A 57,671-nucleotide genomic window follows, 5' to 3' on the forward strand; every position below is an offset into this window, starting at 1 on the left:
GGCGGCGCGTTTTGCTGATGCGTCGCCCGAGCGGATCGTAGCGGAAGCTGACCTCCGTCTGCGGTCTGTTGCGGTCCCGCGGCTGGCTGATGACCTCCGTCAGGCGGTGCTCGCCGTCGTAGCGGTAGTGCCAGTGGGTCTGGCCGTTATCTTTCTCCACGGTGCGTCCGTGGACGTCATAGCGCCAGCGAATGCCATTCAGCTGCGTCAGGCGGTTGTGCGTGACCTTCTCAGCAGACTCTTCAGGCGATAAAGGTTCTGTAGTGGTAGCGTTTTGGAACGCGGTTGAATCCGATATCGCTGAAATGAACGACGCCGATCGTGAAAATTTCATGGCCGAGCAGGGTCTGAACCGCGTGATCCGCGCGGGCCATGAGATGCTCAGCCTGCAAACCTACTTCACCGCGGGCGTAAAAGAAGTGCGTGGACCATCCCTGTGGGTGCGACTGCGCCTCAGGCGGCTGGTAAGATCCACACCGACTTCGAGAAAGGCTTCATTCGTGCGCAGACTATCGCGTTTGAAGACTTCATAACCTACAAGGGTGAGCAAGGCGCGAAAGAAGCAGGCAAGATGCGTGCGGAAGGGAAAGATTACATCGTTAAAGATGGCGATGTGATGAACTTCTTGTTTAATGTTTGATTTGTTTTGAATTAAAAAAATCCACGCTTTGGCGTGGATTTTTTTATAGAGTAACGAACTTATCCCCTTTTGCGCAGATAGAACTCCAGATATTTTTTAGGTCTATCCTGAAACGCACGCTCTTTGCTGTAGTTATAAGCATCGTTAAAATATTTATACGCTTCCTCGAATTGATTCAACTCATAACAGACCATGCCGAGATCGATTAAGGGTGCAGTGTCTATATCCGATCCACGTGTCCGTAATGTCGTCTTTCCCCATTTCTCTGCCTCAGCGTAATCCGCGAGATCAAAATATGCGCTGTACATGCAAGCAGAGATCCAGTTGGCGAGCTCCCATTGGAGCTTTGGCTCAGGAAGAGCTTGCCAGGCTTTTTGGTTTTGCTCTAAAGCCTCGGCGTATTTTTGGTTGTCGTGAAACTCGTTCCCTTGATCAATAGTATATTGTTATAGATATTATAATACTTAAGCTCTTGTCCTTTTAAATAAAAAACTTTGCCTAAGAAACCGCCAAAAACACCATAATCTATGGTTAAATTTTATTTAAAATTATAAATTTATTACATTGCAATCAATCATTTTATAGCAAATATTTTTTAGTATTAAGGACTCTATAACATTCCAATCACCACCACCGAGGCCAGCTCCTATCCTTGGCATTTGTACAGAAAGGCGATTCACTAAAGCAAAGTCAGATAATTTTTCAAGACAAACTTCCAGAGAGTCATAACAAACGTATTGTTTTTTGTCGTTGATATTTTTCTTTATACCATCCTGCGCATACATATTAGCAATAAATATCTTCTCCTGAGCATCAACCATAACAAAATCAACCATCCCTAATTCTGGGAAGTTATTTTCTTTGAAGCTACTAAGATAGCTTTTTTTTGCCGCAGGATATTTATTTGAAAGGGACAGAACAAAACCTTTACCCCACTTCCCTTTATTATTCACAATATGAGCAATAACTGTGGATTTTTTCAAAGGTTCCACAGCATCTCCAGACAAGTATTTTATTCGCTTTTTTTCTTGCAATGAACTCGTTGATGTTTGCCAGAAAACTTCAAATTCCTCATTCGAAATTTCTTCGGCGTCACTTAAGTCCAGGTCGCTTTTCTTACCATCATACAGCAGGAAGCCAACTTTTTCATTTTTATCTAGCAAAGAGGAAGAAGCATAATCATTACCATCTATAATATTTATTTGTCGCGTGGCTACCTCTCCTATGAACTCATTGAGAATAGTCCCTTCACCTGCAATAAAATCAACACTTCCTTTATAATATTTTTTCACCTCAACCACAACTCCTCCCACTTTTAACAATTCTTTTAGAGACATCAAGATCTTTTGTGTTTAAGATCAAAAATGTATTTTTCCGGGGTTCAATTACATCTAAGCCAGTTACATCTAATTTTACCTGTAACGCTTGATGATAACCCAAAGGATCACCTCTATATTGATTGACTGTGGGGAATGTCACAATGTATGAGGGTAACGGAAGCTGACCTGCGTCCGCGGCCTGTTACGGTCCCGCAGCTGGCTGATGACCTCCGTCAGGTGATGTTCACCGTCATAACAGTAGTGCCAGCGAATGACGTTCAGCTGCGTCAGACGGTTGTGCGTGACCTTCTCAGTAGAGTCTTCAAGCGGTAAAGGTTCTGTAGAGGTAGCGGTTTACGCCGCGGTTGAATCCGATATCGCTGAAATCATCGACGGCGACCATAAAGAGTTCATGGCCGAGCGGGGGCTGAACCGCGTGATCCGCGCGGGCTATGAGCTGCTCAGCCTGCAAACCTACTTCACCGCGGGCGTGAAAGAAGTGAACGCGTGAATCATCCCTGTCGGTGCGACTGCGCCTCACGCGGCCGGTAAGATCCACACCGACTTTGAAAAGGGCTTCATTCGTGCGCAGACTATCGCGTTTTAAGACTTTATCACCTGCAAGGGTGAGCAAGGCGCGAAAGAAGCAGGCAAGATGCGTACGGAAGGGAAAGATTACTTCGTTAACGAGGTTCATGTGGTGAACTTCTTGTTTAACGTATGATTTTTTTTCATTCGATTTAGTTATTATTAACTTTAAAAAAAACCCTCTTTTAGAGGATTGTATTTTTTCCCTCCCCAAGGGTCGTCTAATAAAAACTTAGCAGGGATTGCTTCTTTTTCAGGCACAAGAGTAAAATTATAATAAATCTCGTCCCCTTCACAAACCTCATAAAAGAGCGAATAAATCTTGCCGGTTACGTTAATGCTTACATCAAATTTCTCTGTCGCAGATGCGATCTGGATCTTATTTTTATCCGTAATAAAAAATGGAACAACAATGCAGCGTTGTGCATTTTGATCTAATTTAAAAGCATTATCTATTTTGATATTGACGTTTGCTCCAAATGCGTCCTCTGGTAATGGATCGAATACAACATAATCCTTGTGTAAAACAGCGCCTTGAGAAACATTACCTTTTCCCCACTGACTCAGCTTTTCGTCATAGTCTCTGGATCGTAACAATATTTGACTATGTGAAATTAGCAGATCTACTGTTTGCATGATCTTATCACTCATTATATTCCCTAGACTTTTATTCTTGTTCCATATGATTGTTATGGAAAAACATTACCAATACTCGAACCTGCACCAAAATTACTGCTTTTAGATATCAGTTATAAGTTGTGCCGTGCCGTTGGATTGGCAATGGACCCAGAAGATATATGAAGCATCAACACTATCTACACGCGCCAGCAAATCGTAGTTGTCCTGACCACTTTCGTCGACGTAGGTGAACAGCACATCCCCGTGCGCTTCCCCCAGTAGGCAGTCATTCCCAGACACACCGGGTGGTGATGGCTTGCCGGTTGGCTGTCCGCCCAGCTTCTGGCGTCGCGTTTTACTGATGCGGCGACCGAGCGGATCGTAGCGGAAGCTGACCTGCGTCTGCGGTTTGTTGCGGTTCCTCGGGTTTGGCCGTTATCCTTCTCTACAGTGCAAGCATGGGTATTATAACGCCAGCGAATATCATTCAGCTGCGCCAGGCGGTTGTGCGTAATGTTCTCAACAGAACCTTCGAGCGGGTTAGCGGCTGCATCCCAGACCCCCTGCTCCTCTCCGGCCAGCGTGCCGTCCTGAACCAGGAGACGCCCGGCACTGTCTGTCGTACTGCCAGCGGTACCATTTGAACGGGTTATCGTCCCGCTCTTCGCGCACCAAGTTATTGCGGTAGTAGTAATCCCAGCGGCGCTGCGACGGGCGCTGGGTATTTTACTTACGACAGTGGATGTCATGACTCCAGAAAATGCTTACCTAGGGTTTTATGTAAAGTAAATAATCCGAGGGATCAACCCTAACCCACACTTCAGCGTTTTATTTTTTGTGGGTTCCAATCAGAGTAATCAGCAACACGGATTTCATTAAGAACAAGATCTAGTGGAACATGTGCAATGCTATCTGCAATTTCATCATATGGCGCTGGCAACTCGAATGAAAAACCAAAGTCGTCATTTATAATAATACAGCCATTAAATATACGCTGTTTGTAAGTCAACCCTATTATTTCCCCCATCGTTTGGCCTGTTTGTAATATTTTATTATACCTCCCCTTATAGTTTACGTTACAACCAATAGAAATGATCGTTCCATCTTCAAGGGTAGCGATTGTCATTGTGTCATCTACAATATATGCAAGCCTTTTCTTATCATCAGGCAAGAAATAATCAAAGTAAGTTACCTTATAGCCAGCATATAACTCGCTTATGTACTTACTGATATTATCCCCCAAAAAAACGTTACCTAGTGCTCTTCCTGATAAAATATCAGCATTAAAATCAATCATTTTATACCCCCCCATTAAGTAAAACTCCGTCAACATAAACAGGTGAATCGGTTATTAAATCATAATTTTTAAACTCTCCATGACCAATTCTCCCATATACTACATCAGCACCATCAACTTCGCGATAAACTTTCCAGTAATCATTACCATGAATATTAGGTTGAGTTGGAGTCCCTCCGGGATGATAATCTAATTTGTACGTAGTACCTGATTTTGTTGTTTTGACATATTGAATATGTTGGATAGCTCCTGGTTTATTGGCTTGTGGATATGTTCTCGTCCAACCTTTGGATGTCAAAATATTATGAACATCAGCGGGTTTTTTCCCTGTTAATCTATCCACCCATCTTTGTGTTATACGATCTTTTTGAGAAAAACCACATTTTAACCCCCACGGATCCACCCACCCCAGCGCATTCGGCGCATACTGGTAAAGGTTTATCCCCCCCGCCAGCCCTATCGGGTCCTGCTGCGTAAACCTTCCGCAATCCGGGTCGTAATACCGGAACAGATTGTAGTGCAGGCCTGTCTCACGGTCCAGGTATTGCCCCTGCATGCGCAGGTTCTGGGTATATCCTGATACCTGCGTCTCGCTTTCCCGCAGAAGCTTGCCCCAGGCGCTGTTAACGCCTTCCCAGCGCACCTGCCCTTCGACATCCGTCATCCGCTCCGGCGTGCCGTTCAGCTGGCAGTGGAACCAGAAAATCTCCGGGGCATCAACGCCGTCAATACGCACCAGCGGGTCGTAACTGTCCTGATCGCTGTAAACGTAGGTCAGCGGCTCATCCCCGTGCACCTCCTGAAGCAGGCGGAACCCTTCCCAGACAAACCGGGTGGTGACCGGCTTGCCGGTTGGCTGTCCGCCCAGCATCTGGCGGCGCGTTTTGCTGATGCGCCGACCGAGCGGATCGTAGCGGAAGCTGACCTGCGTCTGCGGTTTATTGCGGTCCCTCGGCTGGCTGATGACCTCCGTCAGGCGATGTTCGCCGTCATAGCAGTAGTGCCAGCGCGTCTGGCCGTTATCCTTCTCCACGATGCGGCCGTGGATGTCATAGCGCCAGCGAATGCCGTTCAGCTGCGTCAGGCGGTTGTGCGTGACCTTCTCAGCAGATCCTTCGAGCGGGTTACCGGCTGCATCCCAGCGCCACTGCTCCTGGCCGGGCAGCGTGCCGTCCTGAACGAGCAGGCGCCCTGCGCTGTCGTACTGCCAGCGGTACCAGCTGAACGGGTTATCGTCCCGCTCTTCCCGCACCAGATTATTGCGGTAGTCGTAATCCCTGCGGCGGGACCAGCGGCGCGGCGACGGGCGCTCGGCGTTGCCAGTAAAGACGTCCCGGCGATGCAGTCGCCCAAGACGGTCATTAACGTTTGATTGGTTTTTTTATTGCGGGGTTAAAACACATTTTCTAATAGTTCTGTTTTCATACTGGGTTCAAAGAGAATGATGTCGGCAGTCGCAAGCTTTAATGCCTGAAAAGGAACCTCACGCAAGCGTTCTTCGAGAGAGACCAGACTCTCACATTTAGCGAGTATGACTCCATCGGTTCTTGGGCTCCGTCTACCCAATGTCAGAAATATCCCCTCTGAATAACCTTTTAAGCCACTCCACATGAGCAGGTATCACTGCGTCAATCTCTTCGAGTGGTTTGATATAGGTTAAAATGACAATCTAAACCGTGCTCATCCTTTGCCTCTTAACTCTGTTTTTTAAACTGCTTGTTGGTACTGCTGTACAGTCCCTCTTTTGCCAACAGTTATTGTTATCGTTTTTTGGCGCTTTTGATGTTAATACGCAGGGCCCAATTGAGACAAAGCATTATGCTTCATATCCCAGGAATAAAACCAGTCATGCCAGCCGTTTTCCTTTTCCGCATAGCTACAGACCACAACCACTTGCTTTGACAGGTTGAAAGTTAAGTAACAGAAAGCTGCGCCTTCAGGAGGTGCTGACCAAAATAGTTTTTCGCCCTGCGGATTGAAGATGGTCAAAACGGTTGATAGTGGCTTTGGCTCGCTTAACGCAAAGACTAACTGACGTGTTGAGTCGACCAGTGCATAGTCTAAAAATGGCATACTAACTAGTATGTTACTTTCACCACACGCCCATTGAAGCAGGTCATTTTCTTTAATACAAATGAGATTTTCAATCATTGGTAAACCTCAACTTTTAAAGTTTGATCTGTTTCAAATCACCTTCAAAAAGCCCCACAAGATATACCCGATATCGGGCTGGCTGCACTTCTTTATACGTTAATACAGCAAAAAACTCTTTCAAACACTTTGAACAAATGTTTTTCGAAGCGTCTAATTGGCTTTCATCGTAGTTATATTTATTATATTCACTAACAAGCTTCACGCATCTCATTTTCTTAACCAAAAAGCATTTTACCTCTTCAGAGAGCGTGTCAAACTCATATGAGTTTACTATGGAATAGACTATTACGCCTTCGCATTCAGGGCATGCTATTTCTGCGCCATAATCTATAAAGTCATTATCTATACCATCCAGGACCAATAACTTCCTCTTCAGCTGATTAGTTATTTTCATTTTTCATCAAAACCTTAATTAAAACGCAACAAATCAGAATCAATTATAGATATAATGAATAGAGGTGATGTTTTAATTGGATAGATAATTCAAAGATGAACGCGAGCACAAATACATGCCAGAATGCTATGCATGCACACGCCGGGGAAATTGTATGCAATCAAAATTAAAACTGACTAATCATCTTCTATATCAGGGGGTGGTGTCGTAATACCAAGTATTTCTCGGCCAAATCGAATTTCCTCTGCAGTTTTCTTTTTAAGTTTAAGGATAATAACACCCAGTAAAGTATTATTATTTTCATCTGAATAAATCTTGAACGAGTACAACTTACTTCGGATATTAATTACGAATACATTTTCCTTTTCAAAATTTTCAAGGGCAATGATTAAATCATCAAGACCATTAACTTTCAACCCTGTAAATTTAGTATTTTCTTTATGCGCTTTCATTATTCTCAATTCATTTTGAGTACTACTTATAAATGATGCACATTGAAGATTATTCTTTTCATTTAGATAAGAACGAAACTCATCCGGTATTTTTTCTCGTGCATACTCAATAAGTTTATCATTTATCATGGTAGGAATACCTCCACATCGCCACTTCGAATTCCTTTAAGTAAGATTTCGCGTTCCATCCATTCATCAAAAGAATACTCCCACGACCAAGAATCGCCAGGCTTAGGAGCACCAACTTTGACTCTCAATATGACCCCATCAGGCCCTGCGAAGCCTCTAGCTACATCTGGACTATCTGTCCACGAAGTATAGGGGCTGATGCTGGATACCCCTCCGAAGTTATGTTGCTCCGGAGTTATTGATGAATGAACATCCCCAGGAATTACCTTACCATTAAGTGCATTTTCCCATTCGGGATGGTCTTTATGTATACCCCTGTAATTATATTGCCCAGGTTCCGCATCAGGTAGATGTTTATCGGGCTTACAAGGCGATAACCCCCACGGATCCACCCACCCCAGCGCATTCGGCGCATACTGGTAAAGGTTTATCCCCCCCGCCAGCCCTATCGGGTCCTGCTGCGTAAACCGTCCGCAGTCTGGGTCGTAATACCGGAACAGATTGTAGTGCAGCCCTGTCTCACGGTCCAGGTATTGCCCCTGCATGCGCAGGTTCTGAGAATATCCTGATACCTGCGTTTCGCTTTCCCGCAGCAGCTTGCCCCAGGCGCTGTTCACGCCTTCCCAGCGCACCTGCCCTTCGATATCCGTCATCCGCTCCGGCGTGCCGTTCGGCTGGCAGTGGAACCAGAAGATTTCATGGTCATCAACGCCGTCAATACGCGCCAGCGGATCGTAGCTGTCCTGATCGCTGTAGACGTAGGTCAGCAGCACATCCCCGCACATTTCCTGTAACAGCCGTAACCGTTCCCGGACAAACCGCGTGGCGACCAGCTTACCGGTTGGCAGGCCGTCAGGCATCTGGCGGTGCGTATTGCTGATGCGGCGGCCCAGTGGATCGTAGCGGAAGCTGACCTGCGTCTGCGCCCTGTTGCGGTCCCTCGGCCGGCTGATGACCCTCGTCATACGATGCTCGCCGTCGTAACGGTAGTGCCAGATGGTCTGACCGTTATCTTTCTATACGGTGCGTCCGTGGATGTCATAGCGCCACCGAATGCCGTTGAGCTGCGTCAGACGGTTTTGCGTGAGCTTCTCAGCAGAACCTTCAAGCGGTGAAGGTTCGTTAGTGGTAGTAGTTTACGCCACGGTTTAATCCGATAATGCTGAACAGGACGACGCCGACCGTGAAGAGTTTATGGCCGAGCTGGGTCAGGAAGGGCCAGACGCGAAAGAAGGAGGCAAGATGCGTGCATAAGGAAAAGATTACATTGTTGAAGATGGCGATGCGATGAACTTCTTGTTTACGTTTAATTTTTATGAACGGGAAAAATCCACGCTTAGGGGTGGATTTTTTATTGCAGGGTAAAAGTTATTGTCTAAGAGAACTGTCTTCAAGCTGGGTACAAAAGTAATGATTTCAGAGTCTCAAACTTAAAGTCTGTAAAGACTTCTCGCGTAGATGCTCTCCAAGTAAGGCCTGACACTAGCACTTAGCGAGACTGACACCTCCGATTCACAGTATCAGTATGCCGGACGCCTGAAAGATCCGCTCTGAATTCCCCTTTTCTAGCCATTCCACATGAGCAGGTATCGCTGCGTCAATCTCTTTGACTGGTTTTATATAGGTAAATATGACAAAGTAAACAGTGCTCATCCTTTGCTTCTCAGCACAGTTTATCAGCCACTTGTTAGAACTGCTTATGCAACCCTCTTTTGCCACTAGTTATAGTTAATATTTTGGGGCGCTTTCGATCTCAACACGCAGGGCCTGACCGAGACAGCGTGTTAAGCTTCATATCATAGGTATAAAAATTGAAGATTTTCAAAACGTTTGGTAATGGTTCTGGTTCGCTTATCGCAAAGACTAATTGGCGTACAGGATCGACCTTTGCGGCATCTAAGCGAGGTATGTTTAGTCTAATAATTTTTGAACAGAAAATCCATTCTAGCACGTTGTTTTCTCAGATAAACCTGAAGTCAGCATTCATATTCTCTCTTAATAAAAAATTATTTTTATACATGGACGATGTTGAAAGTTTTTGATATTGATGCTGACTTTACTCTTTAGAACGGCCTCAAGATTCCAATGAGGCTTCAGGTTTTTATCATTAAGAATAACAACCTTAAATTTAGTTTTGATTTGAATATCTTTTCTGAGAAATAATAAAAATATTATCTATTTGGTTGTTGATAGCTTTCCAGGCTCTGGAATTATAATATTTTAAAAGAAAAGAATTGATACGCTTAATCACGGGCCATAAAAATGCATCAATGTACTAAGATCATCTAAATCTTGTGCGGTGAGTTCATTTCTCTCCATTTTGTCATACTTATACATTATACCTTTCATCGGAGGGCCTGAATCATGTTTAGTTGCCATGCTCATTAACTCTTCAATATCAGATTCTTTTATTAAAGTTCTCTTTAAAAATTCAAAGAGCATTTTTTCTGCATCTTTTCTTTCTAAAAAATACATTTTGATTACCTTACTGATTTTATGTAAAAAGTCACAAGTATAACTAGAAGTTCCTTTTTGTCTCTGATCTATGGTTCTTCATTTTAACATTTTTTTGAATAAAAAAATCCACGCCAGGGCGTGGATTTTTTTTATGAGATAAACACCCTCTTCTAATGAGTTTTCAGTAAACGTTGCTTTTGTAAAGGAAATTAGCACATCTGAACCATGCTTTTTATATTTAACCTCGTAACTACCTGGTTCTAAAGTAATAAACTCACCTGAAATAGCATCTGAATCATCTGGCTCCAGATCTCCGCCAGTGACATCCTCTCCCGCCCCTATGAAAACCTTTCCAGTAGGTACGTTTAAAAATAACGATCCGGCATATTCACCAATGTCACTTTTAATATCAACTTTATAGTTACCATCATCTCCAAGATTGAGAAATAATACATTCCCTTTATTTATTTCTTCAACTTCATCTTCTGGAAGACTCCACCAATCTGCATCATCATTAATCCTATGCTTTAATGACATCAAATCATAAATTACTAATGTGGCAGTATCCGTCTGTATATTAATAGATTTATTCATTTTACCCCCTATTGAAATATTATTTCACTGATGGCATCTCCGGGCTGAAGCCCCGCCTTTCTGCCTGCATTTTTCAAAGAACTACCGACACTTTTATTAATAGTTTCATTCAGCATTTGTAATCTTTGTGTAGGCGAACCTCCAACAATTAAATCAACAGGATGATCAGCGTTTAATTTACTTAGATCAGGTGCTGAACCAAACATTTTTTCAAAGCGTGCAGAAACAGCCTGCCTGTAAGAACTTTGCAAAGATGAAATCCTAATCTCATGGGTGCCAGGAGACCAAACTAACTCTCCTCTTTGAGCCGCTCGGTTTAAGGCATTCATTTTTTTCATAAACTGTCTTTCGAGGAATTTTCTCTCAGTTGATGACAGCTTTGTGCTGCTTAAAATCTTCGGTTTATTAACAGTTAAGCGGGTACCTCCAGAACACCTACTCAACCCCCACGGATCCAACCACCCCAGCGCATTCGGCGCATACTGGTATAGGTTTATCCCTCCCGCCAGCCCTATCGGGTCCTGCTGCGTAAACCGTCCGCAGTCCGGGTCGTAATACCGGAACAGATTGTAGTGCAGCCCTGTCTCGCGGTCCAGGTATTGCCCCTGCATACGCAGGTTCTGGGAATATCCTGATACCTGCGTCTCGCTTTCCCGCAGCAGCTTGCCCCAGGCGCTGTTCACCCCTTCCCAGCGCACCTGCCCTTCGATATCCGTCATCCGCTCCGGTGTGCCGTTGGGCTGACAGTGGAACCAGAAGATTTCCGGGGCATCAACGCCGTCAATACGTGCCAGCGGATCGTAGCTGTCCTGATCGCTGTAGACGTAGGTCAGCGGCTCATCCCCGTGCACTTCCTGCAACAGCCGGAACCCTTCCCAGACAAACCGGGTGGTGACCGGCTTGCCGGTTGGCTGGCCGCCCAGCATCTGGCGGCGCGTTTTGCTGATGCGTCGCCCGAGCGGATCGTAGCGGAAGCTGACCTCCGTCTGCGGTCTGTTGCGGTCCCGTGGCTGGCTGATGACCTCCGTCAGGCGGTGCTCGCCGTCGTAGCGGTAGTGCCAGCGGGTCTGGCCATTATCCTTCTCCACGGTGCGGCCATGGATGTCATAACGCCAGCGAATGCCGTTGAGCTGCGTCAGACGGTTGTGCGTGACTTTCTCAGCAGCCCCCTCAAGCGGGTTACCGGCCGCATCCCAGCGCCACTGCTCCTGACCAGGCAGCGTGCCGTCCTGAACGAGCAGGCGCCCTGCGCTGTCGTACTGCCAGCGGTACCAGCTGAACGGGTTATCGTCCCGCTCTTCGCGGACAAGATTATTGCGATAGTCGTAATCCCAGCGGCGGGACCAGCGGCGCGGCGACGGGCGCTGGGCATTGCCGGTAAAAACGTCCCGGCGATGCAGTCGGCCAAGGCGGTCGTATTCGCTGCGGGTGGTCAGCAGCCCCTGCGTACGGCTGGTTTCACGATGGAGTTCGTCGCGGGTAAAGTCGGATACCGACAGCTTATCAAGGGCAATGCTGAGCAAATGCCCGCTGCCGTAGTAGAATTGTTTCAGCTCCCGGCCATCGGGCAGCGTGACGGAGGTGCGGTTACCGAGGGCGTCATACTCCCACGCCAGCTCTCCGTGTTCGCCCGTTTCGCGCGTGACGCGTCCAAGCGCGTCATACTCAAACACAAGCTCCTGCTCGGCTTCGGCGCTCCAGGCATCGGCTGAAAGCGTAGGATGCAGCCCAATCCGGCTCAGAAGGCCGGACGGGGTGTAGTGGTAGCGGGTCTGCCCTTCCGGCGTGGTGCGGGCGACCAGTTGGCCGCTCGCGCTCCAGGCAAAGGCATGGGTAATGGCCTCCGGATGTCCGGCGGCAAAGGTGCGCGCTATCGTACGCCCGCAGGCATCGTAGCGATACTGCGAGGCCACGCCATCGAGCCCTACCTCTTCCAGCAGCAGCGAGTCCGCACCCCAGCGGAACTGGTACGCTTCGCCGTTTTCGTTTTCCAGGGCAATCAGACGCCCGCGGCTGTCCCAGCGGCGACGCACCTCTTCACCCTGCGTATTACGGGTGGCGGTTAAGCGCCCTGCCTCGTCGTATCTGAACTCGCTCTCTTTCCCGTCGGCGCCCGCATGCTTCACCGGCAGGCCACGTTCGTTCCATTTGAGAGATTCCATCCAGCCTTCCGGGCGATCGAGCTGCACCGGACGCCCTGCGGCGTCGTAGCGGTAACGCGTCTCTTCGCCGTCGGCGCTTATCTCAGCCACCAGCCAGCCCAGCGGATGATAACGGTATTGTGTCACACGGCCCGAACAGTCCGTAACACGCACCATCTGCCCGGCCTCGTTGTACTCCTGGTAGCGGCTGTTGCCGGCGGCATCAACTTCTTCCACGACCTGACCAAACTCGTCCCGACGAAGCAGCGTGGTCTGCCCCATCGGATCCACCACGCACTTCAGCCCGTGATGTTCGTCATACAGGAAACGGGTGGCGCTACCGTCGGCTTCGATGATGGAGGCCGGAAGCGCACGGTGCTCCAGCCAGGTGGTGGTGCGGGTATTGCCGTCGGCGTCGATCTCCTGCACCCGGTTACCCATGTCGTCATAGACGAAGGTAACGGCATTACCGAGCGGATCGATGCGACGCGTGAGGTGTTCGTTGTCATCCCACTCGTAGCGCCAGTTCTCACCGCGCTCGTCAACGTAGCGAACAATCAGGTTTTGCGCGTTCCAGTAATGCTTTCGCGTCTGACCGTCGTAGTGATCGACGGTCGTCAGCCCGGCGGCTAGATCATAGCTAAAGCGACAGCCATCGCCGGTGCTGGTGCGGTTTTCCACCACGCGCCAGTGGTCGAATTTTTGCCAGCGGTATTCACTCTCCAGACCGCCCGGCAGACGGTGCCAGACCATCAGGCCATCATCGTTATAACGGTATTCACGGGTTACCACGCCGGAGGCATCCGTTGCGCTGGCCAGCTGGCCGCGCACGTCGTACCCCCACTGCATCAGCGGCCATGTCTGGTTGCCGTCAAAATGGCTCGCCGAGGTAACCCGCTGCGGGAAACGTTCATTTTCATAACGCAGAGTGACGTCGATCGCCCGCGGCTCATCGTGCAGACCGACCAGCCGCCCGTGCTCATCCCATTCTGTCAGCAACGCGTTGCCGTACTCGTCGCTGAGGGAGGCCAGGCGCAGTATGGCTGGGTTAGCGCGGGTCGGTTTATACAGACGCCACACCGCGCCGTCATCGTCGGCAATCGCCACGTCGCCGCTCTCATTGCGGCGGATGATAATGCCTTCGCTGATGCTGTAAAACGCGCGGTCGACCGGCGGCAGTTCAAAGCTCAGCTCGCGCCCGGTTTCATCGAACCAGGTGGCGTTGTTTTCTTCCAGCGTCAGATAGCTGTCAAAGGTGGTAGCCCAGCCCAGACCAAACAGCCCTTCGCGGGTGGTCAGGCTGTTGTAGCTGCGCTGCCAGCGCAGCGGGAAGCGCCCCGGCAGCGAGAAATCGAGTTCGTCGTCGTCATTCAGCACCTTCACACCGGTAGCGGCGTGAACCGGGTGCGAGGAGCCGAACACGGCGTTGACGGCCATATCGGCCAGCATCCCGCCACCGGCAGCAGCCAGCGCGCAGGGCATGTTTTTCAGGATCTTGCCCGGACGCCCGCGCAGCAGGGAGAGCGCAATCATCCCCAGCGCCAGGCCCGGCGTTTTGCCGCTTTTAATATCGCGAACTGTGAGGGTGTCGCCGCCGATGATCACGTTCGGGGAGACGTCGTCGGAAACGGTGCCTTCGCAGGTGGTGCGATCTTTTGCACGCACCGCGGGCTGCTCGTTGATAAAGACGCTTTTCGAGCCTTCCGCCAGATACTGCGGCCCGGAGTGTTTCTCGCACGCCACCTTGTCTTCTTCCAGCGGCGAGGTCCCGGCAGCGGCAGAGGCCACGCTCGGCTGCCACATTTCGCTGCCGAACTGTCCGGCAGCGGCAAGCAGCATGCCCGCGTAGTCGGCAAAGCTGCCCGGAGACTGCGGCTCAGGGGAAGGAGTATCGGCAGGCGTCAAGGTCCCGGCTGCGCGTGCAGCGGGGATCGCATTGGTAAGAACGTTGCTGGAACCGGTAGTGATCTTACCCGCAGGCGACGGCGGGAAAAGCGCGTTGCCCAGCCCTTCAGCGGCGTTGCTGATATCGTCGGTGATCCCAGCAACGTTCGCCAGGACACCCCCAATAATGCCGCTCAGCAGACAGCTGGATCCGATCGCCGCCACGCCTGCGGCTGCCGCCCCGGCTCCCAGCAGTGGCGCCGCCACGGTAGCTGCTGCCCCCACCGCCGCGCCAATCACCGCATAGGCGGCACCTTCCGCCACAATGCTGGTTATATCAGCAAAAATGCTGGAGTGAATAATCTCGTCGCCCTTACGGGCCGCGTTGTTATCGCTCATGCATTACACATTCCGGTTGTCGTTTAGCGTCAGACTTTGCTTCAGTGCGCTCCAGCGCGCCTCGTCCTCTTCCGTAAAGGCTTTTAAGGCCGAGAGGGTAAAAATCATCAGTACCGGTTTGTCCGGCGTCTGCACGGCAAGCTGTTTTTGCCACAGGCGCTGGCCGTTACGGTCAAAGGTGGTCTCAACTTCCAGTCCGCTAATGTTTCCGTCTGGCCCGGCTTTTACGTGCTGAAATTCGCTCTGGGCGATCTCCCCCATCTGAGGGCGCAGGACTTCCCACTGACGGTGGAACTCTTGTTCGTAATCGCTACCATCCGGGATGACGCCGCGGCTGACCACTACAGATAACCCGCTTTCGTCATCGCGAATAATGTTCATGCTGTTATCCTGCCAGGCGGCAGAAAAAAGGAAAAACGAACCTTCCTGGAGGGTGTATTTCATAAGTGAACTCGGGATGATTGATATTGAGAGAAATAAAAAGGCCAATCCATGCTGGCCCTTTGGCTGGCTGTTTAATTATTTACGCCATTGACCTGATTGTTCGACTAAAACTTGGCTGCCTTTGCTGACAACCAATTTCACAGGTGCATACGTTACGGTATAAGCGATCTCGCCATTCTTGTACGTTGAGCCGATTATTTTACCTGCGGGGTCGTGTAACGTTTTACCCTTTAAGGAGATCGTACTGTTATCGCTTTTGCGCACGCCGAGATAAACCATCTGGTCGCATTTGCCCTCGAAACGCCCGCACTTGTTTATCAGAGAGATGGTGAACTTTTCGGTGTCCAGTTTTCTGGTTTCAGCGTGATGAACCGAAGCGGCTTTACGTAACGTATAACGCTGCGGAGCATAATAATTTCCTTTTTGAGGAGGAGTAACTAAACGCCATTCCATCTCACTCCCCTTTATTTCCAGAACAGCCCGACCGCCTACGCCGCCAAATGATGAGTTGAACTCAACGTTGACACGATTGCCAGCGATCGTACCGCTAAGATTTTGCTCATCATCTTCAGGGCAATCTATGCGGTTTCCTCTCTGGGAGATATAGCAATAAGAGCCGGTGATCCGGTTGCCTGATTCAGCTAACCGCAGTGTTAACGTCGAGTCGTTCTCGAATTCGCCAGCCCAGTCCCCGTCAAACGCGAGACCTGCCTGGATGTTCGTTGCAAAATGCAAAGCATTGAATCTGGCAGCCCATTGCTGAATATCGGCATGAATAACCGGGCTATTATCAGAAGACTGGTAATGAATGACGTCCGACTCCGGAACCACCCAGGCCGCAAAGATTTTGCCGTCAGGATCGATGACCAGCGCTGACGCATTCTCCTGGTAGAGATCCTTTAGCCAGCCTTCGACAAACAATCCTCCACCTGTGGTGGTATGCGGTTCACCGAAGACATCAAAGTTATCAATAAAGGTCTGGTAATGATTTCCCAGCGTCTTCCTGAGATTGTCTGTCACTTCACTGTCGTTAACGATGTGACTAACCGTATTGAGGTTATTGTATTGCGATAATTCAAGCGCAGATGACGTTTCAACTACGCCTGCCCATAAAGCAGTGAACAATACGACTGCCAGAAATTTCTTGGTCATAAATCACTCTAAAGAATCATTATCGTAATTCATTGTTATTTTTACAACCTTACTGTCTTTAACCTCAAAAGAGAGTAATTTCTTACCCAATTCATAGGAAACCCACTGCTCCCCGGAATCATTTTCGACCTGGCCACCACCATATGCTTTATTAAGTTCATTTAATGTTGAACCAATATGGATCCCGCGAGCTGTTTTGCCATCCGTAGCAGTTAGCGTAATCTGCGCCACAATATAATCGTCAACACTTCGCTCGGTTTTATCCCACCAGAGATTGGAACTGAATATTTTTAACCCAGTCTTCTGATGCTGGTAGAATTTATAGCTCGTTCCGTCAAAAGGAACCTCACCGACAAAACTACCTTCCACAGAAACTGCAATTTTACGCGCAACCTCAGGAGTCCACCTATCGCCCAGTGCCACAATCTGGTCTTTTATCTGTAGAGAAAAATCCTTTTTAGCCAGACTGGGCGGCATAGTGTGAGCTACTACTTCATAACTGCTCAGAAAGGTAGACATGAGGGTAAAAAAAAGAGAGACAGAAAGGCGTTTTTTCACGTTAATCGTCATTTGCTGGATAAATATTATGCTACTCACCACTCTAAAAAGCGGTGAGTAATGAAATAAGCATTTTTAGTCAGCGCTAATAGCGACCCCACCCAAGCAGTCAGTTTTTTTTACTGTGAAACTGAAGCTTACTTTTTGTCCATTCATATCCTTTGGCGCTGTATAACTGGTCACTTCGTTCTCCGAACGGCCTCGTGGATAATCAGTTAACGTCAGTTGCGGATAATGTTTTTTAACCGTGTCGAGAGTGATGCACTGGCCGGACGGTGAAAAATTCAGTAACGGTGCCATACCTTCACTTTCTTTGCTTAAACGTAAATCAATTGCAGTAATGTTCGTTCCATCCGCCAGTTGGATATCGTCGGCATTGTAGAAATTGATATATTCATTCTGTTTCGTTAGCTTGAATGACAACGGAGCGTTATCCAGACTGTTAACGGACAACGTTTTGAGTGATGCGCTCATTTCTGCAATGAACTGCCAAAGATCCTGTTTTTGCATGTTACCTCCTGCCATTCCCGTCGTTAATAAAGCCGCAAGCACCGCACCCGTTTTTATACTATGGATAATTTTTATCATACCAACCGCCATAATAATCTTCGTAATATTGCCCTGTGGTAGACGTTTGTTCGCCTTTGCCAAAGATACGGCCTATCTGCGTACGCGCTTCACTTTCCTTTATAGCCCCGCGTTCGAGAGAATCGTAGATTCGATTATATTGTGACTGATTTGCCGGATTGCCTGCAATACCTATATCCCCTCCCTTATTGGCCAGGATTTCACGCTGCACCCGGATATTATTCAGTGTTGCAGCGCCTTCATCACTAAGTGCACTGTTCAGGTAGGCATCGCGCGATGAAACATCAATGTTAGGTTCATATAACGCGTGGCCACTTTCATGCGACAGAGACTGAACAACAGCCTTCGGATTACCAAGCTCATTTTTATCAACGGTAATAACTCGCGTTTGACGATTAGCAAACGTTCCCTTGCCTGCTTCACCCTCTTCGAATGTCCAGCCTCGTTTCTTTAAAGTCGCAATGTCATTTTTCATGGTTGGTGATTTGTCTACAAGACCATCCACATCCTTACCATATCCGCTTGAAGGCACACCTGATGATGGGGGTGTTGCAGTTTTAGAGGTTTCGGCAGGCGCGCTTGCAGCCGCACCTGCCTTACTCTCCTTTCCCGGCGCAAACTTCTCCTGCACCGCCGCATCAATATCCCCTTTATGCCCCGATCCCGGTGCCGTTGTGCCCGGCTTGGTTCCCGAGGTATTCAGATGCAGCTTACCACCCGTGGTGATATACCCATCCCCTTCCACGAAAAAGTTAAACTCTTTGCCAATCAGGTTAATTTTGCCGTTAGCGTTAAGCTCAATAGCACTCTCACCCGAGACCAGCCGCAGCTTGGTCCCGGAAGCAATGACATACTGCTCTACCGCTGCATCCAGCTTGCCTTTTCCCGTCAGGATCTCGGTTCCGCCTTTCACGGCCTGGATCTGGTTCGCTTCAACACGATGCAGCTCATTTTTCTTCACGTAATGGCTGCGTGCGCCCCCGACGCTGTGCGTTTCATCATTTTTAACGCTGGTGTCCATATTACGCTCAGCCTGGATCCACACCTGCTCTGCGCCCGCCTTGTCCTCAAAGCGCAGGGCGTTGGCGTTGTCCACGGAACCGTCTTTCGTGCGGCTCATAAAGCCCATCTGCGTCGCGGCAGCCGGCAGCGCCCACGGCGGCATGCTGGCTTCGTTATACACGCGGCCGGTGATAATCGGTCGGTCCGGGTCACCGTTGATAAAGTCCACCACCACCTCATCGCCCACGCGCGGGATTTGCACCCCGCCGTAGCCCTGGCCCGCCCATGCGCTGGAGACACGCACCCAGCAGGAACTGGTGTCGTCACCCTTCGCCAGACGGTCCCAGTGGAACTTCACCTTCACGCGGCCATATTTGTCCGTCCAGATACTCTCCCCCTGCGGCCCCACGACTTTCGCCGTCTGCGGGCCGTAGGTCCGCGGCCACGCCGTGCTCTGCGCCGGACGGTACGACACCGACGCCGGGATAACGGTGAAATCGGTGCGGTGAATGGTTTCCCCCTCGCCGCTGGCGTAGCGGTTCTCCTCGAAGTGATACCCCGCCGCCGTCACCAGATACTCGCCGTTATCGCTGAAGAATGGCGCGTTGGTCAGGGTAAAGATGTGGCCCGGCGCAATGCCCGCCGCCGTGGCCGTCGCCTGAATCTGCTGATGCTCCACCTGCCAGCGCTCCTGACGGATACGGGCGTAGAACTCCGCATGGCCTGTCTCCACAAAGCGCCCCGGCCAGTCGTACACGTCGATGCTTCCCGGTTTCGGTGACGCCGGGTTCTGCTGCGCCTGGAACAGCCACGCGTTCGGCTTGCGGAAGTCGTAGTCGTCGAGGCTGTAAATCCCCGGCGTCACGCTGTCCTCCAGCGCCCACTGGCTGATGCCCTCTTCATCCGTACTGCCGCCGGACGGCGTCTGATGGTAAGGAATGACCTCATAGCCGCTGAACGGCTGATGCTGCGTCGCGGCGTCCGTCAGTACCAGGGTGTGCTTGTCCGCCTCGTGGCTGAAGTGATACGCAATCCCCTCCAGCTCCATCAGGCGGCTGATGAAGTCCAGGCTCGACTCCTGATACTGCACGCAATAGTCCCACACCCGGTAGCTGCCGGTGAGTTTGTCTTCAAGGTTAACCTGATGCTCACCCAGCAGGGTTTTGACAATCTGTGGTACCGTCTGGCCCTGGAAAATCCGCAGGTTACGGTCGCGCTTCATCGGCCACAGGTCCGGCTCCACCGTCAGCTGGTAGACCGCATAGCGGGTGCCCGTCAGCTCCACGGCGCTCACCGCCACGCGCGTCACCTTGCCGTTGATATAGCGGGGGGTAAGCAGGTTCTGCGTGGGGATGGTCACTGTGACCGGCTGACCCAGCAGCCTGCTGCGGTCAAGGCGCGCATCCGTGCCGAGCAGGGTCAGCGTCAGCGCGAACGACTCGGACATCGCCTCGCGGCCGGAGAGTTTCCAGAAAAGCAGCCCCTCAACCGGGAGCTGAACGGTAATTCGGTTGAGCATAATCTTTATTCCGTAATGGTTTATGCTGAGAGTATTTTTAACGCAAGGTTTTTTTAAACGTGAATGTTCTGGTTGTTGGCCGTCTTACTCTTTAACCGGGGGCCTTTCCCCTTCATATTTATAAATCCACAGGGAATAGATTTTCAGAAACTCTGACAAAAAGAACAAAAAGCCATTTAGCCAGACATTCATCACGCCCGTGAAACTTAACACCAGGGGAAAAAGGGAAACTGAGTAGCGAAATCCAACCAGACGCAGTATTTCCTGGTAGAGCGCCAGTCTTCTCGCGTATAAATTCTGGGCGAAGAAGCACCATGCTGAGGCAATAAAAGAGAGCAACAACAAGAAATCGAGAATAAAGAAAAGAATAACCAGAGCGCTATACCCACCAGCAGACAGCGTGTTCACAACCGTACTGAAGGCGTGTATATCGGAAATAAAAGGGATTCTGTCATGTCGCACGGACTGGGCACAATAGAGCACAATGGCCAGGGCATCCATGCATCCCCAGAAAACGAAAACCTTATCTCTGGCGTTCATGACAGTTGAGCAATCACTTAACCGGCGCGGGTGGCCATTCGCCCCCCTTCTGGATGAGCTTCTCTTTTATTTCGTTTAATTTCTCGTATTGCTCACTGCCTCGGTCAAGTCCATTCAGCGCGTCCGCGAGCGCATTGCTCATCGACCAGCCATTTTTGGCCTTAATTGACGGATCCGCTCCCCGATCGAGCAGCAACAAGACATGATCATAAGCCTGGTTATCCAGCGCATCAAACACCAGCGTTTTACCCAGTGAGTTGGTTGAGTTGACGTCAGCACCGCGATCGAGCATGGCTTCCAGCGTCTCTGTATTTTTCGCTTTAAGCGACTGGAAGACGATCGGTTCGTGGAAAACCTTATCTTTCACGTTGGGTGAGAGGCCACCGTCCAACATCGCGTCGATCCAGTCCGCACTGTCTCCCTTTAGGGCAAATTCAGCAGGACTGCTTTTTCCCTGCGGTCGAGGCTGGAGCGGATCTGCGCCATCCTTAACTAGCAACGTAATCACCTTTAAATGGCTCGACGTTTTTTTATCATTAATTGCGTTGCCAAGGGCCCAGAAAAGCAGGGTCATATCCTGCTTTCCTGGTTGATTAAGGTCGCTGTCTGGCGCAAGCGTCTTCACCGCATCGACGTCGCCTTCCTCAATCGCTTTCGCCAGTTCAAGCTGCTGGCCGCTGAAGTAGTCCTGTGGATTAAGGTCCATATCCTGCTTACACCCCTGAATCATGAATAAAAAACATAACGCGACAAAAGCCATCAACCCTTTTTTCACAATCGACTCCCGATTATCGAAATATCCTCATCCTTCTGTTGCTCTATGCAATCAATCGCTTGATTAATTCCGTGGCGGTCCAGCGCGCTTCCGGTTCCACCGGGAAGATCATGGGGTATTCCGGCAGCATTAGGGCTCAGCGCAGAGATTTCCTCTTTGAGGATCCACGAAGGGACATGCCCTTTCATCGTTTTCAGATCTTCCCAGGGGTTAACTTCCTGAATCTTCGTCAGCAGTTCACCTTCAACCCGATACGCCTGGATATTATCCGTACTGCCTAATATCTTACCGCCGTATTTTTCTACGGTTCCGGCATTGAGGCCGGCGGCGTTAAACGTCCACCCCGCTTTCCCGCTGCCCATAGAGGTTGCAGAGGCGAGACCACCGCCAAGGGAATGACCGGCAATATCAATATTCTGCCCTGACCTTGCCAGCTCCTTACCGATACTCACGGCCTTTTTATAATAATCTGAAGCCATACCCATGCCCTGTGAGAAGTTATTCGACCAGTCAGCCCCGTTTACCACCGGCGCCAGTTCCCCTTTGGTCAGTAGAGAGGAGACATTCTCAGACAGAGAGGCGAAACCAGGCTCGCGCGATCCCCTGAATACCAGCGTGGGGTTCATATCTGCACCAAACACTTCCGGCTTCGGTTGATAGACGCGCGCCAGAAAATTGGGGGACGTATCATCGTCAAAGAGCATGGATTTGTTCAGCCCGAACTTTCCTAACAGCGCATCGTCATTACTGATATCTGTCCATCCCTCCGGCACGTCCGGTGTGGTTTCGAGCGGGTTCACGGTCTTATAAATATTTTCCGCAAGCTTCGCTTTTTCCACCGCGATATTATTCGCTGCCAGACGTTTCGCGGCGATCTGGGCATCCGGATAAAGGCTATTGCTCCCCTTCGCAATCAGATCCTTACGCGCCTGCCAGCGTTCTGCTTTGGTCATCTTCTGAAGCTGCCCGGCATAGGTTTTACCGTCCTTGCCGGGAGTAGGTTCATCCGGCACTTGTGCCGTTTTAGATTTCACTACCTGTTTTGGCAGTACCGTTGGCGCAGGGCGAGATCCGTACGTTCTCACCATGGTTTCGTAGCGGTCAACAATCGTACTCACCGGATACCAGCCCAGGCCGACCAGCGAGGCAGCCTGGAGTTGCCCTTTGGCGTTGATATAAAAAATTTCCGTTACTGATGACCAGTCACGAAAACTTTCGTCAATGGCAACCACTCTGCCCATCTCTAAATCCTGCGCGATCAGCGTGCGGGTATCGCGCCCGGACTGATAAGGATTCGCACCGGTGATCGTGCGCAGCAGATCGTAGCGCGTGAAGAGCGAGCGCAGCGAATGGTCAGGAACCGACATAATCCACTGTCCGGCAACGGACGGGCGGATTATTTTCGCAAACAGCGCTGGCGAGACGTTCTCGTGGAACAGATAGACAAACTTGATGTTATACATTCGCTCCGTCCTGTTACCCGCAGGCTTACGGATTCACCAGCCAGGTGCCTGGCTTCGCAATATCCAGCGTCTGGGTACGCGTTCTTCCATTGCCTTCCAGTTCAATGCGGGTCTCGCCTGCAGGCAGTTTCAGCGATGCGTAACCGTTATTCCCCGGACGCAGCGCTTTCGGCTCGCCGTTCACCTTCAGCGTCTCGCCATCAAGCATGCGGATATAGACCAGCGCGACCGGGCTGGCGTCGACAGGCGACGCACTCTGCTGCGCCGTAGCAGGTGGCGCTACCGGCTCGCTCACGTCGGCCGTTGCTGGTCTGGTTTCCGCTGCGGCGGAGGTTTCAGCCGGAGGGCTCACGGCAGGGGTTTGCGCCGTCTGCGCTGGCGTTTCCTGGCTGCCGCCGCCGAACAGCATCGCACCGGCAACCACCCCAACCAGCACGCCCGCGGCCACCAGCCCCGGAAGCTTGTAACGTCGCCAGTCCAGCGCGGAAGCAGATGTCTCCTCTTCCACCGGCACCAGCATCGTGCCGGTCTTCTTCGCGGTCAGCACCTCGTCGATACCGGCGACGGGCATCTCGATCAGCGCCGCGAACTCCTCGATAGATTGCGGACGGTCTTCCATATGCAGCGCCAGCGCCTTGTCGATGGCCTGAAGCAGCGGAATGGAATACCCCTGCGGCATCAGCTCCACCAGTGGTTTGCAGGTGTCCTGAATCGAACGCACCACGCTGACCGGTGGCGGAGAGCCGACGATGAGGGTGCGCAATACGGCGCCGAGCGCGTAGATATCCGTCCACGGCCCCTGCTCGCTTTCATTGTCGTCGGTATACTGCTCGATAGGCGCGAACCCCGGACGCAGCATGGTTTCCGTCTCATCCGAGAGATTACCGATGGTGCGGCGCGCCGATCCGAAATCAAGCAGCACCGGCAGGCCGTTATCCTGAATCTGAATGTTATCCAGCGAGATGTCGCGGTGCAGGTAGCCCTCATCGTGGATCGTTTTGATGGCGCCGAAGAGCATTGGCAGCATGCGGCGGATCCACGCCTCGTTAATCAGCTCCGGTTTCTCTTCGCGCAGACGCGACAGCGTGGTGCCGCTGTAAAACAGCGTCCCCATATAGGCCGTGTCGTTTTGCACCCAGAAGCGCAGCACGTGCAGCAGGTTCGGGTGGTTAAAGCGCGCCAGCAGGCGGGCTTCCTGAATGAAGCTGTTCAGACCGGCAGAAAACGCTTTGCCGAAGCGCTCGCTGCGCAGCACCAGCGTCATATCCTCGCCGCGCACGGCGAGGGAGGAAGGCATAAACTCTTTAATAGCGATAGTGCGTTCGAGCTGGTGATCCCAGGCGCGATAGACGATGCCGAATCCGCCGCCGCCAATCACCTCTTTTATCTCAAACTCATTGAAACGGTACCCGACCGGGAGCGCGTTTGGGACAGTCCGATTGTTATCATTATCCGTCATCTTTTACAGTTCTCTTGATGATTATTACGCGGCAAACTGACAGTGGAACTCGCCCTGCTCGCAGGTGACATGCAGACGTCGGTATTGCTCGTCGCTGCGGCTGGCGGTAAGTAAAATCTGGCTCATCTGAGGCAGCAACGTATTGGTCAGAATCGCATCCACCATACGCCCGCCCGACTCAACCTCGGTACAGCGCTGAACAATCTGTTCGACCACGCTGTCGTCAAATTCAGAAATAATATTGTGATTCTCTTCCAGACGACGCTGAATGCGCCTGAGCTGAAGACGCACAATCTGCCCCAGCATCTCGTCGCTCAGAGGGTAATACGGCACCACCAGCAGGCGGCCCAGCAGCGCAGGTGGGAACACCTCCAGCAGCGGCTGGCGCAGGGCGCCGCTTAACGCGTCAGGATCCGGCATCAGTTCCGGGTCGGCACACATGGCTGCGATCAGCTCGGTACCGACATTAGAGGTCAGAATAATAATGGTGTTACGGAAATCAATGTGACGCCCTTCGCCGTCCTCCATCCAGCCCTTGTCGAAGACCTGGAAGAAGATCTCGTGCACGTCCGGGTGCGCTTTTTCAATTTCGTCCAGCAGCACCACGCTGTAGGGACGGCGGCGCACGGCCTCGGTTAAGACGCCGCCTTCACCATAGCCCACATAGCCCGGAGGCGCACCTTTTAACGTCGAAACGGTGTGCGCTTCCTGGAATTCACTCATGTTGATGGTAATGACGTTCTGCTCGCCGCCGTAAAGCGACTCCGCCAGCGCCAGCGCGGTTTCGGTTTTGCCCACGCCGGACGGCCCGCAGAGCATAAATACGCCGACCGGTTTGTTCGGATCGTCAAGCTTCGCCCGCGAGGTTTTTACCCGACGGGCAATCAGATCCAGACCGTGACGCTGACCAATAACCCGCTGGTTCAGCGTATCAGCCAGGTTCAGCACCGCGTCGATCTCATTTTTCACCATCCGGCCCAGCGGGATCCCGGTCCAGTCCGAAACCACCGCAGCCACCACGTTTTCATCGACCGCGGCAAACAGCAGCGGTTCGTCACCCTGTAAGGTCTTCAGCGCCTGCTGCTGTTCTGTCAGCTGGCCGCGCAGTTCAGCCGTATCCTCATCACTCGCCGCAAACAGTGCGGCACGCAGACGGATAATTTCCTGCACCCGCGTGCGCTCTTCTTCCCAGCGACGAGCCAGGGCCTCGCGTTGGGTTTCGAACGCGTCACGTTCGGCGCTTAATGTCGCCACGCGCGCCGGATCGCCCGCCCCCACGCGCGCTTCACGTTCGGCAATCTCCAGCTCCACGTCCAGGGCCGCCAGATGACGCAGGCAGTCTTCCAGCTGGGCAGGCGGCGCGCTCTGGCTGACGGCCACGCGCGCGCAGGCGGTATCCAGCAGCGCCACCGCTTTATCCGGCAGCTGACGCGCAGGAATATAGCGATGCGACAGTTTCACCGCCGCGCTGACCGCTTCGTCGAGGAGTAAAACCTGATGATGAGTTTCCAGCGGCGACACGGTGCTGCGCAGCATCAATACAGCTTTCGCTTCATCCGGCTCGTGAACCTGTACGGTCTGGAAACGGCGGGTCAGCGCCGGATCTTTCTCAATGTATTTTTTGTATTCCGCCCAGGTGGTCGCGCCGATGGTGCGCAGTTGCCCACGCGCCAGGGCAGGCTTGAGCAGGTTAGCGGCATCGCCGGTGCCCTGCTGGCCGCCAGCGCCAATTAGGGTGTGGATCTCATCGATAAACAGAATAATCGGCGTGGCGCTGGACTGCACCTCGTTAATCAGCGCCTGGAGGCGCGCCTCAAATTCCCCTTTCATGCCCGCTCCGGCCTGAAGCATGCCGATATCCAGCAGCCACAGCTGAACGTTTTGCAGCGGCTCAGGCACGTCGCCGTCAGCGATACGCAGCGCCAGCCCTTCCACCACTGCCGTTTTCCCGACGCCAGCTTCCCCGGTCAGCAGGGGGTTGTTCTGGCGACGACGCATCAGAATATCGACCATCTGGCGGATCTCTTCATCGCGCCCCACCACCGGGTCAATTTTCCCATCCCGGGCGCGCGCCGTCAGATCCTGACCATACTGCGCCAGCGTGCCCTGCGCAGCCGGTACTGCCCCGGCAGCTGCGTCCGCAGCGGCGGCGGCCTGCTGGCTCTCTTTGCTGCTGGCGCAAATAGCGTCGAACTGCTCGATCAGCACCTCGACGTTAAGACGGGTGAACTGCGCCGAAATACTTTTCAGCACGTTAGCCAGATTCCACGTTTTCAGTATGCCGATCAACAAATGGCCGCCGCGGATGCGGCTGACGCCAAACTTCAGCGAGCCGTAGACCCAGGCGCGCTCGACGGCGCTGTCGATATGCTCGGAAAGATCAGAGACGGAACTCGCGCCACGCGGCAGAGCATCCAGAGCCGCCACGATATCGCGCGTCAGCTGCTGTTCATCAAGGGCGAAGTGACGGATGACCTGTTGCAGATCGCCATCCTGCTGCTGCATCAGCTGATGCAGCCAGTGCACCAGCTCAACGTACGGGTTGCCGCGCAGCTTACAGAAGGCAGTCGCGCTTTCCAGAGAGGTAAATAACAGCGTATCCAGTTTGCCGAAAAGCACGGCACGGCTAATTTCTGACATGTTAGTTTCCATTAACAATGATTCGGTATACGGAAGGATTATCGCTCTGCGCGATACACCAGATCGCCACGCGGAACAGGCTGAGGCTGAAGGCCCAGCCAGGTGTTGTACCCTAATCGCCCGGCGCTGCCGAGCGTGGCGCCCTGCACCGCATCGGCGCGCAGGATCACCCGTGTTTCCCATTCAAATTCCACCCCGGCGTACTGTCGCACCCAGTCGCGTAGCTCGGTGACCCACCCTTCGCCCGGCAGAAAACGGTTGTATTCGTCTGCGCTCAACGGGCCAATCTCAAGACGAAATTTATGCTGCACGTCGCGTACCGCAATGCCAAGAAAAGCGGACTCCCCCATGCGCGGCAGGCGACGCCCCTCACCCAGCTGTGCCTGCTCCCGCGTTGAGAGCGGCATCCACTGCGGTACATTGGCCACCAACCTGACCGGAATGTTGAAATAGTTGCGCAGGATCTTCTCCAGCCCTTCCGGGTCCCGCCCGTGGCGGGTCAGGTGCCCGGCGTGAGTAAAGCGGGCATGCGGGCTCAGGCTGCCTTTCGACATCTGGCCGGGCTGACCCATGCCAATCAGCGATGCAAGATACCCTTCGAAGCGCCTGTTGTCGTCGCGATCCAGTGAAACGGCAGGCTGCGCGTCCGCCCAGGCGCGGTAAAACAGCAGCGTCAGGCGGTGGTGAAAGAGGTCAGCAAACGCGCTGAGGCTGTGATCCTGATGATGATGAATACGCTCGCGGGCATACTCGGTCATGTGCACCGGCAGCGGGCCGTTAGGACCAAACAGGCCGAAGCTCAGAATGGAAACCTCATGCAGTCCGTTCTCTTCCCGCTGCCGGACCTCGGCAACCGTTGACGGCGCAAACCCCATTGAAGGCTGCTGACCAATACGCAGCGGCTCAAATTTAGGCAGCGGCGCGCGCCCCAGCGGGTAACGTTCACCGCCCTGGGCATCAATGCGTCTTAACAGCTGAAACAGATCGTAGCGCCACGGCGTCTCGCGCACTCCGCGCCAGAACGCATCGGGCAGCGGCGTCAGGCGATGCACGCGCAGCGTTGCAGGGGCAACTTCACTCATACCAGCGCCCTTTTACCCATGCGCGGCGCCCAGTAGCCGATTTCGCCGCGCTGCTGGCTCTTGAGCGTGAACTCCGTAAAGCTGTTGATGGAGACCAGGCGGGCAAAAAGGCGTTCCAGCACGCTGCCGAAAAGCCACGGGCTGGCACCGGAAAAGGCGCGTTCGTCCACCGTCAGGGTGATGCCGATCCCGCGGGCGAACACCACCGGGCCGGGTTCCGGCACGCGGCGGTGCACCGGCTCCAGCACGCAGTGACGAACGCCATCCACCTGACGGGCAACCGGCGTCTCGGCGAGGTTAGCGTACAGCCCTAACAGCTGACGCAGCGCGGCAGCGCCCTCTTCGTTTTCGCTGTCCATCAGGCTGAGGTAGTTCATTTGCAGCTGGCTGATGAGCCGCCAGGTACTAAACCCTTCCGCCAGCGCCGGACGCGGCGGCGTCGGGCCTTTACGCAGGGTTAACGCCTTCACCGGCATGGAGTCTGCCATAATAAACTGCCCAAGCTCCTGCTGGAGCATCAGCGGCAGGTCGCGGCTGGTACACAGCACCTCGGCGGAAATGTAGCGCAAATTCTCCTGCCACGGCGCGTGCTGCGCATCCACCAGCGAGACGAAGACCTCCGAGCCGATATAGCCCGTGCGGGTGCCGTAGCGCAGCGCGTGTTCAGAGAGGACGCGCTGTTCACGGCGCAGGGAAAAATAGGCGCCGTAGTTGCCCGCGTCTCCGCTCCAGGTACTCCAGAACGGACGAAACGTCTGGTCGTCCCGCTGACCATCCGCGCTGGCATAGATTTTTTTCACAGCATAAATTTCATAATCCAGCGGGCGGATGTTATCCACCACCAGATGGTATTCATGCTGGCTTTCGCTCAGCTTCTGCCGGGCCGCCACTTTCGGGAACAGGTTGATCACCGGCGTACAGTGCAGCGCCATGTGGCTGGCATCCACCACGCGCTCCAGCTGATCGTCGCTCTTGTCGAGCAGAATGAAGATATCAAACGCTTTTTCGTCTTCGCAGCGCTGGATCAGCTTGCCCAGCCCGCTCAGGCTGATGAAGCGAAAACGCGCCGGGAACGCAAAGTACTCCTGCAACAGGCGATAGCCGTCGAAGTTACGCAGATCGTCCGGGAGCAGCGCCTGATCCGCATCAAAGCCTTCCTGACCCAGGGCGTCAGACGACAGCAGCTGGCGCTGGGGCTGCTTGCTGACCGTCTGGCAGACAATACCCGCGTGGTGCTCCATCACCAGCTCCAGCAGCTTCAGCGCCTCGATGTCCGGGCCGCTTAAGAAGAACTCCAGGCGGTCAAAATCCAGGTGCCCAAGATGCTGCGGGCCATCGCAGGCAATGCGGATCCGTAAGGCGCTGCTGATCCCCCGCTGGCTCAGGCCGAGCTGGGCCAGCGGCAGATCGGCGGGAACGCCGCCCAGCTCGATCCGCTCAATTTTTAACGGCAGCAGGTTGACCTCGTGCGCCGTGGTATAGCTGCACGTAACGCCGGTTTTTTTCAGCGCCAGGCTGTCCATCATGGTGCCGCGCGGCACAATAAAGCCTTTGCTCAGGTCGCCCCGGCTGCTGTCGGGCTGAATCTCAGCGATCGCCATCGACGGCGTAGGCGCCAGGTAATTTGGCGCAATCATCTCCAGCATACGCTGTGAAAAGCGTGGAAATTCGGCGTCCATTTTCATCTGCACGCGGGAGGTCAGGAAGGCGAAACCTTCCATCAGGCGCTCTATGTACGGATCCGCCACTTCGATGCCGCGCATGCCGAGCCGCCCCGCCACTTTTGGGTAGCGTTCGGCGAACTCCGCGCCCATCTCGCGCAGATAGGCCAGTTCACGGTTGTAATATTCGAGCAGTTTGCTTTCCATAATTACCCCGCATCCTTCAGTTCAAAATGGCCGTTCTCAAGATCGACGTCGGTGCGAAAGAGAAACTCCAGCGGATACGGTACGCACCACAGGCGGCCTTTGATTTCGATAGACAGCACGTTGTGCAGATCTAATGAGGAGGTATCGGACACGCAGCGAACCTGAAGCCCCTGCGGCAGGATCCGCGGTTCAAAGTTAATAATCGCTTCGGTGAGCTTGCGCTGAATGTCGTGCCATTCGATATCGGACATTCTTTTCCCCGCCAGCGGCGCGACGCCAAAGTTAACGACAGAACGGCTCACCTGCGTCAGACCACTCAGATCGCTGGAGGCATCGTGGTTAATGGTGTTAAACAACCACTGTAAATCCCGCAGGACGTTACGACGCAGCGCGGCGTGGGTAATCAGATTACTGTTGGCGGACTCGCGTTTTTTTTCCGGATCGTTATCCGTCAGGCGATCCAGCAGTGACGGCTGCATTTTGTCGCGCGCCCCCACTTTCTCCTGTCTGCTGCGGGCCTGCCAGCCGCTGCGCAGCAGATCGCCTTCGCCAGCGGGATTACTCATCCGCGCCATCCGCGACGAACGTCACCAGGCTCAGGGTGAGCAGCGGGCTTTCGCTTAGCTCGCTCAGCCAGGCTTTCTGCCCCATGCCTTCATACAGGGTGCCGTCATCGTCGAGTGGAAGCCACTCGGTGGTGCGCCCCAGCTTAACGCTGTCTGGCGCTCCGTCAGCAAACGGATAACGCGCCGGGATCTGACACACCTGCTCGGTGCCGTCCGTGAGGCGGACCAGCGCATGACGCCACACCAGATCGGTCACGCTGTCCGGAGCCTGAAAACGGATCATGTCGATGGCGCAGAACGGCACCCAGAAATAGCGGCCGTTGACCAGGGTTTCACACACCGGCCCCAGACGGGCATCGCCGTCCATCAGCCATTCAAAGGTGTGGCTCTCTTCATTCTCCAGCGTGACCTGCCCGCGGCTTGCCGGGGCCTGTTCGAGTGCCGCCAGGCGCAGCGTTTGCGCATGCCCTGCGCTTTCGGTCAGCGCCTGGGCTAACGTGGTCAGCCACGGCCACTGCGCCTCGGGCATTGCCGGTCGTACCTCTCCCGCGAACACGCGCGCCCGCTGCTGTTCACCCTGAATGGCCTGCTCCAGCAGCGTCACGGTTGGTTTTGCCTGCGGCTTCAGCGCCAGCCAGCTTTTCAGCTGGGTCAGGGCGCGCGCCCAGTTGCCGCTGAGGATCAGAAACTGCACAAACGCAGCGCGCAGATCGGCATCCGCCGGACGAGCTTTGATTTCGGCTTCCAGGCGAAGCAGCGCGTCGCTAATCGACTCACCCGCCAGACGTTGATAAAGCGTATTCATAGCCCCTCCTTAATTCGCCGCGCGCCAGGCGCCCACAGCCGGATCGCGTAGCTGCGGACGCAGCGTGTCAATCAGAACAACGTTCAGCTCCGCGCCCGGTGTAATCCATGCGCTCCAGATCTTCTTCACCTCTGCGATACGCGCCTGGAGTCTGGCGTCGTCGCTGGCGATCTCACGGGTGATTTCCACCGCCACCGTGCCGTTGCTCTTCCAGCCGTTCAGGGTGCTGTCGTACGGCAGGATCATCCAGCTCTGATCGCTGTTCGGGGTGCTGAAGACCATGCGCTCTTTGTTGACGGAGGTGATCAGCGCCTTTTCAGGATCGACCGCGTTGTTCAGTCCCATCACCGGGAAGCCGTGAATGTAGGTGACCGGAATCGCTTTCTGCGTCCCGTTACGATTCTGCGTCACCACGGTGTGGCCGCTGAGCCAGCTGCCGTTGCCGCAGCGAGTGGTGTCGGAATCGGGAATAAACAGCGCTGGCGCGGAGGAACCGCCCTCCCAGAAGGTGCGCAGGTGGCAACCGTCCTGAAGGGTGAACTCCTGCCATGGCGTACGATCTGCCGCCACGGTGTGCGTCTCCGGATTCTGGTCAGGCGGTAGCAGCGCGCCTGAGGTGGTGGTCGTTGCCGCCGCCGTTTCCTGCTGTTTCACCACCAGCGCCCAGTCCTGCGCTTTAGCCGCTGTGCCCCGGGCAAGCGCCGTGCCTTCCGGATCGTTAAGCGTCCAGTTCAGGGTATTCAGTTTGCTACACTGATGCTCCAGCAGCGAGCCAAGGCGCGGTACGAAGTTTTCCAGCACCGAAACCTCTTTCTTGCCGTTCGCCACGATACGCAGCGCCACGTCCGCCTTACACCAGCTTTGCGGCGTATTATCTTTAATGTTGTCGATCCAGATATCCAGCTTCTGCGCAGGAGACTGCACGATGCGGAAGTTTTCAGCCTGTGCGGTGGTCGCCACCGTCAGAAGAGCCAAACCCGATAGCCAAAGTTTCATATCAATCCTTGTGTGTCTAATCAGTTCCGCAGGGAAGAAATTGTGCTGCGTCAGAGAGCGTATGCAGCAAAGTGGTGTCCTGAGGGTTGCCCATCCACACCGCCACGGCGGTATAGTTATCCTGAGCTTTGCCCTCCTGTTCAGCATTCTTTTGAATGATTTGGTTCATCAAGGTCAGCCACTCTTGTGGCGTATTGACCATGTGCAGCGACTGTTTCATCTGCTCTTCGCTGACGCCGTGCCAGAAACCGTCGGTGCAGAGTAAAAACGCATCACCGTCTTCAACCTGCACGACATCGCTGTAGCTCGCTTCCGGTCCGCCATTCTCAATACCCAGCGCCAGATACAGGAGGTTGCTGTTGAGATCGTCGGTCTGATGCCCGGCATCTTTCATCTGCTGCACCAGGCTGTGGTCGGTGGTGACGTGCCACAGCCAGCCGCGACGAAACAGGTACAGGCGGCTGTCACCGGCGTGCGCCCAGTAGGCCAGACGGTAATCCCTGTCGATAAACAGGCTGACCAGCGTGGTGCCCATCCGGCGATAGTCCTGCACGGCCTGTTGTTCGCTGAGGATGGTGCGGTTCGCCGTTTGGACGTAGTCACGAATATGCTGCGCATTCAGGTGCTTGTCGCCGTCAAAGCGGGAAATAATGCTATTGCGGGCCAGCTCAGCGGCCACCTCGCCGCCCGGCAGGCCCGCAATGCCGTCACAGACGACAAAGCAGGCTGAACGTTCCCCGATGGTTTCTCCCGTCTGATCCTGGTTGCTGGCGCGCGTCCCCTGGCGGGAGAGAGAAGCCGTTGCGATATTCATTTTTCTTCGGATCCGCTTTGTGAGTCTTTGTACTGATTGACCTCCATGTCATAGGCATGGAGGAAGGCTTCGCCAAACAGGGTGTGGAAGTCGTCCTCAATCTCGCCCGCCGTCTCGCCATAGCTGCGAACAAAATAATCCCACAGCGCGGCTTTACGGCTGCCCGGCAGCGCCAGGCGTGACGTCATTCCGTTCTGTTTCGCCTGCTCTTCCAGCTGTTCCGGGTTAAAGGATTGCAGCATGGCGGCGATAATGGCGCGGATACCGGAGATCATCCCCAGCTGGTGCGCCTGCAGATCGATCAGCGCATCACGCACCGATTTGGTCGGCGGCATAAAGCCCGGCATCGGCGTGCCGAACATCTGGATCAGGACCGTTTTACCGGTTGGCAGCAGCTTGAACGGGTTGTTGGCATCGTCGAGCACCATGGTCATATCGGCCTTCACCCCACGCTTGAGGATGGAGCGCGAGGAGAGCAGCGCCACGGTTCCCTGCGAGAACATGCCCAGGATCTGCCCCAGCTGACGCATATTTTCCCGGTCAAACTGCGGCACCGGCTGCATTTCGCTCAGGCCCATGCCCTCCAGCAGCGCCTCCAGCAGTTCGCCCTGAAGCACCTCGCCCCGCTCGCCGGTCTGCGCTGAGGCAGCAGACGATGCAGCGTTTTTAACCGGGTCGATACGCAGGCGGCCTTTCGGCGCCTGCGCGTTGCTGCGCGCCACGGCCTGCGGCGTTGGCATGGTGAAGCCAGCGTAATCGGGACGCGCGGGCTCTTCTTCCGCGCGCGGCGCGTCCTGTGGTTCAGTCGGTTCCGGATCGAACAGCGGTGAACTGGCCAGCGCATCCTCTTCCTGTGCGGCTTGCGCTTCAGGCTTTGGCTCCGGCTTATCAGCCACGATTTCATCCGGATGGGTTAACGGCGCGCCGCCCATCAGGCCGAGAGGGTCATCGTGACGCGCGGCAGGCGCGCTCGCCGACCCGCCAAACAGGGCTAACGGATCGAGTTCATCCGACGCCTCTTCCTTTGGCTGGGCAGGTTTGCTTTCGTCCGGCTGTACCAGCGTTGAAGGGGTGACATCGTCAAAGATGCTCTCTTTTTTAAACAACGCTTCATCGCTAAACAGCGTGTCCGGGTCAACGTTTTTACGTTCAAGCGACGGATCGGCATCGTTGAACATCGCCAGCGGGTCTTCGGCATTCCGCTCCGGGGCCGCAGGCTGGGAGAACGGGTCGTGGGACGCGGCGGGCTGTGGCTTTGCCCGGTTGCTGGAGATGCTGTCGGAGATGGAGAACTCCTGCATCAGGCTGTCCCAGATTTCAGACGGCACGGCCGTAGGTTCAGCTTTTCCGCGAGGCGCGGCGCTGGCCGGTTTCGGTTGTGCCGCCGGAGCAGGTGTCGCCGCTGGGCGCGCCTGCTGCATGCTGGCCGCCATGCGGCTTACGGGCTGGGTGTCATGAATGAGTTCGCTGACTTCAATGCGATAATCATCAATACCGAGAATATCCCCATCCTGAAGCTCAACCTGACGCCCACGCTCCAGCGGAATATCATTCAATACCACGCGGGTGACGCTGCCACGGTTCGTGACGCGACATTCGCCGCTGGCGTCGACATGAACGATGGCCTGCAAACGTGAGATAGTGCGGTCATTGTCCGGCAGCACCAGATTGTTATCCGTACCGCGCCCAATGGTGCCGCCCGGGGCATAAAAATCACAGCTGCTTTGCGGCGGCTGATGACCGGGTTTCGTAGAAATAATCGTGAATCGCATGGCGTATTCCTGCTGGTATGATTAGCGCTCAAACGCTGCCGCTCTCGGGGGTGAGAACGGCGGGGTTTGGGGGTTAAGCTTACAAAATCAATCATAAAGACAATGAAAAATTATATCTCATTAATACTGGTCAAAATTAAAAGCAGTATAAAAATAGCCATTGTGAATTTAAGTTTTTTGTCATATGAATAAACCCAGGATAGTTCAAAGCCGGACAAAACATCATGACATGTATGAGACTGAAGCCTTCGAGAGTCAGTTAACTTAACGCTCTTACCCCGTAATAACCTTGATAAAATTGTGACGCGTAAACCGAAGCCCCAGAACCCCAACCCTTCCCAAACTTGATAATCTCCTTCTCTTAATAAACCTGCTTGCGTTAATGAATTATATATTCCCGAAATTTCACTTGAGTATTTTCGATAATCAATATAAAAACTAACCATCAGGATTAAGAACAAGGCAAAAAGAAAAAATACAAGAATGGAGAAAGCATTATTAACAATCACATTACTCTCTATTGAATAAAATCAGCATTCAAATGCTGACACTATTGAGTCGATAACAATAGTTGGTAACAAAAGGTTGACAAAAGCTATTTAACGGCTTACTGAAAAAACAATACCTACAACAAGCCACAGCGTAAAAAGCATTGCCTGAATGATATAAAGTCGGTGCAGTTTTAACATCCAGCTAATTCGATCTTCCGGTAAAGACTGAACAAACTGATAGGCTTCACCCTTAACATTCCTGCCCTTGGTGAACTTCATCTTCACGCCTTTGCGAAGACGAATAAACCGGATTATTTTTTGATAATTCACCAGTGAACCAAAAAACGATGCATGATTTGCCATCAGGTCGATATCATAACCTTTTGGCGATATTCAGAGAGAAGTCGCTTATAATCCGACTCGTGTTTTTTAAAAAACCGAGAACTGTAAACACCCATGATTACAATGTTAATAAATAAAAGCACAAGAAGCTATAACGTTATATTTACCATGCATAAAGATGACATGCTTTTAGTGTCCTGTAGCAATCAATAAGAACAATAGAAGCATTAAAAAGACAACAAAAAGTGTCATCCTGTAAAACATTTTTATCCATGAGAAATCGTATATCGATGATACTAATGCCTCTGCCTCCGGAGGAGGATTTTTTTTTCTATTTTGCTTTGTGGCCTTTCCAGCCAAAATCCTTTTCATAAGGAACACTCGATGCGCAAATCCGGGAAGACCAAGTTGTTCATAAAAAAGATAATCGTTTACATCTAAATATTGCTTATCACTCAAAAGATGAAATGATTTTGATAGCTCCCGTGAATATTTACGATAAAAATAAAAATAGAAACACAAAGAAGTAAACAATCCTAAAAAAACTAATAAAAGCAATATTAAACGCAAATCTCCATACATTTATTCGTCCCCAGAAAAAATCAAGTTACTAATCCCTTCACCCAATTCAGCCCCTCCTTTAGTACCCATCCAGGCTCCCGCAGAAGTAGCGCCTAGTCCTACGACAATTCCACACACAAGGGCACCAGTACCCATCGTAGGTATTCCCATTGCACCGCAAAGAGCGCCAGTTCCTAAAGACGCAGCCCAGGCTCCTCCCGCAGCACCAAGCGTACCTCCACCAAACTTACTATATTCAGTAACAGCAACTTTTCCACATTCATCTTCACGATCGACAGTACAGGCTTTATAAACATCATTAGAAGTATTCAAAAAAGAGAAACCTAATGAGATCCAGCCCCCTGCTTTCATAATACTAGCCGCGCGAGAAGAGCGTACAATATAATCTGAATATCCAGGGATGGCGCCGACACCAACCGTACTCCATTCATGGACGATAGAGCGGCTTGATAAGTTCAATGCTTTTTTTAGATTTTCGTAGGTTTGAATCTTAAGTGTTAGTTTGCTTACGTTATTTAATAAAGGTTTTAACTGAGTGAATAACGCCCTTCTTTCCATATAAAACTGCTGACCAATTAAAGAACCTTGGGATATAAACTGATTCTGATAAGTCTTCTCAATTTTAATGAGTATATTTTCAATTTGCCTGAAATATTTCTCACCTAAATCACCAGCATTCCCAGCTAGTTTATCACCTAAAGAAGTCAATGCAGAAATATTGTCATAATTAGCGTGGAGATACTCTGCAACCGATGTGTTTAATGATGCCAGCGCATGGTTAATTTTCTGTTTTGCCCTGGAAAGAATACTCAATTGCGATGACTGATTCGTGTTGTCTGGGTCAGCCACGATGAGTAACTGCCCTGGTTTCAACCAAGGTGTGTCATTGTTTATTTGCATAAAGTATCTAGCGGCTTCGCTATTGACATTATTAAACAATAATCGAGCTTGATAATCTAAAGTTCCAGGATGTTGGACCACACAGTAGCCCGGGCTAACGGTTGAACGATGTGTCATATTTAAACCCTTTAATCAACACACATAGTTGTCCAGAGTTTGCAGTGGTGAATTGTTTAATTATTTTATAATTAAATAAACATTCAAACGCCGATGCACTCTCGAAAACACCGAGGTTTGAAAATTATATCATTCACTTGCCGTTAAAAGTAACTCGCAACTTATACCTTTCTTTAATATTAACCGTGCAGCATATCGAATAGCAGTTTTTTCATTGACAATCTTCAATACAACATCATACTCACTTTTGCGCCAGTCAACCTCATTCAGACGAATACACTCCTCTGTAATCAAGATATGCATTGCTGGAAGTTGGTCATGAGAATTAATAGTTTTCCATTGATTACCAACGCGTTTCATTACAGATGGTGCGTAAACTGATACAGGCCCAATAAAATTTGAATCCAGCCTGATATCAAAACAAGGGATTTTGTTTTTTTAACGTAACAGAAAGTTTCTTATACTGTGCAGGTGGTGAAATGCAAGCACTACAGGCTAATGCGATTGATATTACGTTTAACTCTCTAATCATCATTCACCTGCAACATATTTGGAATCAATCATCATGACCGGGGAGGTTCCCCGGTCATGGATGAACAATTACGCTTCTTTGTTTTCTTTAATGTTCCAGCCAGCGCTGCTTTCAGCACCTTTACCACCGGCAGTGGTCTGCTCCCAGTACTGCTGTTTCACTTTCGCAGCCTGGAATGCATAGGTCACGCCAACGGTATCGCCGTTGTCTGCACCGGTGTACTGAACAGAAGTCACGAGAACGTCTTCCAGGGTGATGCGGGTGTATTCAACCTGCTGACCACCCGCTTTGCAGACGGACAGTTCAACTTTGGTCAGGTGTTTACCGCTTGCGCAGTGTTTCAGGATTGCTGTAGTGGATTTGTCGATCAGAGCGTTAACGTGCAGATCGTTAAAGTTAACTTTACCGGCACCGCCGCCGCCACCAACGCTCATATTACCCGGCTGGGACGCGCCCCAGGAGAAGGAGGTAATATCAGTCCAGCCGGTGTGGTTAGAATCTTTAGATTCGCCCGTAACACCCTCGACCTTCAGAAACATATCAATAGCCATAATATCTACTCTTCGTGGATGAACAATATTGCTTTCGAAAAAGCCCTTATATGGCAAACAGGAAAGCATGGGGCTGAATAAAACCGTCCATATTTTACCTCTGCCTCATATCAAACGACCCGTGTCATTTGACAGTCTTACATTCCCCCTGAATGAACGGAAAGAATGTGAAGTCTTTTACTACGGCGGATTATCCTGAATCCAGGTACGATCAGGATCGCCAATGATGAGCTGCGGAACCAGTTTATTCAGTTCGTCGCTATGATAAAGACGTAGACAATTTAAGGTTACGCCTTTTACATCAGGTTTGCGCTCCGAGTGGAAACCATTAATTTGGTTTTTATACTTCCCAATAATGGCGTTAACTTTGTCAGTACCGTTTTCAGCATCAAACGGCATCCACTCAATAAATGCACTCGCACTGCGGGCCGCATCAGCAGAAAATTGACTGCCTTTATCTGCAACCTGCGCAAGGCAGCGCGCCAGGACCAAATCTTTTACCACCTGCCGGTATGTTTGCTGCTGATAAAAATCAACGTAAGGGTTGTCACCGCGAGCAGAAAAAGATAAGCAAGTGAGCAAAAGAAATGCGGTCTTTAGAAACCTGAATATAATTATTTTAATTCCCAAAACCAGATTTCCTGACAGTACGGAAAGCAATCGGAGTTACATATAAACGAATTATTACTCAGAGGCTCGATAAGGTCGATATGACCACCCCCATACCCATCAATTTTATTGAAGAAAACAACACCTTTTCGGCCCAACATTGAGCGTGCACCAGCCTCGCGGTCTTTAAAGATTTCTGCCTTGCCAAACACATGGGATTTATAAAGCTGATCGGCAAGTAATTTTGCGCCAGGCTCGATTGTTTTTCCCTTATAGGGACCGGTCTTTATGGGTAAACGCCCTGTAAATTCAACATTGCATTTTAACAATGCCAGGCTCATTCTTACCGCACAGGTATTTTCGTATGCCGGTTGTTGCTTGATAATCGTCGAATAATCGTAGCCAATTTCTGAAAAAACCTGTTCACCCGAGGCAAAACCCGCGCGTGTGTGATTTGAAGAGTGATGCTGACGTTTAAGTTGTTCGTATAATGGTCTCATCTGTCACTCTCCTTTTTTGCACGGGCGTAATTCTTTCATGCCGTCAATGATGATTTTTGAAGCGCGTTCCTCGCCTTGCTGTTTCGATAAGTCCGCAAAACGAGAATAGAGAAACTCATGTATTGTATTTGGCAAAAAAGGCCTGCCCTTGCACCATGCAGTGCCCTCAGACGCGTCGACTACGCCGAGAAGATACATATTTGCCTTAATGCGTTCACGTTCATTCGTTTTCGACAGCCAGGCTTTAGCAAAACGCTCTGCACTCAGATTTAAATCGTACCCTGTTAACAGCGTCGGATCGCGTTGGAAGTTTGATGTGTCATCCTGAGGCAATGCTTCCGCTTGAGGGTATTTGTAATTTCCTGCCTCCGCGCTTGCGAGAGTAGAAACTGCCAGCAAACTGGTCGCGATCAAAAGTATATGTTTCACCGTCTATCCTTATTCACTGACAGAAACAAGCTAAGCTCTTCCGCTCAAATTGCCGGCCCCTTCGGGCCGGCAATCATCATTACGCGTCCTTCGTCTTCAGCGACGGCAGTTTAGATACCAGACGCAAGGAAACGGTCAGGCCTTCCAGCTGGTAGTGTGGACGCAGGAAGAACTTCGCGGCGTAGTAGCCCGGGTTGTCTTCAATTTCCTGCACCTGCACTTCCGCAGCCGCCAGCGGTTTGCGAGACTTGGTTTCCTGGGAGGAGTTAGCCGGGTCGCCGTCCACGTAGTTCATCACCCAGTCGTTCAGCCAGCGTTCCATCTCTTCGCGCTCGCGGAAGGAGCCGATTTTGTCGCGCACGATGCACTTCAGGTAGTGAGCAAAACGACAGCAGGCAAACAGGTAAGGCAGACGGGAGGCCAGGCGCGCGTTAGCGGTGGCATCCGGGTCGTGATACTCGGCCGGTTTTTGCAGGGACTGCGCGCCGATGAAGGCGGCGAAGTCGGAGTTTTTACGGTGAACCAGCGGCATAAAGCCGTTTTTCGCCAGCTCGGCTTCACGACGATCGCTGATGGCGATCTCGGTCGGGCATTTCATGTCCACGCCGCCGTCATCGCTCGGGAAGGTGTGGCACGGCAGGTTTTCCACCGCCCCGCCGGACTCCACGCCGCGAATCGAGGTGCACCAGCCGTACTCTTTGAAGGAACGGTTGATGTTGGCGGCCATCGCGTAAGCCGCGTTCGCCCAGGAGTAGCTGTTGTGGTTTGCGCCGTCGGTCTGCTCTTCAAAGTCAAAGCTGTCGACCGGATTGGTGCGAATGCCGTACGGCAGACGCGACAGGAAGCGCGGCATGACCAGGCCCAGATAACGGGCATCTTCCGATTCACGCAGTGAACGCCAGGCGGCGTATTCGGTGTTCTGAAAGATTTTTGTCAGGTCGCGTGGGTTAGCCAGCTCCTGCCAGGACTCCATCTGCATCACGCCCGGCGCGGTGCCGGTGATGAACGGACAGTGGGCCGCAGAGCCGATGCGCGCCATCTCGCCCAGCAGCTCAACGTCCTGCGGGCTGTGGTCGAAGTAGTAGTCGCCTACGATGCAGCCAAACGGCTCGCCACCGAACTGGCCGTACTCCTGCTCGTAGATTTTTTTGAAGATCGGGCTCTGGTCCCAGCCCACGCCCTTGTAGCGCTTCAGGGTGCGGCCCAGCTCCTGCTTGGAGATGCTCATAAAGCGGATCTTCAGCATCTCGTCGGTTTCGGTGTTGTTCACCAGATAGCTCAGCCCGCGCCAGGCGCTCTCCAGCTTCTGGAACTCCTCGTGGTGAATGATCTGGTTCACCTGCTGTGAAAGCTGCTCGTCAATACCGGCAATCAGGTTCTGAATGGTGCGGTAGGTATCGTTTGAGAAGGTCACGGTGTTTTCCAGCGCCTGCTGCGCCAGGGTTTTTACCGCGCTTTCTACGGCAGAGCGCGCCTGATCGGTTTTCGGGCGGAACTCTTTATTCAGCAGCGCGCTGAACTCGTCCTGGCTGAAGGCCTGGCCCGCCTGCTGATCGTGTTGTTGAGTCTGGTTGCTCATCGATTATTCCTCGCTACCTTTCGCACTTTCGTCATTTTTTGGCATCTGGCTCAGGGATTTGAGCAGCGTCGGATCCTGAAGGATTTTTGCAATCAGCTCTTCCGCGCCGTTTTTGCCGTCCATGTAGGTCAGCAGGTTAGAGAGCTGGGTGCGCGCTTCCAGCAGCTTGTTCAGCGGCTCTACTTTGCGGGCTACCGCGTCCGGCAGGAAGTCGTCCATACTGTCAAAGGTCAGATCGACGTTGAGCTTACCTTCGCCGGTCAGGGTGTTATCCACCTGGAACGCCACGCGCGGCTTCAGCGCCTTCATGCGTTCGTCGAAGTTGTCGATGTCGATTTCAAGGAACTTACGCTCGTCGACGGCTGGCAGGTTTTCCACCGGCTTGCCAACCAGATCGGCCATAACGCCCATCACAAACGGCAGCTGAATTTTGCGTTCTGCGCCGTAGATCTCTACGTCATATTCGATCTGCACGCGGGGAGCACGGTTGCGTGCGATGAATTTCTGTCCACTGTTACTCATTGCCATGATGTTCTCCATCAAAGATGCGCGGTGAAGGTGAAACGGCAGACTCCATGCCTGTCGTCATAATGCCAGGACGCGTCATTCGCGGCGTCCAAAGATGTTTTCCAGTTGGTTAACGCCGTCTGGCGCCAGGTCGCGAATAATGTCCATAAAGTTGAGTTCAGACAGCCGCTGCACCCGTTCAATCATCAACGGTGCGGGGTGGCTGGGTTCGTACTGCGCAAAATACTGTTTCGCTTTTTCCAGCATCAGCTGCGCGTCGGCGCGGCTGGTCACCTGCACGCTGCGCCAGTCCGTCACCTGCTGAACGGGCGACGCGGTCACCGGCTGCGGCTCGGCGTGCTGCTCAGCCTGCGCGTCACGGTTCGGCAGCAGCTTGCTGATATCGGTCACCTGACAGGCGCTCGAAACCTGCCCGACGGTTTTCAGCAGCTGTTCCATCTCCGGTACGCCACTTTCCCCGAGATAGCCGGTAAGCAGTTCGCGGATGGCGAGCAGGCGTTCGTTGATCACGATTACCGCTTCGGTGCCGGGCTGATCGCCCCGGGCCAGCTCATCGATCAGTCGTGGACGACCGCCCGGATAATCCGGACACTCTGTTTTACTGCCGTCAAGCAGCGCCTGGGCGTCACGGAGCGAAATCTCATCGCCGTTAGAGCGGAGCAGTGAGGCGTTACGCACCGCGACCGTCAGGTCAGATTTATCGCTCAGCCCGGCGAGGGCGTTAATGCGGTAGAACGGATCGGTTTCGCCATACTCTTCCAGCAGCGGGTAAAGTTGCTCCCAGTAACGGGAGAGGGCTTCCTGCACCAGCAGTAGCCCGTCGGCGTAACCTGCCAGCCCGCGACGACGCGTCCAGGCATGGGTTAACGCCAGCATGACGCGAAGATCTTTGGTGCGGCCCAGCAGGCTGGTGGCGAGTCTTTCCACCGTGTTCCAGTCGGCAGGCTCTGCCGGAATGATGGTGTCGCCAAACTGCTGTTCGGCTTTGCCCTGACTGGCCTGCCCCATGGCCTGGAAATCAGCGTCGTACTCCAGGTTTTCACCGCAGGGGTTATCGGGGCTTATCGGCGCGAGAAATTCATCGATATTCATAAGATCCCTGCTTATTCAAACATAGGCGGGTAAAGACCGTGGCGGCCCGGACGGGCGCCGCCTGCCGGATCGAACAGCAGCGTAAAGAGCTGCCCGGTAAAGTTTCCGCTGTGGACGTGGGTGTAAAGCGGATAGCCGTCGCAGCGGTTTGTCCACCAGTAGCTGGTCTGGCGCAGCGGATCAAAACACTCCGCCGCCTGCGGCCAGCCCAGCGTGCTCTGACCCTCGTCGTCATAGCCAATCACGTCGAGAATGTCGGAACGCTTTTGCGGCTCAACCGGCTGGGGCGCCGGGATGGTCATCAGCATTTCATCCAGCTGGGAGGCAGAATAGCTGTTACGCACCGCGTGCAGCCCCAGACGGCCAAGCTGCTGGTACCAGCTTTCAGCCTGCCCGAGCAGACGGGATGACCACTCGGTCGGGGTGAAGCTCAGTTGCAGGCATACCGGATAGTGACGGCCTACGCTGTCACGGCCCGGTAGCAGGCAGCCCATCTGAATCATCTGGCTACCAAGCATCGGCGGGACGACAAAGTTCCACACCGGGGCTTTAGAAAACGGGCGCTCGCCGCTGCGCTGCTCTTCCTGTTGCCAGGCCAGCAGGCCGACCTGAAACCAGTGCGACCACTGGCGTTGTAGGGTATCCGGAAAGCGACGCTGCAAAAAATCTCCGGCGCTGGGTAATTTGCCATACCAGCTATAACGGTTCATCGCAGGGGTATTCGTCATACGGCTGTCCTTGCGGTTATGGGCATGAGAAACGGGGAAGCTGGAACGGGTTACGGATGCTGTTCGGGGCAAACTCCAGCGTGACCTGATGTCCGTCGACGTTGAAGGTGGCCTGACGGCTCAGGCTACCCGCGCCAGGGCTGGTGCGCGCCTTGTCGAAAAAGCGGTTCAGCGCCCAGGAACCGTTAGTCACCAGCGTTGCGGTGCTGCCATTGGCCAGACCGAGCTGCATACGCACCTGGTTCGTCCCGCCCGGCCCCGGCCAGGTCATGATCTGCACCGCCTGCGGACCGTGGCTGTAGCGCAGCAGTTGGCCGTCCACGTCCAGCGTCAGGTTCAGAATGGTATTGTCCATACGCACGGTGCGCACCGTCACCTTGAAGGATGGCGTGGTCGCGCCGTTTGCGAAGAAGGCATCGCGGACAGACTGCGCCTGCTGGAACGGACGCAGCAGCCCTTCACTGCCCGGTAGCGTTTTACCGTCGATGCCCGGCATAAAGCGCCAGTTCGCCTGGGTGGTGTCCACCTTGTTGGTCAGGTTGTCGCGGAAAAAGGTGTCCATCAGTCCGGTGCCCGGCGCGAACATGCGGGCGAGATCGTCCGGCGTCACCTCGGTGCTGGCGCTGCGCACCAGCGGATAACGCCCGGCAATCGCCTGACGGCAGAACCCACCCACTTCCACGTTAATGCGCTTACGCACGTTCTCCAGATCGCGACGCTGAGTGTCGCTGCTGGCGCCGACGGCCATATTGCTGAACATGGTTTGCAGCCCGCCCGGCAGACGTCCCGCGCTGGCTTGCAGGCGGCTAATTGCATCGCCGCCCGGCGCGGGCATACCGCTGTTGGCTGCATCCTGAACGGCGGTCAGGTAGCGATAAAGCTCGTCAACCTGCTTAAGAAAATCATCAAAGACGATGGTCTTGCCGCCCTTCTCCAGCGGCTGCGCCAGCTCAATCATCGGCGCATAGTGGTCGGTCACCAGTTGCTCAGGCGCCTGCGTCATAACCGCGCCCTGCGTCGGGGCATTGTCACCGTTGCTGAACAGCGCTTCCAGCGTGCGGGTGGCGCGGTTGCTTTGGTCTTCCGCTTTTTGCGCATCTTCCGGCGCAGGCGCAGTGCGCGACAGGGTCAGCACCTTGCTCAGGTTAAGTACCAGACGGCGCAGCGGCGAATTGGTGCCTGAAAGCAGGCGCGCGGTGTTGATACGCTGGGAAAGATCGGCGCTGTTGTTGAGCTGAATATCAGCGAGAAAGCGATCCCAGTTAACGATAAAGTCGCGCATGTAGAGCTGACGCACGGCGTTGTCGATCTGCTGTTTATCTTCCTGGGCAGTGGTCGCTCCCAGTACCCAGGCATCGTCCTCGTGCAGGGCAGTGGTCACGCTGTCGATCTGGTCGTTGAAGCTTTTCCAGTAGCCGTCCGGCGTGTAGAGGCCCGGTACGCCCTCACTCACCGGCTTACCGCTTTTACGCGAAAACACCAGCTCACTCTGCGGGCCGCCGAGATCAGAAAGCGAAACCGGCTTCAGGTTCTCATCATGCTCCAGCAGACGTTTCAGGCGGCCATATACACGTGTTGAGAGCGGCTGCTGGTTGATCAGCGCCCTTTCACGGGCCACCAGATCCTCATCCTGCGCATACGGTGAAGCCTGAATTTTTGGCTCCAGCAGCTGCGTCAGGTGCCATTCCAGCTCCTGAAGCTGCGCCTGCGTCACGTTCTGCGGCAGGTTGCGTTGCAGGTTGAGCATCACCCACGAGTGCAGGAATTTACCGTCATAATGCTTAGGCTGGTAGAGCATCTGATAGGCTTTCAGCGCCTCATAGCTGTACTCCACGTCGCTGCCGTTGTCGTTGCGCAGCCAGGTGGTAATGTGCATCGCCACGGCAGGCAGCAGCATCTGATCCAGCGCCTTCTGATACAGAGACTGCGAGGCATCGCTGACGTCATCCCCGCGATAAAGCCCCATGCGGCGGGAAACCGGCGGGTTGTTAACGTCGAAGGCATCGCTTTTCGGCAGATCCACCAGGCTGTTAAGCAGCGGCAGAAGCGCAAACAGATCGCGCTGGGGCTGGTTTTGCAGCGCCTTGCTCTGCTGCTCCAGCATCGGCACTTTTGCATCTACCTCTTCCAGATAAGCTTTATTTTTGGCGTAGCTGGTCAGCCACAGACCACCCAGGATCACCAGCAGGGCCAGCAGCGCCGCGTAGCCGGACCACATCACGGCGCGGTTGCGCAGCTCCCACCAGCGGTTTTCCCCGGCGATGCCCGCTTCCTGGAAAATCACGTTTTGCAGCAGATTTTTAATGAAGAAGCTTTGGCCCTTCGCGCCCGGGATCGGCGCCTCTTTGCTTACCGAATCCCAGCGCGTGCTTTCCTCCCCTTCAGGTAAGGAGAGCGCGCGGTTCAGCTCGCCCATCACGCGGTCAAACGGCATCCCTTCCTGGGTGCCGCTGGCAAAGTAGATGCCGCGCGGCGAAAATTCGGTTTCGAAGTTTGAGCGGGCAAAGACCGTGCTCAGGTAGTCTGCCAGCAGCGGACGCAGCGCGGCGAACTCCTGCGGGAAGAGATAGGCTTCCGCACGGGTTTTGGCGTCATGCTCTTTAAGCATGGTTTCCGGCAGGCCAGCATCCAGACGCTGTTGCAGCAGGGAAAATTCCTGCTGGAAGTTGCCCATCAGGTCGTAATCGGCGTGTTTGGTCTGCTCCCACGGCAGCGTAAAGCCCCAGATCTGATCGCGCTGGGCTTTGTCGTAATCCGCAAACCAGGCGCGGAAGCCTTTAAGCAGATCCGCTTTGGTCACCATCACATACACCGGGAAGCGAATCCCCAGCTGTTCATGCAGCTCGGAGAGACGCTGGCGCAGGTTGACCGCCTGCTGGCGGGAGGCCTCAGCGGACTGCGAAAGCAGGTCGGAAATGCTGATGGTGATAATCACGCCGTTGATGGGCTGGCGACGGCGGTATTTACGCAGCAGGTTGATAAATTCCAGCCACTCCCCGGCGTCCTGAACCTGCTCGCTCTCCTGAGTGGTGTAGCGCCCCGCGGTATCCAGCAGAACCGCCTCGTTGGTAAACCACCAGTCACAGTTGCGCGTGCCGCCAATGCCGCGCAGCGCGGTTTTACCGAAGCGGTCCGCCAGTGGGAATTGCAGCCCGGAGTTGGCCAGCGCGGTGGTTTTACCTGAACCCGGCGCGCCAATAATGACGTACCACGGCAGCTGATAGAGGTACTGCGTACTGAAGCGCTGCGTCCACTGCGCGCCATGTCCCGCTTTGCTGAAGTGGGCTTTTTTCAGCATCTGGGCGGCTTCATCGAAACGCCCGGCAAGGATCTGCTCCTCGCTGTTCAGACGTTTCTGCGGATCGGCCGCCTCCGGGCTGGTGGTATTTTCGTTAAGCTTGTCCATCAGCTTACGGTTCAGCCAGGCGTTATACAGCCGCGGCAGAATGTGGCTCTGGGCCCAAATCAGGTAGACCACCGCAATGCTGATGACGCGGTTCTGCTCTGATTCAAGGGGCCGGGTGTCCACGATGGACAACAGCGGGCCAATCATCCAGATGACCGCCGCGAGTGCCGTTACGCCCAGGAAGCTCCACAGAATGCGATTGGTCAGTATAGAAAGTAGAGTAGTCAGCATCCTTAGTTTCCTTGCGGCAATCCGTTCAGCTCGGCCTGGGTATTGTCAGGCGATACCAGCAGCGTAATCTCCACGCGGCGGTTACGGGCGCGATTTTCAGGCGTCGTGTTAGGCGCTACCGGGTTGATCTCGCCCCGCCCTTCGGCTTTGACGCGCTCAGGCTGCGAGAGGCTACCCTGGAGCTGTTTTTGCACCGAACGGGCGCGCTCAAGCGAGAGTTCATAGTTAGAGGCGAAGCGTGCGCTGCGGATCGGCACGTTGTCGCTGTACCCCACCACCAGAATTTTGCCGCTGACGTTATTCATCGCCTGGGCGATGCGGTCGATGACCGGCTCATAGCGATCGCGCACCACCGTTGAGGCCGAGGCAAAGAGTCCGTCCCCTTTCAGGATCACCACGCTGCGATCCGCCTCATCCTTAACGGCCACCAGACCGGCATCAATTTCCGGTTTCAGGAAGCCGCGCAGGTTCAGTACCGCCGGCAGCTGGCGCGCAGGTTGCTGGATCGTGGTTTCCGGCAGTTGGGACTGGTAAATTTTCGCCAGCACCGGGCTGGTGTTATCACCGAGACGCCAGTTCAGCACGATATAGAACAGGCAGGCGATAAAGCCGACCAGCGCCACGCACGCCCAGAGTGGAATCATCGGCCGCCAGAGCTTGCGCAGAACGGGGCGATCTTCCGGGTGCGGCGAGAGCGGCGGCGGGTAGCTGCCGCGAACGCCACGGATCATCTGCCACAGGCGCTGTTTGATGGTTTCAAGCTGGGTCCGGCCATTGTCCAGCACGCGGTAGCGGCCTTCAAAGCCGAGCAGCAAACAGTAGTTGATCATCTCCAGCAGCAGAATGTGTTCGCGCGGATTCTGAGACAGACGTGCCAGCAGCTGGAAAAACTTCTCGCCGCCCCAGGTTTCGTTATGAAACGTCACCAGCAGACCATTGCTTGACCAGACGCCGCTGCTTCCCCAGGGGGTCAGAGCGGCGGCTTCGTCCAGCGCCGTGCAGAGGCAGTAGCGCGCGCCGACAATCACTTCATATGGTAAGCCCGCCTGCTGGCATCGCACCTCGAAACGGCGAATTTCGTCAATCAGGCGCTGGCGCAGCCCGACCTGATCGTCGTGGGAAACCGAATGACGGATTTGCGGAATCGCATTGAGCAGCGGATTGGCGGCCGCCACCAGCTGATTGTTCCCACTGGCTCCGGTAAACACGGCATCACTGCCGGTATCCTGTCGTTCCTGCATATTAAGCGCTCGCTTTATTATTCTGTCGGGCTACGGATGGCCCAGAACTCCATATCGAGACCCGGGAATTCCCCTGCGAGATGCAGCGCGAATGCCCCAGACTTGTCCATCTCGTGCCACAGTTCGCTGCCCCTCTCGAGCTCGAAATAGCTGTAGCCTGCATGCCACGGGATCTGCGGCGGCGCGACGGGCATTGCCCGAAGCATGATGCCCGGCAGTTGGAGCTGAACCAGATCGCGAATTTTCGAGACTGGCGCAACCTTCATCTGGGCAGGGAAATGGGTTTGCAGGTGTTCGCCGGGGACATTGGCTTTTACCGCCAGCACGAAGCCAAATTCGCGGACCATGCTGGTCTCCGGTACGGTGGCGATGTTCAGTCCGTGAGAGCGTTCGTGCAGCGGCAGCTGGATGGCATGATCTTCCATGACCAGCGACAGCCCCTGACGCAGCATTAGCATCAGTTTGCCGAAGCAAAGGGCGAGATCGTCATGGTCGTATACCGGCAGTACGCTCTCTGCGGTACGCTGCGGCGTCCAGGTAGCGAGTTCCGTGGCAAACGGCAGCCAGCTTCGCCAGAGCGCTTCAGGGTGAAGCAGCGGCAGCGTTTTTAAATGTGAGATGTCGCCAAGGTGGCGGTTGATCAGCGAAAGAAGCGTGAACTCAACCATCTCGGACGTATTGAAACGCCCCGGCTGACGCAGGCGGCCGCCGATCTGCTGGCTACGCTGCACCAGCAGGCCGTGCAGGTCATTGATCATGCCGTACAGCTGCGGGCTGTTATTGGCGTTCAGCATTGGTGGGATGTAGCTGTTATCCAGCCGCACGTGGTTGTCGTTGCGCTTTTCAGCGACGCACGCCACGCCGATGGCGGTCCATTCTGCCGTCAGATCTTTCTCCAGCATCAGGGTCAGACGCAGGCGGCCAAACTGAACCGTCGCTTCCCCGACCGACATGGCGTTGTCGTCTTCTACCTCTTGTTCAAACGTAATAAAACGCGCCAGAGAAGAGTGCTCCTCGCTGAAAATCACCTCTTCACGTCCACCGCGACGAACCGGCAGCGCAAGCACCACCTTTTCATTGGTAAGATTATCGGGGATTTTTAGCGGGGCCGGACCGTTGCGGTCGCTGCGCACCTGGAAAAAGGTGCCGTCAGGGAGCAAACCGCTACAGTAGCTCAGGGCAATACAGCCCTGGCGAAGCATCGCTTCATCCAGCTCAAGGTCGAGAAAGCCCCAGAGATACGAACGCTGCAAGGCCCCCCACTCACGAACGTGGTTGAGGAGGTAACTTTCTGTCCGCTGAAAATGGTGGGGACGCAGGAACATGCCCTCGGTCCAGACGACCTTTTCTGCTTTCGTCATGATGATCTCTTTCCTGTTATGAAGGGCGTTACTGGCTGATGACCCGGATACCATTTACGTCAAGGAAGACGCTGGCCTGGAGTTCATCTGCGGACCATTTCCAGAACTGGTAAATCGCGTTTTCGCCGGGAACAGGCAAAGGAAGTGAGACGCGCCATTTTTTGCCGTCCAGTGCCTGGTATTCCGCCATTACGCCGATATAGCGCGCTTCCGGTGAGCTTTGACCGCTCAGGGTTTTCGAAAGCTGGCCCGGCATCAGGAAGAACACATCGCTGTTCAGCAGATTCGCGCCAAGCGTGGCTGACGCGTTGTTCTGTAAGGAGTAGAAGTCGCTGGACATGAAATCCGCATCGGATTTCAGCAGCAATACTCTGACCTTAAGCGGTGCAGAATCATTGATTTGAGGATGAGCCTGAAACTGAAGATTGTAGCGGGAGGGGTCGCTGTGTGAAGACGACGTACAACCACCGATCAGCGCGAGAATCAACGCAAAAAAAGGGAACCACATCCGATGGAAATTTTTATTATTCATAAAAATATGCTCGTGAAACCCGTTTAGTTCAGGATCCAGGTACCGTTCGCGCTGTCTTTGCAGGCTTTGCTGTTGCCATCGACATCAACACAGGTGGTTTTCTTGCGCGCTTTAGGGCGCAGTGCCTGTTTACGCACGGTGGCTTCGTACTGGTCGGCCTTGATCACGGCACGCATCGGCACGTAACCAATCAGCTGTTCACTCCCATCATCGGCCAGCGCCATCCAGAAATGTTCAACCTGCCCAAGCACGACGTAAGTTTTTCCGGTCTCAAGCGTACGGATCACTTTTCCACCGTAGTCAGGACGGCTCATCAGGGATGCCGGGTACATAGCACGATACGGTTCATTCACCTGAGTGAACTCCGCCGGAGGGGTAACAGCGTGACGGTGCGTCAGCGTGATGCCATTAACCTGGCTGGTCACAATCGTATCATCGGTGATCGCTGGTTTTTGCGGCGCCTTACAGCCCGCCACCGCCATAACAAACAGAAGTGATAACAATACACGCAGTTTCATATGCTTTTCCGTAGCGATATTTAGAGGATGAAGAGAGGGGATAAAATTTGACTTAGGTGCTATTGTTAAAAATAGTCAGGTTTTTCCGGGGCGTTACTATTATTTGGGCATAGCTACCGCACGAGCCTTCGAGAATAAGGCCCAGCGTAATCCTGACATATTTTGACAAACGGTAAACAAGTTTACATGAGCTTATCACCTTTTCAATATTTCCTTTTTCGCTACTGCTGATTCATGAGGCATTCGCCTCACTCTGAGATTAATCTGAAAAATAGAGAAATCACGCAACTAGCTGATTTAAAGACAAAAAAACCCAAAAGAGAACCATTCTCACTAACGTAATACCACTATTCCTGCCACTACCATAATTAGTAGAACGGAGAATTTTTCAGTTGCATATGAATATATCTCACACGAATTATTTGTTGTATCGATAGCAAATCGTCAATACTCAGGACGATGTCCCATCAAATTAAGAAAACACAGTAAGGGTGAAAAAATTAATTTCACGCCGCAAATTAACTTTATGCTCTCCCCCTTCTTAAGATAATTTTCTCTCGTCTGGGCCGTACAAATAATTAAGCCTGACTACAATCTTGCTCGCCAAGGCATTGCTCAAAATATAACCCACCCTTTCCAGGTAATGAATAAAGACGCTGCTTTCGACAGGCGAACTTCATTTGGCATTTTACCGTCACTACACTATTGCTTGCTTTCCACCACTCCGACGATTTATTACAAACATGATGAAAATTTGTTATGAGTTCTTTGCTTTCCCGCACCATAGCTTACAGGCCGAGCGGTAAAAACAGGTTAAGTGGGTATCAAAATATGTGCCGTTGCAGGCATCGGGGTTGACCAGAACCGTGCTCGGTAACGGTCAACGTCCTCCACTTGACTTATATTGTAAGAAAGGTACTTTTCATGACATGAAGAAGATCCTGATAATCGTTCCTGATGGTGGCATGTTGTTTGAAGCCGCCGGTATAGCCGACATTCTGATGCAGGCCAACCGTCTGCACCCGGACGGTCTGGCGCAGCCCCGCTACCGCATCATTATTGCCACTACCCAGCCTCACCTGGTGATCCATGGCCAGTCCGGCTTAAATCTGCTGGCGGACTATCGCCTGCCGGAGCTGGATCCGCGCGAGCCGCTGGACACGATTATCATCACCGGCCGTGGCATGAATGAGCAGGAAAGCACTGCGGTGGTGGACTGGCTGCACCTGGCCGCGCCGCATGCGGGACGCGTCGCCTCTGTCTGCGGCGGGGCCCTGCTGCTGGCACAGGCCGGACTGCTCGATGGGCGCCGGGCAACGACCCACTGGCGGCTTCTGGAAACGTTGAAAACCCGCTATCCTGCGGTCAACGTTGAGGGCGGCCCGCTCTATGTTCAGGATGGTCCTGTCTGGACATCCGGCGGCGTCAGTTCCGGGTTTGATCTGACGCTGGCGCTGGTAGAGGATGATTACGGATTCACCCTCGCCCGCAACGTGGCGCAGGATATGGTGATGTACCTGCGCCGGCCTGGCGGCCAGCTACAGTTCAGCCGCTATAATCTGGAGCAGTCCGGCGCGACCGGACCGGTTAGCGAACTGCAAAGCTGGATCCTGCAAAACCTCACCGCAGATTTGTGCGTCGAAAGGCTGGCCGAACGGGTCGCCATGAGTCCGCGAAATTTCACCCGCGTGTTCACGCGTGACGTCGGTGTACCTCCGGCCCGTTATGTCACCGAAGCCCGCCTGGCCGCCGCACGACAGCTTCTGGAGCAGACCCCGTATCCGCTTGAGGTCATTGCCGAAAAAAGCGGGTTTGGGACCAGCATCAACCTGCGCCGCGTTTTTGAAAAGCAGCTTCATCTCACGCCGGGCGAATATCGCCAGCGCTTCCACTGCCGCAGAATGGCGTAATCTGATCCTTTTTTGTCATTTACGCCAACCGACCTGACACCTACAGTATCTCCAGACAACACAGATAAGGAGTGCATCATGGTTAAGGTCGGTATTAACGGTTTCGGCCGTATCGGACGTAATGTCCTGCGCGCGGCGCTGGGCAATCCGGATCTCCAGATTGTGGCCATTAACGATCTGACGGACAGTAAAACCCTCGCCCATCTGCTGAAATATGACTCTCTGCTCGGCACGCTACCGGTACCTGTGGAAGCGGCGGACGGCGCGCTACGGGTTGACGGGCAACGCATCACCGTATTCAGTGAACGCGACCCGGCAAACATTCCGTGGAAAGACGCTGACGTTGAGGTGGTAATCGAAGCCACCGGTTTCTTCACCGAACGTGATAAAGCGGCGGTGCATATCACGAGCGGCGGCGCAAAACGCGTCATTATTTCCGCCCCGGCTAAAAATGATGATCTTACGGTGGTAATGGGCGTGAACCACACGCTGTACGATCCGGCCCAGCATTTTGTGGTCAGTAACGGGAGTTGCACCACTAACGGTCTGGCGCCAGCGGCGCAGGTGCTGCACCAGCAGTTTGGCATTGAACACGGGCTGATGAACACCACGCATGCCTACACCAACAGCCAGGCGCTGCATGACCAGCCAGAAAAAGATCTGCGCGGCGCGCGTGCGGCAGCATTATCGATTGTGCCTTATTCCAGCGGCGCGGCAAAAGCGCTCGGGAAAGTAATCCCCGAACTGGACGGTAAACTCACCGGGTATTCCCTGCGCGTGCCGGTGCCAGTGGTGTCGATTGTCGATCTGACGGTGACGCTGAGCCGCAACGTGACCGCCGAAGAGGTGAATGACGCGTTCCGTCAGGCTGCCGGTAGCGGGCCGCTGAAAGGCATCCTGGGCTACAGCGATGAACCGCTTGTCTCCAGTGATTATCAGGGCGACCCGCGCTCATCCATTATCGACGGGCTTTCAACGCTGGTGATTGGCGGGAGTATGGTGAAGATCCTGTCGTGGTATGACAACGAGTGGGGCTTCTCAAACCGTCTGGTGGATTTGGCGGTGCTGATGGATAAAAAAGGGTTGTAGGGCTTAAGCCGGGTGGCATGAAGCTTACCCGGCTTTTCCGTGGTGTGGTTAAAAATTAAGTAATTCAACCCTGGTGTAGTGAAAGCGCACCCGAATTTTCTGGTTATGCGAAAAATGGGACATTCAACACGCGAAGTTATCGATATTCGTCTAAGGTTTTCAGGTAATTGACAACAGCGGTCACGCTGCTCAGTGAAGACAGGAGACGAACCGATGATAAGACCTCGCGCACGACGCCCCGCTTTTTTACCCCTTGCGTTGGCAGGCGCACTACTCGGTGTTACCGCATTTGGTTATGCTGAAGACCAGCCAACGAGCCAGCAAAGCTCACCTGATATTCTTCTTGGCCCCCTCTTTAATGACGTTCAGAGCGCCAAACTGTTCCCGGATCAGAAAACCTTCGCGGATGCCGTTCCCAAAAGCGACCCGCTGATGATCCTGGCGGATTACCGGATGCAGCATACCCAGTCCGGTTTTGACCTGCGTCACTTCATGGAGATGAACTTTATCCTGCCGAAGGAGGGTGAGAAATATGTTCCCCCTGAGGGCCAGAGCCTGCGCGAACACATAGACGATCTGTGGCCTGTGCTGACCCGCACCACCGACAAAGCGAACAAATGGGACTCCCTCCTGCCTTTGCCAAAACCCTATGTCGTGCCGGGAGGACGCTTCCGCGAAGTCTATTACTGGGACAGCTATTTCACCATGCTGGGGCTGGCCGAGAGCGGCCACTGGGATAAGATCGGCGACATGGTGGACAACTTCGCATACGAGCTTGATACCTGGGGCCATATCCCTAACGGTAACCGCAGCTACTACCTGAGCCGCTCTCAGCCACCGTTCTTTTCTTTGATGGTGGAACTGTTGGCCACGCATGACAGCGACGCGTTGAAGAAATACCGTCCGCAGATGGAGAAGGAGTATGCCTACTGGATGGAGGGGGCTGATGGGCTCCAGCCTGGTCAGGCAAACAAACGCGTGGTGAAGCTGGATGACGGCTCCCTCCTCAACCGCTACTGGGACGATCTGGACACGCCACGCCCTGAGTCGTGGCTGGATGACGTGACCACCGCCAAAAATAACCCTAACCGTCCGGCCACCGAGATTTACCGTGATCTGCGCTCTGCCGCGGCCTCGGGCTGGGATTTCAGCTCCCGCTGGATGGACGATCCCCAGAAGCTGGGTACCATCCGCACCACCAGCATCGTGCCGGTGGATCTGAATGCGTTGATGTTTAAGATGGAAAAACTGCTGGCCCGTGCCAGCCAGGAAGACGGGGATACCGCAAGCGCAAGTAAATATGACGCGCTGGCCTCCGCACGTCAGAAAGCCATGGAGAGCCACCTGTGGAACGATAAAGAGGGCTGGTATGCGGATTACGATCTGAAAACCAGGAAGGTGCGTAATCAGCTGACTGCCGCGGCCCTCTTCCCGCTGTATGTGAAGGCCGCATCACAGGATCGCGCCGATAAAGTGGCCGCAGCCGCATCGTCGCGCCTGCTGAAACCGGGCGGTATTTCTACCACCACCATCAACAGCGGGCAGCAGTGGGATGCGCCGAACGGCTGGGCGCCGTTGCAGTGGGTAGCGGTGGAAGGGTTGCAGAACTATGGTCAGCAGAAAGTGGCGATGGACGTGACCTGGCGTTTCCTGAAAAACGTTCAACATACCTACGATCGCGAGAAGAAACTGGTTGAGAAGTACGATGTCTCTTCGACAGGTACCGGCGGTGGCGGCGGTGAGTATCCGTTGCAGGACGGTTTCGGCTGGAGTAACGGTGTGACGCTCAGGATGCTGGACATGGTCTGCCCGAAAGAGAAGCCGTGCGACAGCGTACCGGAGAATCAGTCTGCGGCAAACGATGATGTTGCACCTGCTAAACAGGCGGCGCAGTAGCGCCCCTCACCCTAACCCTCTCCCCAAAGGGGCGAGGGTTCCCCAGTGATTTCAAAGCAGAAGCAATAACGCTGCCTTCAGAATAACTGAGAGCTTTCAGCGATGACCTGGTCCGGCTGTAAATCGCTGAGGCGTTTCCTGAAGGCCGGGGCGAGGCGCAGGGATGCGCCGAGAGGGCGGGCTTTACAGGGACGGTACCTCCGCCCGTACCCGATAAGCCGGAAGGAATAAGCCGAGGGCACCGCGAAGCGGCGATTTACCGCCGGGAGCCCGGGTCGCCAGGGTGGTGGCGACTGAGCCACCCTGGCACGTTCACCGATCATGTCGTTACAGAGTAGCAGGGAACATAAAGTGAACGGAATGACCACCACCGCCGTATGTTCCCCTCACCCTAACCCTCTCCCCAAAGGGGCGAGGGGACTGTTCAGTGCGGTAGCGCCACCGGGCTTTTTTCAGAAGCTGTAGCTCGCCCCGACCTGGAAGGTGCGGTCGCGGCCTATCCAGCAGTTGGTCGCGTCATAGCAGGTGAGCGTCTCTTTGTTGGTGACGTTCTGCGCGCTCGCTTTCAGCGTCAGCCCCTCCAGCGATGGCGCCAGTTCGCCCATGCGGTAAGATGCCGCCAGATCGTACTGCGTCGTACCGCCCAGCTTGCCTGCATCATTGGCTGGCGAGATCTCCATCGGCCCGGTGTAGCGTGCACCAGCCCCCAGCGTTAACCCTCTCAGCGGCGTGCTGTCAAAGGTGTAATCTCCCCACAAATTAAAGGCGTTCTCAGGGACCTGCGTCGGTCGTTTGCCCTGGTACTTGTCATCTTCGGTATTGATGGCGTGGGTGTAGGCATAATTGGCAATCAGCGTCAGGTTATCCGTTGGACGACTAATAGCGGAAAGCTCCGCGCCTTTCGATTCCACTTCCCCGGTCTGTCGGTAGTTGAGGAAGCCCGGATCGCTGGTCACCACATTTTTCTGACGAATGTTAAACACCGAGGCGGTGAAGGTAGTTGCATATTCCGCCAGCAGATATTTCACCCCACCCTCCACCTGCTTACTGGTGGTGGGCTTAACGTCTTTCGCGGTCAGCGTACCCTGCGGCGATACCGGTGCGAAGCCTTCCGAATAGCTGATAAACGGCGAGAGACCATTGTCGAAGGCATAAAGCGCCCCCAGTCGTTTGGTGAGGCGATCCTGCGATACCCAGGCTTTGTCACCGTTTTGCAGATAGTTGGTGGTGACGGAACGGTAGTCGTCAAAGCGCAGGCTGGCCAGCACGTTAAGCCCGCCAAACGCAATCTGATCCTGAAGGTAATAGCCATTCTGCTGATAGCCGAGACGGTTTTTCTGCGCGGTTTCAAGCCCCAGCGCATCGTTATCGATCTGCGAGTGATCCGGATTGCGCATT

The 57,671-nt window shown here is 53.7% G+C and carries 48 protein-coding genes and 8 pseudogenes (1 of these 56 running past the window's edge); 5 read left to right on the forward strand and 51 right to left on the reverse strand.

The features are described from left to right. A pseudogene (locus IM282_RS11395) lies at window positions 1–244 on the reverse strand (RHS repeat protein); the annotation flags it as partial. Window positions 245–251: 7 nt separating this feature from the next. On the opposite strand from IM282_RS11395, the pseudogene IM282_RS11400 reads away from it, so the two are divergent. Next, window positions 252–640 (forward strand): annotated as a pseudogene (locus tag IM282_RS11400) (DUF933 domain-containing protein); the annotation flags it as partial. A 59-nt stretch (window positions 641–699) separates the two neighbouring features. Here IM282_RS11400 and IM282_RS11405 read toward each other — a convergent pair. The 3 genes and pseudogenes from IM282_RS11405 to IM282_RS22025 form a co-directional block, all read right to left on the reverse strand. Next, the gene (locus tag IM282_RS11405; RefSeq protein ID WP_226839863.1) at window positions 700–948 is read right to left on the reverse strand and encodes a hypothetical protein; all 249 of its coding nucleotides are present in this window, start codon (window positions 946–948) and stop codon (window positions 700–702) included. A gap of 240 nt (window positions 949–1,188) precedes the next feature. Then, complete coding sequence (locus tag IM282_RS11410) at window positions 1,189–1,977, reverse strand: macro domain-containing protein (RefSeq protein WP_192970410.1); 789 nt, start codon at window positions 1,975–1,977, stop codon at window positions 1,189–1,191. A gap of 153 nt (window positions 1,978–2,130) precedes the next feature. Then, window positions 2,131–2,289 (reverse strand): annotated as a pseudogene (locus tag IM282_RS22025) (RHS repeat protein); the annotation flags it as partial. On the opposite strand from IM282_RS22025, the pseudogene IM282_RS11415 reads away from it, so the two are divergent. After that, window positions 2,276–2,683 (forward strand): annotated as a pseudogene (locus IM282_RS11415) (DUF933 domain-containing protein); the annotation flags it as partial. The pseudogenes IM282_RS22025 and IM282_RS11415 sit on opposite strands and share 14 nt — an antisense overlap. Before the next feature lie 32 nt (window positions 2,684–2,715). On the opposite strand, the gene comJ reads toward IM282_RS11415, so the two are convergent. The 46 genes and pseudogenes from comJ to IM282_RS11635 form a co-directional block, all read right to left on the reverse strand. Beyond that, complete coding sequence (gene comJ / locus IM282_RS11420; protein ID WP_023314287.1) at window positions 2,716–3,198, reverse strand: competence protein ComJ; 483 nt, start codon at window positions 3,196–3,198, stop codon at window positions 2,716–2,718. Between the two features lie 164 nt (window positions 3,199–3,362). Further along, entirely contained in the window at window positions 3,363–3,914 is a 552-nt protein-coding gene (locus IM282_RS11425; RefSeq protein WP_022651387.1) for a hypothetical protein, read from the reverse strand. A gap of 71 nt (window positions 3,915–3,985) precedes the next feature. Continuing rightward, window positions 3,986–4,462: a hypothetical protein gene (locus IM282_RS11430; protein WP_032628402.1), complete on the reverse strand. Its 477-nt coding sequence runs from the start codon at window positions 4,460–4,462 to the stop codon at window positions 3,986–3,988. 1 nt (window position 4,463) lies between these two features. Beyond that, window positions 4,464–5,822 (reverse strand): annotated as a pseudogene (locus tag IM282_RS11435) (RHS repeat domain-containing protein); the annotation flags it as partial. A 32-nt stretch (window positions 5,823–5,854) separates the two neighbouring features. Further along, window positions 5,855–6,131, reverse strand: a pseudogene (locus tag IM282_RS21880) (YciI family protein). Window positions 6,132–6,247: 116 nt separating this feature from the next. Beyond that, window positions 6,248–6,613, reverse strand: a complete 366-nt coding sequence (locus IM282_RS11440) for a hypothetical protein (RefSeq protein ID WP_038416218.1) — start codon at window positions 6,611–6,613, stop codon at window positions 6,248–6,250. A 16-nt stretch (window positions 6,614–6,629) separates the two neighbouring features. Continuing rightward, window positions 6,630–7,010, reverse strand: coding sequence for a hypothetical protein (locus tag IM282_RS11445; RefSeq protein WP_192970411.1), 381 nt, complete (start codon window positions 7,008–7,010; stop codon window positions 6,630–6,632). 176 nt (window positions 7,011–7,186) lie between these two features. Further along, the gene (locus IM282_RS11450) at window positions 7,187–7,591 is read right to left on the reverse strand and encodes a hypothetical protein (RefSeq protein ID WP_023300299.1); all 405 of its coding nucleotides are present in this window, start codon (window positions 7,589–7,591) and stop codon (window positions 7,187–7,189) included. Continuing rightward, window positions 7,588–8,706: pseudogene (locus IM282_RS11455) on the reverse strand (RHS repeat domain-containing protein); the annotation flags it as partial. The gene IM282_RS11450 and the pseudogene IM282_RS11455, both read right to left, overlap by 4 nt. A gap of 198 nt (window positions 8,707–8,904) precedes the next feature. After that, window positions 8,905–9,244 (reverse strand): annotated as a pseudogene (locus IM282_RS22030) (hypothetical protein). A 594-nt stretch (window positions 9,245–9,838) separates the two neighbouring features. Beyond that, window positions 9,839–10,066: a hypothetical protein gene (locus IM282_RS11460; protein ID WP_023306442.1), complete on the reverse strand. Its 228-nt coding sequence runs from the start codon at window positions 10,064–10,066 to the stop codon at window positions 9,839–9,841. A 78-nt stretch (window positions 10,067–10,144) separates the two neighbouring features. Further along, the gene (locus tag IM282_RS11465) at window positions 10,145–10,642 is read right to left on the reverse strand and encodes a DUF6386 family protein (protein WP_192970412.1); all 498 of its coding nucleotides are present in this window, start codon (window positions 10,640–10,642) and stop codon (window positions 10,145–10,147) included. 8 nt (window positions 10,643–10,650) lie between these two features. Beyond that, on the reverse strand, window positions 10,651–15,066 hold the full coding sequence (locus IM282_RS11470; protein WP_226839864.1) for an RHS repeat-associated core domain-containing protein: 4,416 nt from the start codon (window positions 15,064–15,066) through the stop codon (window positions 10,651–10,653). A 3-nt stretch (window positions 15,067–15,069) separates the two neighbouring features. Continuing rightward, entirely contained in the window at window positions 15,070–15,510 is a 441-nt protein-coding gene (locus tag IM282_RS11475) for a DcrB-related protein (RefSeq protein WP_192970413.1), read from the reverse strand. Between the two features lie 75 nt (window positions 15,511–15,585). Continuing rightward, window positions 15,586–16,662 (reverse strand): hypothetical protein, encoded by a 1,077-nt coding sequence (locus tag IM282_RS11480; RefSeq protein WP_192970414.1) that lies wholly within the window; start codon window positions 16,660–16,662, stop codon window positions 15,586–15,588. A 3-nt stretch (window positions 16,663–16,665) separates the two neighbouring features. Then, a complete protein-coding gene (locus IM282_RS11485) occupies window positions 16,666–17,220 on the reverse strand; it encodes a hypothetical protein (protein ID WP_074142853.1) in 555 nt (184 codons plus the stop codon). Between the two features lie 75 nt (window positions 17,221–17,295). Beyond that, on the reverse strand, window positions 17,296–17,808 hold the full coding sequence (locus IM282_RS11490) for a hypothetical protein (RefSeq protein WP_046619505.1): 513 nt from the start codon (window positions 17,806–17,808) through the stop codon (window positions 17,296–17,298). Next, window positions 17,789–20,329: a type VI secretion system Vgr family protein gene (locus IM282_RS11495; RefSeq protein ID WP_192970415.1), complete on the reverse strand. Its 2,541-nt coding sequence runs from the start codon at window positions 20,327–20,329 to the stop codon at window positions 17,789–17,791. Before IM282_RS11495 ends, IM282_RS11490 begins: the two co-directional genes overlap by 20 nt. A gap of 84 nt (window positions 20,330–20,413) precedes the next feature. Next, the gene (locus tag IM282_RS11500; RefSeq protein WP_226839865.1) at window positions 20,414–20,830 is read right to left on the reverse strand and encodes a hypothetical protein; all 417 of its coding nucleotides are present in this window, start codon (window positions 20,828–20,830) and stop codon (window positions 20,414–20,416) included. A 52-nt stretch (window positions 20,831–20,882) separates the two neighbouring features. Next, window positions 20,883–21,644, reverse strand: a complete 762-nt coding sequence (locus IM282_RS11505; RefSeq protein ID WP_023300316.1) for an ankyrin repeat domain-containing protein — start codon at window positions 21,642–21,644, stop codon at window positions 20,883–20,885. Next, a complete protein-coding gene (locus tag IM282_RS11510; protein WP_023300317.1) occupies window positions 21,641–23,107 on the reverse strand; it encodes a hypothetical protein in 1,467 nt (488 codons plus the stop codon). The genes IM282_RS11505 and IM282_RS11510 overlap by 4 nt, the downstream gene beginning before the upstream one ends. Before the next feature lie 25 nt (window positions 23,108–23,132). Next, window positions 23,133–24,566 carry a serine/threonine-protein kinase gene (locus IM282_RS11515; protein WP_023306450.1) on the reverse strand — a complete coding sequence of 478 codons (1,434 nt, stop codon included), beginning with the start codon at window positions 24,564–24,566 and terminating at the stop codon, window positions 23,133–23,135. 24 nt (window positions 24,567–24,590) lie between these two features. Next, complete coding sequence (tssH, locus tag IM282_RS11520; protein ID WP_063138102.1) at window positions 24,591–27,206, reverse strand: type VI secretion system ATPase TssH; 2,616 nt, start codon at window positions 27,204–27,206, stop codon at window positions 24,591–24,593. Between the two features lie 38 nt (window positions 27,207–27,244). After that, entirely contained in the window at window positions 27,245–28,288 is a 1,044-nt protein-coding gene (tssG, locus tag IM282_RS11525) for a type VI secretion system baseplate subunit TssG (protein ID WP_023300320.1), read from the reverse strand. Then, on the reverse strand, window positions 28,285–30,156 hold the full coding sequence (gene tssF, locus IM282_RS11530; protein ID WP_046619500.1) for a type VI secretion system baseplate subunit TssF: 1,872 nt from the start codon (window positions 30,154–30,156) through the stop codon (window positions 28,285–28,287). The genes tssG and tssF overlap by 4 nt, the downstream gene beginning before the upstream one ends. Window positions 30,157–30,158: 2 nt before the next feature. Beyond that, the gene (gene tssE / locus IM282_RS11535) at window positions 30,159–30,722 is read right to left on the reverse strand and encodes a type VI secretion system baseplate subunit TssE (protein WP_015570336.1); all 564 of its coding nucleotides are present in this window, start codon (window positions 30,720–30,722) and stop codon (window positions 30,159–30,161) included. Further along, window positions 30,715–31,527, reverse strand: coding sequence for a type VI secretion system accessory protein TagJ (locus tag IM282_RS11540; RefSeq protein ID WP_192970417.1), 813 nt, complete (start codon window positions 31,525–31,527; stop codon window positions 30,715–30,717). The genes tssE and IM282_RS11540 overlap by 8 nt, the downstream gene beginning before the upstream one ends. A 9-nt stretch (window positions 31,528–31,536) precedes the next feature. Next, window positions 31,537–32,523 carry a hypothetical protein gene (locus IM282_RS11545; protein ID WP_022648405.1) on the reverse strand — a complete coding sequence of 329 codons (987 nt, stop codon included), beginning with the start codon at window positions 32,521–32,523 and terminating at the stop codon, window positions 31,537–31,539. Between the two features lie 16 nt (window positions 32,524–32,539). Next, window positions 32,540–33,337 carry a PP2C family serine/threonine-protein phosphatase gene (locus tag IM282_RS11550; protein ID WP_022648406.1) on the reverse strand — a complete coding sequence of 266 codons (798 nt, stop codon included), beginning with the start codon at window positions 33,335–33,337 and terminating at the stop codon, window positions 32,540–32,542. Continuing rightward, window positions 33,334–35,109, reverse strand: coding sequence for a type VI secretion system-associated FHA domain protein TagH (tagH, locus tag IM282_RS11555; RefSeq protein WP_108367069.1), 1,776 nt, complete (start codon window positions 35,107–35,109; stop codon window positions 33,334–33,336). Before tagH ends, IM282_RS11550 begins: the two co-directional genes overlap by 4 nt. 110 nt (window positions 35,110–35,219) lie before the next feature. Continuing rightward, entirely contained in the window at window positions 35,220–35,618 is a 399-nt protein-coding gene (locus IM282_RS11560) for a hypothetical protein (RefSeq protein ID WP_126292142.1), read from the reverse strand. Between the two features lie 90 nt (window positions 35,619–35,708). Beyond that, window positions 35,709–35,963, reverse strand: a complete 255-nt coding sequence (locus IM282_RS21885; protein WP_072202182.1) for a hypothetical protein — start codon at window positions 35,961–35,963, stop codon at window positions 35,709–35,711. A gap of 561 nt (window positions 35,964–36,524) precedes the next feature. Next, complete coding sequence (locus IM282_RS11570; protein WP_192970418.1) at window positions 36,525–37,541, reverse strand: hypothetical protein; 1,017 nt, start codon at window positions 37,539–37,541, stop codon at window positions 36,525–36,527. Between the two features lie 600 nt (window positions 37,542–38,141). Then, window positions 38,142–38,624, reverse strand: a complete 483-nt coding sequence (locus IM282_RS11575; protein ID WP_014884229.1) for a type VI secretion system tube protein Hcp — start codon at window positions 38,622–38,624, stop codon at window positions 38,142–38,144. Window positions 38,625–38,804: 180 nt separating this feature from the next. Next, the gene (locus IM282_RS11580; protein WP_052952468.1) at window positions 38,805–39,254 is read right to left on the reverse strand and encodes a T6SS amidase immunity protein Tai4 family protein; all 450 of its coding nucleotides are present in this window, start codon (window positions 39,252–39,254) and stop codon (window positions 38,805–38,807) included. Next, window positions 39,239–39,733, reverse strand: coding sequence for a T6SS effector amidase Tae4 family protein (locus tag IM282_RS11585; protein ID WP_058646894.1), 495 nt, complete (start codon window positions 39,731–39,733; stop codon window positions 39,239–39,241). Before IM282_RS11585 ends, IM282_RS11580 begins: the two co-directional genes overlap by 16 nt. 3 nt (window positions 39,734–39,736) lie before the next feature. Next, entirely contained in the window at window positions 39,737–40,162 is a 426-nt protein-coding gene (locus IM282_RS11590) for a Rap1a/Tai family immunity protein (protein WP_046619487.1), read from the reverse strand. A gap of 79 nt (window positions 40,163–40,241) precedes the next feature. Beyond that, the gene (gene tssC, locus IM282_RS11595; RefSeq protein WP_006810956.1) at window positions 40,242–41,741 is read right to left on the reverse strand and encodes a type VI secretion system contractile sheath large subunit; all 1,500 of its coding nucleotides are present in this window, start codon (window positions 41,739–41,741) and stop codon (window positions 40,242–40,244) included. Window positions 41,742–41,744: 3 nt separating this feature from the next. Continuing rightward, entirely contained in the window at window positions 41,745–42,269 is a 525-nt protein-coding gene (gene tssB, locus IM282_RS11600; protein WP_022648413.1) for a type VI secretion system contractile sheath small subunit, read from the reverse strand. A gap of 75 nt (window positions 42,270–42,344) precedes the next feature. After that, window positions 42,345–43,361 carry a type VI secretion system protein TssA gene (gene tssA / locus IM282_RS11605; protein ID WP_023306457.1) on the reverse strand — a complete coding sequence of 339 codons (1,017 nt, stop codon included), beginning with the start codon at window positions 43,359–43,361 and terminating at the stop codon, window positions 42,345–42,347. 11 nt (window positions 43,362–43,372) lie between these two features. Beyond that, window positions 43,373–44,089 carry a type VI secretion system-associated protein TagF gene (gene tagF / locus IM282_RS11610; RefSeq protein WP_045308303.1) on the reverse strand — a complete coding sequence of 239 codons (717 nt, stop codon included), beginning with the start codon at window positions 44,087–44,089 and terminating at the stop codon, window positions 43,373–43,375. A 16-nt stretch (window positions 44,090–44,105) separates the two neighbouring features. Beyond that, window positions 44,106–47,726, reverse strand: a complete 3,621-nt coding sequence (tssM, locus tag IM282_RS11615; protein WP_192970419.1) for a type VI secretion system membrane subunit TssM — start codon at window positions 47,724–47,726, stop codon at window positions 44,106–44,108. Window positions 47,727–47,728: 2 nt separating this feature from the next. After that, window positions 47,729–48,967, reverse strand: coding sequence for a DotU family type VI secretion system protein (locus tag IM282_RS11620; RefSeq protein ID WP_003859963.1), 1,239 nt, complete (start codon window positions 48,965–48,967; stop codon window positions 47,729–47,731). 17 nt (window positions 48,968–48,984) lie between these two features. After that, the gene (tssK, locus tag IM282_RS11625; RefSeq protein ID WP_022648417.1) at window positions 48,985–50,328 is read right to left on the reverse strand and encodes a type VI secretion system baseplate subunit TssK; all 1,344 of its coding nucleotides are present in this window, start codon (window positions 50,326–50,328) and stop codon (window positions 48,985–48,987) included. Window positions 50,329–50,356: 28 nt separating this feature from the next. Then, window positions 50,357–50,860: a type VI secretion system lipoprotein TssJ gene (gene tssJ / locus IM282_RS11630; RefSeq protein ID WP_022648418.1), complete on the reverse strand. Its 504-nt coding sequence runs from the start codon at window positions 50,858–50,860 to the stop codon at window positions 50,357–50,359. A 23-nt stretch (window positions 50,861–50,883) separates the two neighbouring features. After that, window positions 50,884–51,378, reverse strand: a complete 495-nt coding sequence (locus tag IM282_RS11635) for a hypothetical protein (protein ID WP_023300336.1) — start codon at window positions 51,376–51,378, stop codon at window positions 50,884–50,886. A gap of 929 nt (window positions 51,379–52,307) precedes the next feature. Between IM282_RS11635 and IM282_RS11640 the strand changes: the two genes are divergently transcribed. The 3 genes from IM282_RS11640 to IM282_RS11650 all read left to right on the forward strand — a co-directional run bounded on the left by IM282_RS11640 (window position 52,308) and on the right by IM282_RS11650 (window position 56,273). Then, complete coding sequence (locus tag IM282_RS11640) at window positions 52,308–53,288, forward strand: GlxA family transcriptional regulator (RefSeq protein ID WP_022648419.1); 981 nt, start codon at window positions 52,308–52,310, stop codon at window positions 53,286–53,288. A gap of 78 nt (window positions 53,289–53,366) precedes the next feature. Next, complete coding sequence (gap, locus tag IM282_RS11645; protein ID WP_154051380.1) at window positions 53,367–54,377, forward strand: type I glyceraldehyde-3-phosphate dehydrogenase; 1,011 nt, start codon at window positions 53,367–53,369, stop codon at window positions 54,375–54,377. 213 nt (window positions 54,378–54,590) lie between these two features. Then, window positions 54,591–56,273, forward strand: a complete 1,683-nt coding sequence (locus IM282_RS11650) for an alpha,alpha-trehalase (protein WP_192970420.1) — start codon at window positions 54,591–54,593, stop codon at window positions 56,271–56,273. Window positions 56,274–56,725: 452 nt separating this feature from the next. On the opposite strand, the gene IM282_RS11655 is transcribed toward IM282_RS11650, so the two are convergent. After that, window positions 56,726–57,671 carry the 3' portion of a TonB-dependent siderophore receptor gene (locus tag IM282_RS11655; protein ID WP_192970421.1) on the reverse strand. 1,157 nt of this gene lie beyond the right edge of the window, so the window shows 946 of its 2,103 coding nt (coding positions 1,158–2,103); the start codon falls outside the window, past its right edge — the gene reads right to left on this strand; the stop codon is at window positions 56,726–56,728.

Origin of the sequence: Enterobacter cloacae complex sp. P29RS, assembly GCF_014893445.1 — a bacterium.
Taxonomy (GTDB): Bacteria; Pseudomonadota; Gammaproteobacteria; order Enterobacterales; family Enterobacteriaceae; genus Enterobacter; species Enterobacter intestinihominis.

Excerpts from the sequence above, each read along its gene's own strand:
- IM282_RS11405 (WP_226839863.1), bottom strand. The coding sequence starts at position 948 with ATGTACAGCGCATATTTTGATCTCGCGGATTACGCTGAGGCAGAGAAA.
- IM282_RS11410 (WP_192970410.1), bottom strand. The coding sequence starts at position 1,977 with ATGTCTCTAAAAGAATTGTTAAAAGTGGGAGGAGTTGTGGTTGAGGTG.
- comJ (WP_023314287.1), bottom strand. The coding sequence starts at position 3,198 with ATGAGTGATAAGATCATGCAAACAGTAGATCTGCTAATTTCACATAGT.
- IM282_RS11425 (WP_022651387.1), bottom strand. The coding sequence starts at position 3,914 with ATGACATCCACTGTCGTAAGTAAAATACCCAGCGCCCGTCGCAGCGCC.
- IM282_RS11430 (WP_032628402.1), bottom strand. The coding sequence starts at position 4,462 with ATGATTGATTTTAATGCTGATATTTTATCAGGAAGAGCACTAGGTAAC.
- IM282_RS11440 (WP_038416218.1), bottom strand. The coding sequence starts at position 6,613 with ATGATTGAAAATCTCATTTGTATTAAAGAAAATGACCTGCTTCAATGG.
- IM282_RS11445 (WP_192970411.1), bottom strand. The coding sequence starts at position 7,010 with ATGAAAATAACTAATCAGCTGAAGAGGAAGTTATTGGTCCTGGATGGT.
- IM282_RS11450 (WP_023300299.1), bottom strand. The coding sequence starts at position 7,591 with ATGATAAATGATAAACTTATTGAGTATGCACGAGAAAAAATACCGGAT.
- IM282_RS11460 (WP_023306442.1), bottom strand. The coding sequence starts at position 10,066 with ATGTATTTTTTAGAAAGAAAAGATGCAGAAAAAATGCTCTTTGAATTT.
- IM282_RS11465 (WP_192970412.1), bottom strand. The coding sequence starts at position 10,642 with ATGAATAAATCTATTAATATACAGACGGATACTGCCACATTAGTAATT.
- IM282_RS11470 (WP_226839864.1), bottom strand. The coding sequence starts at position 15,066 with ATGAGCGATAACAACGCGGCCCGTAAGGGCGACGAGATTATTCACTCC.
- IM282_RS11475 (WP_192970413.1), bottom strand. The coding sequence starts at position 15,510 with ATGAAATACACCCTCCAGGAAGGTTCGTTTTTCCTTTTTTCTGCCGCC.
- IM282_RS11480 (WP_192970414.1), bottom strand. The coding sequence starts at position 16,662 with ATGACCAAGAAATTTCTGGCAGTCGTATTGTTCACTGCTTTATGGGCA.
- IM282_RS11490 (WP_046619505.1), bottom strand. The coding sequence starts at position 17,808 with ATGATAAAAATTATCCATAGTATAAAAACGGGTGCGGTGCTTGCGGCT.
- IM282_RS11495 (WP_192970415.1), bottom strand. The coding sequence starts at position 20,329 with ATGCTCAACCGAATTACCGTTCAGCTCCCGGTTGAGGGGCTGCTTTTC.
- IM282_RS11500 (WP_226839865.1), bottom strand. The coding sequence starts at position 20,830 with ATGGATGCCCTGGCCATTGTGCTCTATTGTGCCCAGTCCGTGCGACAT.
- IM282_RS11510 (WP_023300317.1), bottom strand. The coding sequence starts at position 23,107 with ATGTATAACATCAAGTTTGTCTATCTGTTCCACGAGAACGTCTCGCCA.
- IM282_RS11515 (WP_023306450.1), bottom strand. The coding sequence starts at position 24,566 with ATGACGGATAATGATAACAATCGGACTGTCCCAAACGCGCTCCCGGTC.
- tssH (WP_063138102.1), bottom strand. The coding sequence starts at position 27,206 with ATGTCAGAAATTAGCCGTGCCGTGCTTTTCGGCAAACTGGATACGCTG.
- tssG (WP_023300320.1), bottom strand. The coding sequence starts at position 28,288 with ATGAGTGAAGTTGCCCCTGCAACGCTGCGCGTGCATCGCCTGACGCCG.
- tssF (WP_046619500.1), bottom strand. The coding sequence starts at position 30,156 with ATGGAAAGCAAACTGCTCGAATATTACAACCGTGAACTGGCCTATCTG.
- tssE (WP_015570336.1), bottom strand. The coding sequence starts at position 30,722 with ATGAGTAATCCCGCTGGCGAAGGCGATCTGCTGCGCAGCGGCTGGCAG.
- IM282_RS11540 (WP_192970417.1), bottom strand. The coding sequence starts at position 31,527 with ATGAATACGCTTTATCAACGTCTGGCGGGTGAGTCGATTAGCGACGCG.
- IM282_RS11545 (WP_022648405.1), bottom strand. The coding sequence starts at position 32,523 with ATGAAACTTTGGCTATCGGGTTTGGCTCTTCTGACGGTGGCGACCACC.
- IM282_RS11550 (WP_022648406.1), bottom strand. The coding sequence starts at position 33,337 with ATGAATATCGCAACGGCTTCTCTCTCCCGCCAGGGGACGCGCGCCAGC.
- tagH (WP_108367069.1), bottom strand. The coding sequence starts at position 35,109 with ATGCGATTCACGATTATTTCTACGAAACCCGGTCATCAGCCGCCGCAA.
- IM282_RS21885 (WP_072202182.1), bottom strand. The coding sequence starts at position 35,963 with ATGGCAAATCATGCATCGTTTTTTGGTTCACTGGTGAATTATCAAAAA.
- IM282_RS11570 (WP_192970418.1), bottom strand. The coding sequence starts at position 37,541 with ATGACACATCGTTCAACCGTTAGCCCGGGCTACTGTGTGGTCCAACAT.
- IM282_RS11575 (WP_014884229.1), bottom strand. The coding sequence starts at position 38,624 with ATGGCTATTGATATGTTTCTGAAGGTCGAGGGTGTTACGGGCGAATCT.
- IM282_RS11585 (WP_058646894.1), bottom strand. The coding sequence starts at position 39,733 with ATGAGACCATTATACGAACAACTTAAACGTCAGCATCACTCTTCAAAT.
- tssC (WP_006810956.1), bottom strand. The coding sequence starts at position 41,741 with ATGAGCAACCAGACTCAACAACACGATCAGCAGGCGGGCCAGGCCTTC.
- tssB (WP_022648413.1), bottom strand. The coding sequence starts at position 42,269 with ATGGCAATGAGTAACAGTGGACAGAAATTCATCGCACGCAACCGTGCT.
- tssA (WP_023306457.1), bottom strand. The coding sequence starts at position 43,361 with ATGAATATCGATGAATTTCTCGCGCCGATAAGCCCCGATAACCCCTGC.
- tagF (WP_045308303.1), bottom strand. The coding sequence starts at position 44,089 with ATGACGAATACCCCTGCGATGAACCGTTATAGCTGGTATGGCAAATTA.
- tssM (WP_192970419.1), bottom strand. The coding sequence starts at position 47,726 with ATGCTGACTACTCTACTTTCTATACTGACCAATCGCATTCTGTGGAGC.
- IM282_RS11620 (WP_003859963.1), bottom strand. The coding sequence starts at position 48,967 with ATGCAGGAACGACAGGATACCGGCAGTGATGCCGTGTTTACCGGAGCC.
- tssK (WP_022648417.1), bottom strand. The coding sequence starts at position 50,328 with ATGACGAAAGCAGAAAAGGTCGTCTGGACCGAGGGCATGTTCCTGCGT.
- tssJ (WP_022648418.1), bottom strand. The coding sequence starts at position 50,860 with ATGAATAATAAAAATTTCCATCGGATGTGGTTCCCTTTTTTTGCGTTG.
- IM282_RS11635 (WP_023300336.1), bottom strand. The coding sequence starts at position 51,378 with ATGAAACTGCGTGTATTGTTATCACTTCTGTTTGTTATGGCGGTGGCG.
- IM282_RS11640 (WP_022648419.1), top strand. The coding sequence starts at position 52,308 with ATGAAGAAGATCCTGATAATCGTTCCTGATGGTGGCATGTTGTTTGAA.
- gap (WP_154051380.1), top strand. The coding sequence starts at position 53,367 with ATGGTTAAGGTCGGTATTAACGGTTTCGGCCGTATCGGACGTAATGTC.
- IM282_RS11650 (WP_192970420.1), top strand. The coding sequence starts at position 54,591 with ATGATAAGACCTCGCGCACGACGCCCCGCTTTTTTACCCCTTGCGTTG.